Consider the following 57,671-nt stretch of genomic DNA (forward strand, 5'->3'; position numbering starts at 1 on the left):
TTGATGGTTCAATGCCTGTTGTGGCTAGTTGGTTTACACGCACAGCAACAGGGCTGGGATAAGCATTTTCAGGCCAATACCATTGGGCATCGAACGGTACTCTCAACGATTCGCTTGGGATTGGAGGTACTCAGGCGGCCTGATTATCAAATCACGGAGAAAGAATTGCTGGCGGCCTGGGTATTATTCGCCAATCAGTTGCTCAAATATGGCTATGCTATGGCTGATTTATGAGGGGATCCTTCAGAGATTAGCTATCCAATTAAGAACCAGTGGTCAAGACAAGTTATCTGTAATTGAAGAAAAGCTAATTAAAGCCTTGTTAGAATATGAGAAAAAAGACGGACTTATGTATCTTTGGCTATGTGAGTTTTATTTAGATCTTGGTTTCAATAACTCAAGGATAAAATATTTTGCTGATAAATCATATTCAAAAGGTCTCGAATATTTAGCACTTTCTAACCACCTTTCAGCAAGAGCATACTTAGAGCTATCATCAAGATTATATGCATCATCTGATCAATCAGAAAAATCAAATAACTCATTATTTCATCTTGCGAAATCATGGGCAAAAGAAGGTAATAATAGGCTCAGTGACTCAGGCGCTATTGCTAGTGAATTTTACAATAATGCGATCCAAGTCTTTAGAAAAATACCAATTATATATCGTGATAAATTAGGTGTTGAATATGAAATAAACAAGCTTAGATTAGGCATTAATGAAGCTAATGCTAATGCTATAAACCAGATGGTTAGGGAAAGCCATACTTTTTCACAAGAAGATATTCATGAGATGTCTAGCATTGCAAGCACATGCTCAAGTTATGTAAGTAATGTTGACAGTGTAGTAGAGGCTATATATAAATTTGTAACTATTGCAGAAAGCTTTAAAAGAAATAATATTATTGATGAAACAAAAAAATGATGTCACAAAACATACTTACAAGCCTAATGCCAAGTACATTGTTCTCAAATGATGCAAGAGTAATATCAAAAACAACAGCTTATGAATTTTACAAGGATGACGAATCTTCAGATGATTCAGTTATGAATCAAGTTTTTCAAAATATATATAATAAAATTGACTTTATTATCGACATACAGATATTACCAGCACTACAAACACTTTTAAGTGAGCATAGAATACCATTTGCTTTACTGCTAGACTTGTGTCATCAATCACCATTAATACCTAGTAATAGACAGTATTTATTTGCAAAGTCTTTGCACGAAGGATTTGAATTCGATTTCTCATCAGCAATATATCTTTTGACCCCTCAATTAGAAAACTTGGTTAGAGTTATCCTTAAATCACATGACATATTAACGACAACTCTAGACCTGAATGGTATAGAAATGGAAGTTGGGCTAAGCACATTATTAGACAAAAAGGAGGCTACGGATATTTTTGATGAAAACTTACTTTTTGAGTTTAAAGTTTTATTAACAGATCCAAGAGGCCCAAACTTGAGAAATGATCTAGCTCATGGACTTTTGTGTGATGGTTCTTCATCAAGTAATGCCGCAATTTATGTATGGTGGAGAACATTAAAGTTAGTTGTCGAATCTTTACTTCTAAGCTCTGAAAATTCATAGAATAGACGGAAACTCACAACTCTTTTTGCTTTTAATAAATAGAAGACAACGCCAGATTTCAAGGGATACACCTTCCCCTGCGAAGTTGCTGAAGGGCGTTGAAGAAAATAGCGTGACGCAGACAGGACGTCTGCGTAGCTTTCGGGGGGAAGGGACGCCCCATCGGAAGCGTTAGCTATTTTCGAATAAGCACGAAGCCACTAATCAATGCATGTAACTTCGCTAGGGGCGGCAAGGGAGATCCAAGAGGGAATTGCTGTTGATCCCCTCTTGGTCGGGTGTGGGGTGAAGCCCCACGACGTTGATTTAGATTTTGATTTCTAATGCACAAACCTTTACACCAAGATCAAACTCAAACGAAGTTTAAACACCCCCAGCCCTGCGGCGCCTGAGCAACCCCCTACACTTGTGGTCTATGTAGATCGAAACGCAGATCTTCGGAGATCCCATAATAAGCCGATGGGCCGCCAGCACGTAATACGGGCTCGGCAAGAGCAGTTTGATAAATCCCCTCGGCATTGAGTAAATGCTTGGCAATATGCACGGCCACCACTTCACCTAACACTAACCAAGTATCAATCTTGTCGCCATTGGCGGCGGTGAGTTGAATACATTGGGACAATTTGCATTCGAAGTTTACTGGGCTTTCAGCCACTAAATCGGCCTTAACAATGGTGCCAGCTTTAGCCGTGAGTCCGGCAAAACTAAACTCATCTTGACCGCGTGGCAGCATGGCGGAGGTTTGATTCATCTGCTCGGCTAAGCCGCGAGTGGTGAGGTTCCACACAAACTCCCCTGTTTCGACGATATTGGCGACACTGTCTTTCCAGCCTGTGCTGGCAAAGCCGATGATGGGCGGTTTGTAGTTGAAACAATTGAAAAAGCTGTAAGGTGCGAGATTGCGTTGCCCCTCGGCATTGCGTGATGAAATCCAGCCGATCGGTCGAGGCCCCACAATCGCATTTAAAGGATCGTGTGCAAGGCCATGGCCTTTGCTCGGTTCGTAAAAATAGCGGTTATCAGCAGTCATACTTCATCCTTTTGTTATTGCCACAACAATACTGGTGCAATTAATACAGCCGTCACAGGTACGCTTTTATAGCCGCTATCTTACCCAAGTTTCGAGCAGCGACCAAAAGTCTGTAGGGCAACTTAAGTAAACTCCTTGAACAACATCTGGCTGCAAATTTCAAATCCAACACACTCTTCTGCTAAAGTGATACTTATCAGTAGGCTAAAAAGCCTAACTCTGCTAAATAGCATGTGGCAAATGAAGGAGCGGTGAATGGACGCGATAAAAGGGGGATGGAAGAGGTTGTTGTTGGTCGCAGTGCTGTTAGCGACGGGTTGTGCCAGCGTAGCGCAAATCGATTTCAATAGCCTGTTTGGCACTAGCTCACCGCAAAAACGCGTCGAAAATGCACAGCTGAACGACCAATTTATTCAACAGGCCGAGTTTGTGCACAAAGAAGTCGAGCCTATTCTCAATAGCCGCTGCGTGGTATGTCATGCCTGTTACGATGCCCCCTGTCAGTTAAAAATGACCTCAAGCGAAGGTATAGAGCGTGGGGCAAGTAAGGAAAAGGTTTACCAAGGCACACGTTTAGTCGCTGCCACACCTAATCGCTTATTTGTCGATGCCTTTACCCCAGAAGCTTGGCGTCAACGCGGGTTTTACCCCATGCTAAACGAGCGCGATCAAACCCCAGAAGCCAATACCCAAGCCTCGGTATTAGCCAGAATGCTCACGCTTAAGCAAATGCATCCCCTGCCCGAAGACAAGATTTTAGATAAGCGTTTTGATTTCAGCCTAGACAGAGTTCAGCAATGCGCCAGCCTAGAGGAAATGGACAAATACGAGCAAAGCCAGCCCCTTGCAGGTATGCCTTATGGCTTGCCAGCACTGAATGCTAATGAACATCAAGTGTTGATGCACTGGCTCGAGCAAGGTGCGCCACTGCCGTTTGCACAGGCGCTTACACCTGAATTTATTGCAGAAATAACCCACTGGGAGGAGTTTTTAAACGGCGACAGTTTAAAAAGCCAATTAAGTGCACGTTACATCTACGAGCATTTGTTTGCCTTCCATTTATATTTTGAGTCTTTAAATCAGCCGAACGCCCAGCCTTTATTCTTCGAGTTAGTGCGTTCTCGGACGCCGCCGGGGCAAGCGCTGGATATTATCGCCTCCCGTCGTCCCTTCGACGATCCTAAGGTGGAGCGAGTCTATTACCGCTTTCGGCCTTATCGGGCAACCATAGTCGATAAAACCCATATCCCCTACGCTTTAAATACCGGCTTGCTAAATAACTGGCAACAATGGTTTATCGATGCGGATTACTCAGTCACTCAACTGCCGAGCTACCAGCCGAGCGTTGCGGCTAATCCCTTTGAAGCTTTTATTCAAATTCCTGCCAGTGCGCGCTATCGATTTATGCTGACCCGCGCCCAAGATACCATTATGGGCTTTATCAAAGGTCCAGTGTGCCGTGGTCAGGTGGCGCTCAATGTCATTAACGATAGATTCTGGGTGTACTTTGTGACTCCAGATTATATGGACGACACTGACTTTAGCGCTTTTTACCATTCCCAACTTGAAAACCTACGTATGCCTGCAGAGGAAGAAAGCACTGCATTAGCAGTAACTTGGGTAAAATATGCCGCCAAGCAAGGCAAATATATGCGGGCGCGTAATCAGTTCTTGAACGAGAAATTCAAAAACGGCCAGCACCTTACCATAGACGGACTCTGGGATGGCGACGACACCAATGATAATGCCAGCCTGACAGTATTTCGGCACTTCGACAATGCCACAGTGGTCAAAGGCTTAGTCGGCGAGCCCCCCAAAACGGCTTGGATTATCGATTATGCCTTGCTGGAGCGTATCCACTATTTATTGGTCGCGGGTTTCGATGTTTATGGTAACTACGGCCACCAGCTATTAACTCGCTTATACATGGATTTTTTACGTATGGAGGGGGAATCGAATTTCCTGACCCTGTTGCCGCAGGAGGAAAGACGCAAGCAGTTGAGTGATTGGTATCAAGGGGCAGGTACTCAGCTCACGGCCTTTATCGCAGGGGATATCAACACCTTTCATCAGCCTACGGGCGTACTTTACTTTAGTGACGATCTAAAGGGCGAGCTGTATCAAAAACTCGGACAGAAGGTTGCTAAGGTTCAACCCAATCGATATCACATAGAAAACAGCAGCTTGCAAATACATAGCAAAGCACTTTTACACACATTAGATCGATTAAAAGGCACACAAGCGACCCTGTTACCTGAACTAACCATGATCATGGTGGAACCTGAAAAAGCGGGTAAAGCTGAGATATTTACCTTAGTTCGCAATAGTGCTCATCGGAATATTTCGAGCCTGTTTAATGAGGCGAGTAACCGCGAACCCGCTAAAGATGACGTCACTTTAGTGCATGGCTTATTGGGCAGTTATCCTGAGGCATTTTGGCAAGTGAAAGAACAGGACTTGCCTAACGTCGTGGCGACAGTAGAGAAAATGCAAACTGAAAAAGACTATGAAGCACTGTTAGATATGGTGGGTGTACGCCGTACCGATCCGAAGTTTTGGGCCTTTAGTGACAAACTCAATCAGATCTTTTTCGACAATCACCCGATAGAAAGTGGGTGGCTGGATTACAACCGACTGCAAAATCGTTAATAAAAAGGGGAACGTTAGTGTTCCCCTTCCTTTCAAATCAACGCAGTAAACTTACCAGATCTTAACGCGATCTTCAGGGGCTAAATACAGCTTATCGCCAGGCTTAACATCGAATGCAGTATACCAAGCATCTAAGTTACGCACGGTCAGCGCGCGGTACATGCCGGGGGCATGTCCATCGGTTGCCACCCGAGCACGCAGGGCTTCGTCACGCATCTTAGTGGCCCAGGTTTGCGCAAAGCCGATAAAGAAGCGTTGATCACCCGTAAAGCCTCCAATCACTGGGGCATCTTTGCCTTTAAGCGAGGCGTGATAAGCATCATAAGCGGCGGCTAAACCTGCTACGTCGGCAATGTTTTCACCTAAGGTCAACTTGCCATTCACGTGTAAATCAGGGAATGGCGCATAAGCATCAAACTGCTGCGCTAACGCATCGCCTTGCTTATCAAATTGAGCAAAGTCAGCGGGCGTCCACCAGTTACGCATAGCACCAGTCGAGTCAAAGGCCGCGCCATTGTTATCAAAACTATGGCTGATTTCATGGCCAATCACAGCGCCAATCGCGCCATAGTTGTAAGCGGCATCGGCCTTAGCATCGAAGAATGGCGGTTGCAAAATACCCGCAGGGAAGTTAAGCGCATTCTGCACCGGCAAGTTCACCGCATTCACCACTTGCGGCGTCATCCACCACTCGCCTTTATCCATTGGTTTGCCAATCTTGGCTAGCTGATGGCTGTACTCTACTTTTTCACCATTGATGGCATTGGCGTAGGCATTGGTCGCAGTCACAGCATAGCTGTCGTAATTGCGCCATTTGTCGGGATAACCCACGCCCACCGCCATAGTGGCCACTTTTGCTAGGGCTTCTTTCTTGGTTGAAGGGTCCATCCAATCGAGTTTTTCCACTCGCTGACCGAAGGCGGCCACTATGTTATCCACCATAGTGCTGACTTCTGCTTTGGCCGAAGCGGGGAAATATTGCTCGGCATAGGCATGGCCTACGGCATCACCTAAATATTGGTCGAGTGCCGCTAAGGCACGTTTATCGCGGCTGCGCTGCTCTGGCGTGCCAGAAAGCTTAGTGCCATTAAAAGCAAACGAAGCGTTGTCGATAGCCGATGGCAACACATCAGCATGGCTGTTGATATGGTGAAACACGAGCCAATCTTTCCATGCTTCTAAAGGCTCAGAGGCCACAAGCGCAGAAAGTCCCGTAATCGCCGTTGCATGGTAGGCCGCAAATTTAGGCTGATTGCCCAGTTGCGCCGCCGCTAGAAAGGCAGTCCAATCGATGCCCGGTGCTTTGGCATCAAAGTCAGCACGGCTCCATACACCCGAAGACTGAGTAAAATCCTCGCTTGCTTCACGGCTGGCGTGGGCCGCGGCAATCTTGTTTTCAAGGGCAAAAATACGATCGGCACGGACAGCGGCGTCGCTCACACCCGCATCTTTGAGCAAGGTTTCAATGTAAGCGCGGTAAGCGGTGCGAATGTCGACCATTTTAGGATCGGCAGACAGGTAATATTCACGCTCAGGTAAGCCTAAACCACCCTGTAAAAAGTAAGGTAAGACTTCGCCCGGCGTGGCTAAACCTTGGGTGACGAAGATCCCAAATAGGTTTTCGGTATAAAAATCAGTCGCGTTGAGAGGATCGACATCCGCGCGCAGATTTCCGCCTAACGCCGCAGATAAATCCTGCTTGCTCACAATGGCCTCATAACGGGCAATATCCGCCTCGGCAGGCTTCATTCCTGCGGCATCAATAGCGGCAGTATCTGTGTAAGCTTTGTAGAAATCGGCGATACGCGCTTCGTCGCTCCCAGCCGCATGTTGCGCTTTCACCAAATCGGCAATCAAACTGGTTTTATGCTTTTCGGTTGCTTCAAAGGCAACGAGGAAAGCGCCAGTGCTAGAGCGATCGGCTGGGATCATCGTCGTTTTCATCCATTCGCCATTGGCGTAGGTATAAAAATCATCCCCTGGTTTTACCGTTGGCGTCATAGCCGCGACATTAATGCCAATCGGCATTTGAGCCGCAACGTCTTGACTTTTTAGCGCGTTTTCGCTGGTTTTTACGGTGTTTTCTGTGGTGTTATCACTGCAAGCAGTGAGCCCAGCCAGTACTGAAGTTGACAGTAACAGCACGGGAATAAGACGGTCCGACATGAATGACTCCTCTCTTTTTTATTATTGTATTTATAGTGTGATTGCTAAGTTTGGCAGTGTAACTGGCACTGAATGAAGAAGTAAAACAAAGCCAATTTTTATGATAGAAAGTTAATGCAAACAATTTGAGCCAGACGCTTAAACACGCAGCTTAGTATCATCACGACCGCGCTCAACTGCAGGCACAAAAAAGCCGACACTATGTCGGCTTAATCAAGTTTGGCTAATGACTACTCTATAATTTGATCTGAGTGTACTGAGTCCACGCAAGTACTTGTCCCATCTGAGGAATGATCCATACTGCCGTGTGCTCATTTTGATAAACACGATAATAAAATAAATCTTCATCACGGATATCATGCTTACGAATTTCACGGTAGAACTGCATAGCAGAATGGCTGACTTCATCCGGTTTTGTCAGTTCTTTTTGTAACACTTTAACGTGAAAAACATCGACTTTAAGGTCATCAATTGTGGTCTGGTACTGCTCAAACTCACCGCGGATAGTGTATTTAATCGGCGTCGTTAAACAATCTTGATCTGTAATACAGGAGGTCGAATAAAACTTCCCCTTATTTTGCCCTTCATAGACCAGAGACATACTGAGATCATTACGAACTAAGAGTTCACCCGCGACGGGAAAATAAATATCCGCATGGTAATTATGCTCAAGTAACTCACCCATTCCTTTATCATCCGCAGGGAGGACAATACGGTTATAGCGAATGCGCTGCTCCATTATTTGGCTCAACGGAATAAACTCCGCCATATTTAATCCTGCGGGTTTTGCATCTATCGCCGTGATATTGATGATGCCGTGACCACTGCAGGCATCGGCGTCCAGCTCAGGGCAAATCGCCATCGAATAATTTTTGCCATCTGTTGAGGTAAACGCACTGAAATAATTAAGGTTATTGATGTGATTTCCCTCTGGCGCTAAATGTTTTTGCCACCATGAAGGATGTAAACGATCCTCATCACCAATATAGAAGGTTCGTGCCGTCCCCAGCGTGCCACCAATATTGAGGCTGATATATTTATCGGCATGCCATTTAGCCACCTGTTTAACCACCGCATGGTGGTCGCTCACATACCAAACGATTGCCAAGATAGCGCACAAAAGGGCAATACCAGCAACTTTAGTCCAAACCGACACCCCCACTAAGGCATCACGAATTGCATTCGCATCATTGATCGCCAACATCTTTACATGGGATTGTTCAGAGATATGCAATTGATAACCGCGGCGTGCCACGGTTTTAAGCTGCACTTCGGTATAGGGTTCGAGCTTTTTACGTAAGGTACTGATGCATTGCGTTAAAGAGGTAGGAGCAACCACCCTTTCAGGCCAGCCGACCTGCAGCAATTCTTCCTTAGTAAAAATGGCATTCGTGGATGATAACAGCAGCACTAATAAGGCCGTTTCGGAAAAAGTCAGGCTGATGGTTGTCCCATTCACATGATCGACTAATTCCTTAGCCTGTTCATCTAACATTAAATAAGATGTGATTTTATGCATGTTAAACGCCTGAAAGATCAGCCAATACTGATAAAGTTTGATTACACTAACAACATGCAATCATCATGTGACATTGTTTCTTTCCAAGAAAACGATGATATGCAATCACCAAGTCAAGATGGTTTATTTTACCTTTTAACAACATATAAGAGTGTGACTCTATACTCAGTTTAGTCATTGTTTAATAAGTACAAAGTTAGACTAATACAGAGGTCGCTAAACTAGATTTCTTGGTATTTAAAGATCCAAGAACAACACAAAAGTAATGCACCAATCCAGCCACCCAGCAAACCATACATTAAGGGTAAGCCCAGCCCAGTTTGAGCAAGCAGAGTGAGACTACTTTTGGCCGCGAGTGTATCCGAGGGGGTCGCGAGTAAATTTAAAGCACGGAACAGATCAGTAGGGTTCAACAAAATCAGTAGATTGAATACAGTACGATTAAACATCTCACTCATTCCAACCACAGCACTGAGTAAAATCAGATCATAAACCAGCACAAGCACAAACCATAAAATGAGCAATATCCCCAGCGCCTTGGCTTTTTCTCGCACACACAAGCTAACCCAATAACCCAAGAGCACGAACACTAATGACAGCAAAATACTGCTCATAATCAAATGGGTAAACCCGATAGCTATGGATAACTGGGCCTGAGTATCGCCCAGTGATATCAGTATTAATCCTGTTAAACCAAAGCCCAAAATGCAGGCAATGGTCATCACGCAGGCATGGCCTAAAAACTTGCCGCACACCAGATGCCAACGTGCTAATGGATAGGTCAGCAGTAACAACAAAGTGCCGGATTCTTTTTCACCAACAAAGCTGTCATAACTCAACAAAATCGCACCTAAAGGGAGCATAAATACCGATAAAGTGACTAACCCAGAAAGGATTTGGGCAGGCTCAAATACCACTAAGTTGCCGGACACTGCGCTGCCCATAAAACTCACACACAGAGATAGCAGCAACAAGATTCCCGCCATCATCCATAACCAACGATTACGTAAATTATCCTTAAACTCTTTGGCGGCTATGGTGCTCACTATGCTCAGGGCACTTAAACGGCGATGCAAAACCTCGGAACGGTTCATAGGACTGATTCCAAATTAATCGCCTGATTTATATCTGTTATGTTAATAGTCTTTGTGGGCATTTTTGGCGACTGAAGGGGGCAAAGACTTTCCATGTAATGATGAAACACACTCTGCAAACTAGGAGGTTCAATAGAAAAATCCCCCGCTGGCACTTTTTGTAATAAGTGATTTAACACGGCTGACTTTTGCTCCAGTGGCACGACGAGCATGAGTCCCTGCCCCGCGTTTGCCTTAACACATGCCGCTAAAATGGGATCCGCTAGCAATGCTTGCCTTTGAGTATTAGATAGAAAATGCAACAAGATATGATTTGGCAACTGAGTCGCCGCCCTCAGGGAGGTTAAGCTTCCCGAAGCCAACATTCGTCCTCGACCTAAGATCAAAGCGCGATCCATCTGATCTTGTACTAATCCCAACTCATGGGTACTGATAATAATGGCGCAGCCCTGCGCCCTGAGCTGAGCGATTTTTTGATACAAGAAAGCCGATGCCAAGGGATCTAAGCCAACTGTCGGTTCATCGAGTAACAGTACCTTAGGCTCAGCCAATATCGCCTGCGCCAATCCAAGACGTTGCCGCATCCCCTTAGAAAAAGTACTCAAGCGCTTATCTTTAGCGGCCTCTAAACCAAATTCAGCAAGTAATTCATGCACTTTAGGCAAGGCAACGCCCTTAAGCTTAGCGAAATATCGCAGCAGCTCATTGGCGGTCATATTGTCATAAAAACTCACATTTTCAGGTAAATAGCCTAAGGACAAACTCTGTCTGGCATTCATACTTCCGACACTATAACCTTGAACTTGGAGCAAGCCACTTGTGGGGGTAAGTAATCCCAAAATAAGCTTGAGTAACGTAGATTTACCCGCACCATTGTGCCCAAGGAGTGCGATCACTTGACCCGCTAGCACCTCAAAACTCACATCATCCAGTGCCTTAAACTTGCCATAGCATTTACTGATATTCGTCGCTTTAACAACCACATCTGCACTCGTTACAGGCTTATTCGCTGAGCAGGTCATAGTTTGATGATTCATCGCGAACCTCCATCAATCAGTACGTGCGCGTCACTTTGCATTAGGGGAAAACTATCACTTATACCGCTCGTCACTTGGGGCTTAAATTGGCGTTCCACCCAGCGCAGTAACAACACAACGGGGCTTTCCATCAACAGTTTGGCTTCAGGATAAAGCCAAAACAGTTTATCTAAACTGTCATTCGGCCTATGGGCAATATCCCCTAATCCATCGCCATTCAGATCCCAACCTTGATATTCCGACCAGTAATTCCCCTGCCCCTGATAACTCCATTCAAGTTGAGTTTCTCCGACATATTTGACTTGGGTTTGATTGGCCATAATACGATTATGCCAAAGGCGATTTTCCTCTCCGCCCATGGCCATACTGATCCCGGTATCACTGTGGCTAAACTCGTTATCTTGAATACGGTTATGTTGAGCGGCGTAAATAAAAATACCTTTCCCTTCATTGCCAAGCTCCACAGTGCCATTAGGGTTATGGATTTGACTCGCAACATTGGCTTGCACATGGGATGCCTCAGTAATGTTGAGTAAAATGCCAAAGTCCCGCGCCTGAGTCACACGGTTGTGGTGCAGGTAAATATTGGTTGAATTCATTAGGGCATAACCGCCATCGACGGCAATCGCTTGGTTTTGCCACGCTTCGTCGGCTTGGGTATACATGTAGTGAATGCCATATTGCAGCTTAGTGAATTGATTTTCATAAATGCGGCTGTGGGCAACGGACTCTAAATACACACCATCACGGACAAAAATGAGCTGATTGCGGTCAATTTGTGGCGAATTAACATGCTTAAGATAAATGCCATCACCCCGATCAAGCACATGAATGGCACCGTTGCCACTAATACTATTGTCCGTGATGATGGGCGAGTTTAACTGTTCGCCATAAATACCAAAACCCTCACCCACCAAGCGGTTTCCCTTAATCTGCACATGATCCGCCCCTTTTTTGAGTAAAATGGCGGCATCACGGTAATACAGATCCCGTCCCCAGTGGCGGATATTTAGCCCCTCAATACTCACCTGAGGTGCCTCAATGACCAACGCACTCCCTTGGCGCAGTGCATCTAATGTCGCGCCTATTTCCCCCTTTAGCGAAATAGATTGCGTCACCTTAAAGGAGCCTTCATACACCCCAGTGGCTAGCACCAAGGTGTCACCTGCTTGGGCTTTGTTAAGGGCAAGAGTGAGTGAATCTGTATCTGTTACCCGAATGAGTGCAGCCCAAGTACCGAAAGAGGCAAAGCACAGCAGCCAAATAAGGACGAGACGCAGCTTCATCATCACAACCTTATTTATCACCCGCGAGCAGTTCTAGGGTGATGTCATCAAATCTCAGCACTCGGCCACCGTATTCCTTAGCAAAGGCTTCGGCGGCAGCTTTGGTACTAAAAGGGGCAACGGCAGGTCCCATCACAGCTTTCTTGGTCGTACCGTAAACATAGAAGGCACTTTGAGCATCAATAAAGGCGCCATCGTCTGGCTGATCCCAATCAGTCGTGCCCGCGTCATGCACCATCATGTAATCAATTTGTCTTTTATTTTCAGGCTGTAATGCAAAGTTAAACATATCGCGGCTAGAACAAAACTTAGGTACCGTTTTCTCAGCCTTGAGGTGTACTTGCCCTTTAGGTCCGGGATATTTAGTGATCACCATGCCGCATAAATGGCAACGGTCATGCTCGTGGATCATCTCGGCTTTATGAACATGGTCTGTGGCCTCGCTTTTATTACAGCCAAATAGCAAGGGCACTAACAGCAACAATGCATAGTATTTCTTCATCCTATTCATCCTTTTATTAAAAATATCAACGCCTCGCCAGATTCCTTGCAGGGACAGATCTTTACGGCGAGGGTTGATAGAAACGGGTTTCATCTTTCATTCATTTTGCTTTGTGCTTTTGCAATCGCATTATCGATTGCTTCACGGTTGATACTGTCCCCATTGTGTTTGAGCAGGAGCTGCCAATGGTCAATGGCCTCTTGGTTACGAGCATGCAAGTAAGCATCTGCCGCGAGTAACATATGGGTTTGAGGCTCAAAGGGAGAAAGTGCTAATGCTTTGGCAATCACCCCTTGGGTTTCAGGTGTCATTTGCCGAAGCTCGCGGTAATAAAGCGCGTTAGCTTTTGCCCCTAACACTTCGGCATCATCTCCCCCTATTTCGAGTAATTTATCTAAGGTCAGCACCGCATCTGAGTACAAACCTCCCGCATTGTAAGCCTGAGCTAATGACATAAGTGCCAAGGTGTTTTGCGGCTCACTCTGAGCCCAACGACTGGCTTTGGTAATCTCGGCCGCCACTAAATAATCAATATTTTCATCAATCCGACCTTGATCCCAATCCCTAAAACGGCCTGTTTGACTGTAGATAGCAAGGGTAAGCAGCACTAGGACGATTCCCATCGCAAAGGGCACTTTGCTCGACATGTTTGGCAACTGTGCGATTCCCATGATTAGGTTTAGACGCATGTGCTGCCAGTAAATGTAAGCAACAAACAACAGTAAACTGATGCCAATGCCTAGTCCTAAGCTCACCATTCCAGTCTCCATTTCACTCTCCAAACAACTCGTTTTAGGAGCCTGATTAACCGTGTGCAGGCATCATCTTTTTATTTTTCATCTCTTTCATTTCGCTGGGTTTCTCAATATTTTTCAGTTCGATTTCAAAGATAAGTGCTGACTCAGGAGGGATAATACCTACGGCTTCAGTGCCATAGGCAAGGCTTGCTGGTACCACAAAACGGTATTTAGACCCCACAGGCATCAACTTTAATCCCTCTTCCCAAGCGGGGATCACCGACATTAATGCAAACCGAGTGGGCTCTTTACGTCCAACCGTATTTTCAAACTCAGTCCCATCGATAAGAGTGCCAACATATTCCACTGTGACCACATCTTCTGGATTGGGTTTATGACCTTTACCTTGGGTTAAGACTTCGTATTGAAGACCAGAGGCGGTAACTTTAACGCCAGACTTTTTTTGATTTTCAGCAAGATATGCCGCACTTGCCTTTTTAGTTTCTGCCATTTGTTTTTCAGCAACGACAGTTCTTGCGGCATTGAGTTGTTCTGCTCTTTGGTTCAGGTAGGTCAGCACTTCTTCGTCGGTTAATTGCTGTTTATCTTTAAGCGCATCCACAAAACCTTGCACGACTAAGTCGACATTCACCTCTGAACCCAATTCAACTTGGTTATAAACCTGGCCAGAAATGTAATTACCAATAGAAGCACCAATGCTGTAAGAGGTTTTATCTGCATCGGTTTTCAGACTTGTGCCGGCAAAACTGGCTACCGAAACAAATAATGCGGCGCAGGTCGCCACTGTGATGCTTTTGGGGATAAAAGAAGTTGGCATACGTGTTTTCATTTTATGTTCTCTACAATGTTAACCCTGTGGGTTTCGCCTTTTGGCCCTGCAAACCAAACCGATAAAACATCGGTCCTGTGTTACTAAGGTTTTTCTGTTACTCGACCTGACATACGCCAGCCATAAATACCATCGGCCATATGACGCACACCTGTGTAACCTAGCTTCATGGTTTCTCTCGCCGCCATATTGCTGCTGGTGCAAAGGCGGTTAGCGCAGTAAAACACCATGACTGCATCTTTATTCTTTGGAAGTAACTCTCTCCAATTCTGAACATTGAAAAAAACTGCTCCGGGGATAAAACCTTCTGCCCATATCTCCAGTGTATTTACGTCGAAAAAATAAACGCCTTGCTTGCCGACTAAGGTTTCCGCTTCCATCATCGAAATGGGATTTAATTGGATTTCGTTATAGGGCACTTCAGACATTTCTGAGCCACCACCGGCGATGACTGGCATAGCAGTCACGCCTAAGGCCAACACCATCAATATTCGGCTTACACTTTGACGAAGCATGTTATGCATAATTAGGCTCTCATATTCCCCGACACCCAAAGGTGTCGGGGATAACTAGGACTCAAGTTAAACTATATTTTCTTCGTACTCAGCGCATTACCATCAATAATGGCTTGGGCTTGGGTCACATAGGTCAAGGCGGCATCTAAGCGTTTTTGTGAGTAACGCGCACCATGAACCCCCCATGAACCATCGGCTTTAATCAGCTTGAGGACATCTTGAGCTTTATCGGTCAACAACAGCACTTGCGTCTTATCTTCTACCGATAACTTCGCCATATTGGGCGACTTATCGATGCTAATAAGGGCTTTTTCTACTTTGGCATAGGTTTCTTTCACTGGTTTTTGCCACTTCTGAACTTTGCCGTAGATTTGCTGTTGATCTTTAAAGTGCAGACCCTCACCCAACTTAGATTGGAATTGGCTATGGCAGCCTTTGTTATCCACTACATCGTGATCAGAAGCGGAAGTACGAGCACAGGTCCACATGAGATCGAGGTAGTTATGGCCATTTTCGTCCTTCGCCACAGTCCAGCCCTTAGTAGATGAGTCGCGAGACTTACCTTCAGGTGGGTTAAGCGTCTTACGCAATGGATCGACATCGATTTTCCACATGTGCGACTTACGAACGTTGTCGAAACCGGCCATATCAGGGAACTGGATCGCGGTGAAGTTTTCACAACTACCCATGTTTGGCATGTGACAGCTTTGACAAGTTTGTTTACTGTGGGTCTTGGTATTACTCGCAATTTCAGCCTGTGCCGTATGGCAATCGGTACATTCTTTGATGAGTTTTGGTTTAGTAATACCGGATTTCCAATCACCATCAGTCACTTCGTGTGGATCATGACAGGTAGAACAACGCATACCCTTATCGTAGTGAGACGAGGCAAACATTTGCGAACCTTCTGTACCACAAGATGGGCACGAAGATTTCATCTTCACGTTAAAGGCATATTCCAGTTTTTCTTTACCCTGTGGGGTTTGCGCAAGTTCTTCTACGAAGTTAAAACGCTGGTGACAACGCTCACAGTTAGAAGGCATACCACCACCGATACCGCCGTCTAAATGACCACCTGCGCCATGACACTCTTCACAGGTAATACCGAGTGACACTGTATGTTTTTGTAGCTCTTTAGGATTACCAAGGGCTGCAAAAAACTCATCTTTAGTTTTAAAATCAAACTTAAAGGTGTGGCACATTTCGCAATAGGAACTCGCAGGTTGGAATAAGAATTCCTTCTCGTATTTAGCACCATAGGAGCTCATACCCCACTGGTGTGAACCACTCGCGCCAAAATCTTCCATTTTAGTTGGAAATTCAGGAATAACTTTCTGAATTTTCTTCGCCATTTCAGGGGTTAACCATTCAGCCCAACCACGGGAGAATTGATTACCACCGGCGACCATAGTGCCAGTACCATCTTTGAGTAAACCGTCTTTCACATGGAAAGTACCGCGTACTAAGTAGCTATCGATAAAGCCGTATTTGGTTCTTGGTGTTCCCACCGTCGCATAAATTGCATCAGGGGTAATGCCGTCTGGCAGGATAGAAGTATCCTTAGTGCCATACATAGTTTTGTTTAAATCGTTATCGACTTCGGGATGACTCCCCGGAAAACGTAAGGTTTTTGAATGGCGTGAACGTTTCCACTTTTCATATTGTGGACCGTGGCACTCACCACATTTTTCAGGACCAACAAACTTATTTGGGAAATCCAAAATCGACTTGGCACCAAGGCGATATTGCAATGCCATAGGGCGATTGCCCTCCTGATGTTGGCTATATTTTTGACTATCACCACCGTGTAAGTATTCTTCACCACGGTCACTGACCTTATAGGTTCCTTTTAAACGACCTTGCTCGGCATATTTAAATACCGGATGATTTTCAAAAAGAAAATCAAACAACTCTTTTTCCTGAACAATATAATCCTGCAGTGTTCTTACACCACGGGATTCTAGTGTTAGATCGGGATTAGCCATAATTCCCTGAGCTTCCGCACTCTGTTGTTTATTACCATAGCCAGGCTTTACCTCGCCCGGTTTAGCATCGGATGCTATTCCGGCCACACTGACGATAGTACCTAAACAAAACAGCACGCTGAGTGCTATTTTGGATTTCCATCGTTTCATCATTCACTCCTAATTATCATTAGTTTTATATTTTCCACTGAACCTAACTGCTCACTGAACGACATAAACAATTGACCAGTTACAGCATGGTGGAGGCAAAAAACCATTAAAAATCAGAGCTAGAGCACACTAAATTCCCGCTGATAAATCAAGATGAATAAAATCAATTAAAATTAATTAAATACAATAACTTACAAAATTAATGCCATTTATTTTTTAGAAGTTAAAAAGCACATTTTAGTTATAAAAAAAACTAAAAATGCATTTTACTTTTCAAAAAACATCAAGCGTAAAAAGGAATGATTTAATAACGGATAAGATCACATTATTAAATGCAAAACTCGACTAATCTTAAAATCAACAGTGATTAAAGCTTGTGATTAAACTGACTTTTACTACGAAGAACTTATATGTACATTTAAAATCACAATAAAATAACTCAAGTTTCTGAGCGAACTTAATAAAAATCAGCATGTGAAAATCACACGGGTAAAATAGCCAACTGTAAACACTATATTACCGCGACCACATTATTCTAAGGCATAATAAATGACAACTATGCTTCCAGAAATTGGACATATATTACTGATCATTAGTAGCGTATTGGCATTATTTTCTGCAGCACTGACCTTAATCGGTGTTAAGCAGAATAATGCCTATCTGGTGGGATTAAGCCCGACACTCTTTAGAGCCATATTTACCTCAGTATTTGCTTCACTTCTTTGCTTAATTTATTGCTTTATGACTGATGATTTTTCTGTTGCTTATGTCGCAAACCACTCTAATAGCCAATTAGCATTGGGTTATAAAGTGGCCGCCGTTTGGGGCAGCCACGAAGGGTCAATGCTGTTTTGGATATTTGCGATTGCCCTTTGGGGCGCGATCATCAGTTATCGCATAAAGATGGCGGATTGCACTCAAGATAAGGCCAGCGATAAATACCAAGACGCCCTATATTTTGCGAGGCTGTTGGCCATTTTGGCATTAGTAATCCTTGGTTTTAACTTATTTTTACTCTTTACCTCTAATCCCTTTGCCCGCTTATTACCTAACATTCCAATTGAAGGGCGAGATCTTAACCCCATTTTGCAAGACATAGGACTCATACTGCATCCGCCCATGCTCTTTCTTGGTTATGTTGGCCTCACCGTTTGCTTTGCCGCAGCGTTAGCATCACTGCTCGGTGGTGGTTTTAATACTCGTCAAATTAACTATTTACGACCTTGGGTATTATTAGCGTGGGTGTTTCTAACGGGCGGCAATGCCTTTGGATCTTGGTGGGCCTATAACGAACTGGGTTGGGGTGGTTGGTGGTTTTGGGATCCGGTAGAAAACGCCTCCTTTATTCCTTGGCTTGTGGCAACAGCATTAGTGCATTCCCTCATTCTCACTCAACGTACTCATGGCTTTAAACTCACGACTTTACTGCTGTGCTTATTGGCATTCTCACTCAGTTTACTCGGTAGCTTTTTGGTGCGCTCCGGCATAGTGCAATCGGTACATGCCTTTGCCGCCGATCCGACCCGTGGCATGTCAATCCTCTGCTTATTAGTGATTTTTGTTGGGGTTGCGTTACTCATTTTTGCACTCAAAGCCCATCATTTAAAACAGGATGTGACTTTCTCGCTTTTCAGTAAGGAAACGCTGTTACTGCTCGGGATCGTTATCTTAGTCGTAGCAGGGTTTTCCGTATTACTCGGTACATTTTACCCTTTGATCTATGAGCTACTCGATTTAGGTACACTTTCAGTAGGTGCCCCTTATTTCAACGCTATATTTGTCCCCCTCACTTTCTTGCTTGTCCTGTTAATGGGCATTGCGCCCTTAGTGCAATGGCAAATAGCGCAATGGCAAATAGTGCAATGGCAAAATGCCTCAAAGACTCGTATCACTTCCTTGCTCATTCCTAGCCTAGTGATATTAGCCGTCGCAGGCTGGGTAAGCTTACAGGCCGCCTCGGGCAGTAGCTTATTTTTACTCCTTGGCACTGCCGCAGCACTTTGGTTGCTAGTGTGTTTATTGCTCACGATATTGGCAGCCTCGGGATTAGGTAAACGAATATATGCCCGGCAATTAACCCAAAACCGCAATGAGCACGGCTTAAATCCTCCCGTTAAATCATCAAAACAAGGGTTTATAGCCATGCTATTCGCCCACTTTGGGGTGGCTATCACTATTATTGGTGCAACATCCGTCTCCTTTTTTGAACAGGAAGCCCTCCTCAGAATGGGCCCTGGCCAAGGTAAACCGTTGGCGGGTTATATCTTAGTGTATGAAAGCACAGAGAATGTTGAAACGAGCAGCTTTACCGCCATTCAGGCCAATATCAGTATCCGCGATGGTGCGAATGATGAAGTGATCCTCGGTTACGTTAGGCCGCAACGCCAAACCTTTAAAAGCAATGGGATGGAAATGTCCCACGCGGGTATCGACCATGGATTATGGCGGGATATTTATGTGTCTATGGGGCTGCAATTAAGTGACAGCGAATACCTTATCCGCATCAGCTATAAACCCCTTGCGAGTTGGATCTGGCTTGGTGCGCTATTAATGATGCTAGGTGGGGCGATTGCCGCTTGGCCTACTCGCCATTTTAGCTACCAAGCTGATTTAACAACCTTAGGTAACCTATCCCATCACAAACCACAGGAGACACTTGCCTAATGAATCCAATATTGCGCTTTTTAGTCTTACTGCTCCCTATCACCTTATGTGGGATAGGGATCCCATGCTTATCCGTTGCGCAAGCTCAGCCCATATCAAGCCTTTCCTACCAGCAACAGGCAATAGATATCAGTAAAGTGCTGCGTTGCCCTATGGCGACGAATCAGAGCCTATTTGAGTCACAGGCGCCAATCGCCCACGAACTCAAAGCACAAATATTCTCGATGCTGGAACAGGGGCAAAGCCAAGATGAGATTATCGATTTTATGGTGCAACGCTATGGTCAAAAAATCCGTTATCAACCTGAATTTAAAGCCTCCACCTTCGCACTTTGGTTTGGGCCACTGCTGTTATTAGTGCTTGGTGTTGGGTTGTGTCTCGCATTGGTAACCCGTAGAAAAACACAAACGACTATTTAAAAGTAAAGGATAACCAGATGAAATTACACTATTTTCCCTTTGTTCTACTCGTGTGTTTGGGTCTGTTTTCTAATAGCAGCTCAGCCCACTCACTAGACAATAAACTTTACAGTACGGGAGAGCCCCTCCCTAAGCCCCTTGTGATGACTGGTTTTATAGAAATGCAGCACGCACGCGGCGTACCAGAAGTTCCCTTTATTGATGAATCAGGACAAACCCAAACCCTAAAACAGCACCAAGGAAAATTGGTTTTAGTCAATCTTTGGGCAACCTGGTGCGCCCCCTGTTTAAGGGAAATTCCAGAACTCCAAAAACTTAAGCAGCAGTATCAAGGGAAGAATATCGCCATCATTCCAATCTCTATCGATGAAGAATCTAAAGATGTACGCCCTTTTCTTAACCAACATGGCTTTAGCGGCTATGCCACTTGGCTTGACCCGGAGCAAAACATAGAACAAATCATTCCCGCGAATGTCGTACCCGCCAGTTATATTTTTGATGCTAAAGGTAATCTTGTCGGTTTTGTGCGGGGATATCTCGATTGGGCTGATAAAGACGTTGGCCCTTATCTTGATCAACTGATTGCAAAATACGGCCAATAATCACCAAGTAACACAGACTCACAATATATTTCTCCATTCGGTCATCCGCCAAAATTTACCGAAACCCGCTGCCGCCTATTTGGCTGCGGGTATTTTTATCTCTACCCCATCTTTGTATTCTGCGACGCATTTCTTTAAAATTGCCGCCAAACTCTTTATTTCAAGGCAAATCAGATGAAACTCACCCGCTTAACTCAACCTATTTATGACCACTTATATCGTGATATCAGTGAGTTTCGTAGCACCTTCGACTTGCCCGTTAATGATGTTGATTCTTTAGATGACAAGGCAGACACCTTACATACTTCACTGATTATTGAGGAGTTAACTGAACTTGCAGAAGCCGATAGCCGTATCGAACAGGCCGATGCCATCGTCGATTCTGTATACGTGTTAATGGGCCGTCTAGTGCACTTAGGCGCGCAAGCAATGACGGACAGACTCGAAATCAGTTACCTGATTGACTTGTTGCTTTGCGTGGCTCAAAACCGTGAAATCGACTTTATTAGCTGCTGGGATGAAGTCCACTCGAGCAATATGAGTAAAGTGTGCCGTAACGAGCAAGAACTTGCCGAGACCATTGCCTTCTATGCCAAGCAAGGTGTTGAAATTGTCGGTAGTCAGCAAGGTGATTTCATCATAGCGAAATGCGCTAAAGATGTGGAAATGGCAGGTAAAGTGGTTCGCCAAGGTAAGGTACTAAAATCGGTTTACTACCGCCCAGCGGATCTGACAACACTGGTTAAAGCCTAACCACGGCAAGCCTAGGATAGCACTTAACTAAGTGCGTCCTAGGATGCGTTGAACAAGGCTAAAACGGCAGAACTCAGTCCGATGTATCACTCTTACGATATTCTAAAATATCCCCAGGCTGGCACGACAGGTACTCACAAATACTCGCCAGTGTTTCAAAACGCACGCCTTTCACCTTGCCACGTTTTAGCAGGGATAAATTCGCTTCGGTAATGCCAACCGCTTTGGCAAGCTCCTTAGAACTCACCTTCCGTATCGCCATCATGACGTCTAAATTAACGATAATGTCCAAAATTACACAAACTCTTTGTTTTCTGCCTCAAAATCTCGGGCAGCTTTAAGCAAATAAACAATCAGCAACATCAATAAAATCGTGGTGATATTGCCAAAATCGAGCGCCAAGTCGATACGGGTATCCTCAAAAAGCGACTTGTGATAGTAACCTACGCCTAAGGTTTGCAGTATCTCTATCACTAAGGCGGCAACCTTAAGCCAAACCAACCACAGATAACAATGCATACTTTCGTCGCTAAAAAACAAGCCGTCTTGATAGTAGGCTAATAATTTTTGCAGCCAATAAACACCCAGTAAAAACGTGATAAACAATGGACTTAACATTAACAGCAACAAGGTTTGACTCGCATCAGGCGATACCCATAGCGCTTGGAACAATCCATTATTCGATCCAAAACGTATCTCATCATGGACTAAGTAGCTATAACCCAGATACACCACCACAATCGTAGCGGCTAACAAAATCACCCACCGGAAAAATGCACTGATTTTTATTAACTTTTCTATGTTTTTATTCATCACTCAATCCTAAATTTAATCCAATCCCAGTGCTCTTTAACCTTGGCTAGTATACTCGTCCGGTAAAATATATTGCAAAGAAATATAATTTTATTGTTTTACGATAATTAATTTTCGTATTAACATAATGTCACTTCTAACAACTCAAGGTTACAACAATGCGATTATCCTCCTTCATAAGCCAGTTATGCAGTGCTGCTATTGCCGCTATGCTACTCGCAAGCTGTTCAACCTCAACCACTGAGCAAAAAACCAATACGGATAGGCTTAACAGCCAGCAAGCCCAAGTGCCGCTCATTCCCATCGAAGATTTTTTCAATGAGCAAAATATTCACCATTTAAAAATGTCCGCCGACGGTAAATGGTTAGCCTTCACAAAGGAATACCAAGGTGCGAGCAATATTTATGTAATGGCGGATAAAAGCGATCTTGCAAGTGCGACACTCTTAACGCAGTCCATTGAACCCATTAAAGAATTTGAATGGTCATCAAACAGTAACGAACTCTTTTTTATGAAAGATAAAGGGGGAAATGAAAACACCCAAATTTTTAAACTCAGCTTTGAAACGCCCCAAGGCAAAATAGCGCCAAAAGAGCAGCAACTGACGCACAATGACAAGGTGAAATACAGCGTCATGGAACAGCCTAAGGATAACCCTGAGCAGCTGGTTGTGATGGCGAACCACGATGAATCGAGTCGGATGGATATCTATTGGCTCAACACCCATGATGGCAAGCTAACGCCTATTTTTGAAAACCACTTAAACTTGGTGCAAATGAAGTTTAATAAGCAAGGGCATCCCGTTATTGGCAGTAGCACTAATCTAGATAACAGCTATAGCCTCTACACACTCATTGATGGCACTTGGCGTAAAATAATCCACACAGCTAAGGGTGAAAGCATTGATATCTTAAAAGTAAACGATGCGAAAAAACTCGCCTATATCAGTGCCAACATTGGGGAGCGGGATAAACAACAACTGCTCAAAGTTGATCTTATGACGGGAAAATATGAAACCTTACATAAAGATCCTAACGATGAAGCGGATGTTTATCAGGTATTGTTTAACGATGCTGGTGAACCTTTAGCCATTTCCTATTACGGCGGGCGCTTAAGAACCTATCCACTTGATACTGAGTTTGCTAAGCACTGGGATGTGATCAATAAGCATTTTAATCAAGATGTTGAAATAACCATTACCGAACGTAACGAGAAAAATAATCTCTGGCAGATCAACGTCGCGAGCGATAGGGCATCGAGCTTAGATTACCAATACAATGCCATTAATGGTGATATCCACTTACTCGCGGATATTCCTCCAAGCATACAACCAGAACTGTTATCACCCAGACAATCCCTAGTCTATACCGCAAGGGATGGTGTAAAAATTCAGGCTTATTTGACATTACCAAAGGGAAACCAGCGCAATTTACCCACCATCATTCTGCCCCATGGCGGCCCTTGGGCTCGGGACTACTGGGCGCTAGACTCGGGTTACTTCCATGCGATTGCTCAGTTCTATGCCAACCGTGGTTATGCCGTGTTACAGCCAAACTTTCGCGCATCGACAGGATTTGGCAAACACTTCCTCAACTTAGGCAATAACAATTGGGGCACTGGCAGTATGCAAGATGACCTGACTGATGGTGCAAATTACTTGGTCGAACAAGGGATTGCGGATAAAAATCGCTTGGGGATCTTTGGCGCATCTTACGGTGGTTATGCGGCTTTATCCGGCGCGACTTTTACCCCAGATCTTTACCAAGCCGTGATCGCCTATGTGGGGCCGTCAAGCTTAGTCACGCTAATGGCGTCTTTCCCCGATTACTGGCGCCCCTATTTAGGCCAATGGTTTGAATCAGTGGGAGACCCGTTAATTCCTGAACAAAAACAAGATATGGAGAACCGCTCCCCAATTAATTTTGTCGATAACATAAAAGCACCGCTGATGCTTATCCAAGGAGCCAATGATCCGCGAGTGACTCAAGTTGAATCAGATAATATTGCGAAAAAAATGTACCAAAAATCGTTACCCGTTGAATACTTACTCGCCAAAGATGAAGGTCATGGATTTATCAAACGTGCCAACAAGCTCGCCGCGATAATTGCGACTGAACATTTCTTTGGTAAGTACTTAGGCGGAAAAGTGGATAATAATGTCAATCCAGCTTTGCTTGAACATCTTAATAGCTTAAATGTTGATATAGAAAAACTGTAACCTTAATAAAGCGTTAGAAGTGCAACACCGATTTTGCCAAGGAAGGCGAAATATCTTAACAGGCTAACGCGGTTAACTGTGGGCCAATAGACTAATCTATCAAGTATGACTACACCCCAAGAGATAAAAATGAATCCAGCAAAAGTCGTGCGTGCCGAGGTTAAGCAATTAACTGATTTACCGAATATTGGCAAAGCCTGTGCGGCGGATTTACGTTTGCTTGGCATAGATAAGCCTGAGCAGCTGTTAGATAGAAACCCCTACGAGCTGTATCAAACGCTGTGCGACAAAACGGGCCAGAGACACGACCCCTGTATGCTCGATGTGTTTATCTCCATCACCCGTTTTATGGCAGGTGAAGATCCTAAACCTTGGTGGTTTTACACCGATGAACGCAAAAATACCTTAGAGAAATAAAGCTTTAGCGACTATCTATCCTCCTGTTTATCCATTATCGTTTCGGGCTCTTCCCTTAACCACTCACGCCAAATAGCCACCAGCAGGGCCATCAATACTGGACCAACAAACAAACCGACAAAACCCATGGTTTTTACGCCGCCGATCAGACCGAAAAAAGTCGGTAAGAAAGGCAATTTAATCGGCCCACCGACAAGATTAGGCCTTAAGGTTTTATCGACAATAAACAGCTCTATGCTGCCCCAAAGGAACAAGCCGACACCCGCCGTCATATCGCCAGTGCCGACAAGATAGAGTGAAATCAAGGTAAACATGGTTGGCGCGCCGCCGGGAACCAAGGCCATAAAGGCGGTTAATACCCCAAAAGCCACGGCCGAAGGTACTCCCGCAATCCAATAGGCAATACCCAGCACTATGCCCTCACCAATTGCGATAAGCGTCATACCTATCACGGTAGAACTGACTGTTGCAGGCACCACACGGGAAAAACTATGCCAGCGAGCAGGCAGCACTCGCTCACCCACGATATCCAACTGTTTAGCCACTTGCGGACCATCTTTATAGAGGAAAAACAAAGTGATCAGCATAAAAAGTAAGGTCAATAACAACCCTAAAGTATTCCAACCCAATTGAAGCACCCAACGGGAAATGCCACTCAAATTCTGGCCACTAATGGCACTGATAATTTGGCCTAATTCATGGGGTTCACCAATAAACTGCTGCCATTGCAGGGTTAACCATTCACCCATCCAAGGCAAGTCTTTGATCCACAAGGGCACGGGCGAACCATGTTGGTTAGTGAACACCAACCAATCAACCCAAATTCTAATCTCTTGTAACGCATAGGAAAATACAAACACAAGCGGAATAATCAGCCCGAGCACAATACAACATAGGGCAATGGTTGCCGCCAACGCCGAGCGACCACCGCATTTTGCCAATAGTTTTTGATAGAGAGGCCAACTTGAAAAACACACAATCAATGCAGCTAAGGCGGGCACTAAAAAATCGATAAAAAAGAATACGCCAGCACACAAGAGCAAAACCAACAAACTACGACCAATAGCGGCATTACTGAAAATCGGCGTCATAGTGGTACGGCTCCCAAAAACTTAGATGATTAAACAATAGGCTATACGCCACATTGAGCACGCAAATACACTCTTATAAACGCTAAGCAGACTAACTCAGATTGGTCGATAAATCATCTAATTAGCATGTAATTTCATGGTTATAAATCTATTCTAAGAAACTTTTTTGTAATTTTGGAGTATGCCCAATGCATCAGCTAACACTTGAGGTTCATCTACGACTAAGTTGATCACTGTCAACGACTCAGGCAATTGTCCCATGCCACCATAATAAGTTTGGGGCCGCTTAAAAATCAGCTGCACATTCGCGGTATCACCGCGGCCTATCGTCAAGATTTCTGGGGCATTGATTGCAGTTGAATCACCTACCGATTTACCCCACATTTGCTGTGGCTGTACATGAGCCAAAAATGTTCCCAATTTCAGTTCACTTATCTGGGTTAAATCGATCGACATAAAACCCCAGATACCATTATTGATAATGAGCTTACCTTCCCTTTGATACAGGGAGTAATAACGACTGATACGGTAATTGGCAGCAATTAATACCACTGAATACAAGATCAAACCAGAAACTAATACGGCAGCAATATGACTCACATTATCGACTAGTGTGTAACTCACTATCGAAGCCGCTATTAAACACATTATGATGACTAATGCATGCCAAGGCTGGGCACTGAGCAACTTAAGCGGCGTAATGGATAAAGGGTGCCGACGGGAAAAATAAGGAATAGCGTAATACCAGCTCGCGGGTTCAGTGGCGAGTATTAAACCTAAGGTCAGCTTTTTATCGTCAAGCATTTGATTCTTTGGCAAATCAGTGTTTGATGCACCCTTAATGTTAAGTGTTCTAAGTTCATTCGCCTCATCACCTTTCTCTTGCTCCACTGTTTCAGCATACTGAGCAATGATCGCTAATCTTGGATCGCCTGAAGCCTTCCTCGCCTGCCACAATCCCTTAATAATACTCACCATCAAATACAATTCGATGAGCAACAATATCGCAATAATAGGGAAACGCAGCCAAGCGACAAACTCGAAATACTCTGCAATTTGAGGAGGGTAGCTGAGGCGAGCCATTAGGCTGCTCAAACTTAGAATAACCAATATTCTCCAGCTTTTTTGCGCACCAATTTTGATAATCCAATACCAATAGAGCAGAGGTAACAACACAAAATATAGCGCACTGACGAGTGCCAAGGACAACTGCTCACTTGTTTGCGTTAACTGTTCTGGAAGTAAATTAAACCCAAGCCAATACACAATAATCATCAAAATGAGAAAATAAATTCGATATTTAGCTGGGCGTCTTAGTCGAATTTTAAGCATTTAGCATCCTTGTCAGTTAATCTAGCCAAGCCTATACGATAGTGAAAAACTAAAAAGTAGCTTCGCTTATCAATAACATGATGGATAAAACCATGAATACAATGCTGGCTTAAAAACGCTCAAACTGAGCATTAGACCATCAAACCTAACGCCAATTGCCTCGTCAGCTCTGCGGCAGGAATCGCCTGACAACCTGTTGCATTTTGGCCGCACCAAAGTGGGCTAAAATCACCAAATCCTTGTTGTTCAGCGGCGCTTCGCAATACTGCGACGGCACTTGAGGCGAGCGGAAAATCCGGTGCGGCATTATTGATGGGACCAAGCTCTGCCATAAAACGATTCATAATTCCACGGGCGGGTCGACCAGTGAATAAGTTAGTCAGAGCCGTATGCTGCGCCGCCTCACTTTGCAGGGCGGCACGGTGAATATCACTGGTGGTACATTCGGGACAGAGTAAGTATGCCGTCCCCACTTGCACCGCCGAGGCGCCCATCGCCATAGCGGCGCGCACTGTCTTCGCATCGACTATGCCACCCGCTGCAATCACAGGAATATCAACGGCGGCAATGATTTGCGGCAATAGACTAAAAGTGCCTAATTGCTCGGTTAAATCATCGGATAAAAAATGCCCCCTGTGACCTCCGGCCTCTAAACCCTGCGCAATAATGGCATCCGCACCACGCGCTTCAAGCCATAGGGCTTCTTCTACAGTTGTCGCTGTCGAAATGATTTTTGAACCCCAAGACTTTATCTCCAGCAACAAATCTTCATTCGGTAAGCCAAAATGAAAACTCACCACCTCAGGTTTAAATTTAGCTAACACTTCAGCCTGGGTGCTGGTATATGGCGCGCGTTGTGCCCCCACGGTTTGGCTATCAGAATTGACACCCAACTCAGAAAAATAAGGCGCTAGTTTATTAAGCCATGCGGCTTGTTTCGCTGCTTGCGGTTCAGGTTCGTGATGACAAAAGAAGTTTACATTGATGGGCTTAGTCGTCTGGGTACGAATATGTGTCAAGGCGGTATCTAAGGCTTCGAGGGATAACATGGCGCAGGGCAAAGATCCCAACGCTCCCGCTTGCGACACGGCAATCGCTAAGGCACTGCCCTGAACACCCGCCATCGGCGCTTGAATAATTGGTAATTCGATTCCAAATAATCGGGTTAACTGGCACGGCATACATCACCTCCTTTGACTTGTTATCACTTGATGCTCAATCCTGATATGGCCCCGCGGCTAAACGCTGGGAGATCCACCACAGATTGCCCACGGGATCCCGCACTCCACCTTGGCGATCGCCATAGGGCATATTCGCCACTTCCATCACTAATTCACCCGCAGCGGCGAGTGCCTGAGCCACCGTTTTATCGGCATTTTCCACATATAAATAATAGGATGCGGGCATAGGCGTAAAAGCTTCACTCGCCTCACTCAACATAAATAAACAGTCGCCGATTTGCATCTGTGCATTAGCTATTTTGCCATCAGCCCGACGGGAAATATGTAGCGCTTTAGCATCAAAGGCTTGCTGTAAAAAAACCACTAAACTATCAGCATCAGCGATCATCATATACGGGCTAACTCGTGCAAATCCTGACGGAATAAACATAACGATTCCTTGTTACCTAAGCATGAAATTGATCATAAAAAACCACTATAAGCCAATGACTATAGACTAAGCACTATGGCGAAAACCAGCAGTGGCAATTAAGCCTTAAGCGTGAAATGTAAACTTAAGCATTCAGTGAACAAGTCAAAGCGTAAAGCCTGCTAATGTAAGACGACCCTACAATTTCAACCACTCTGCAGCCCATCATAAAAGTGCTATAACACTTCATGGCACTGGTTATTAAGAATAAATCAGCTTTATTTAGCATCGACTTAGCAACTATGGATCATTCATCTATGCTTAATCTATTGTTAACTTAACATGATGATCCTATGCACTTTACTGCATTCTTCGCTTACTCCCTCAGGATTTGCCTCACCTTAATCCTCTATAGTTTCGCCTTTGCAGTGCAGGCAACTTGGTATCCCGCCGATGTGATTGCTGATGGCAAAAAAACGGCATACACACCACTCACTCAAGCCAATAAACCATGGCGGATCTGTGCCTTACTTCCCCATGGTAAAGACCAATATTGGTGGGGCGTCGCCTTTGGGTTATCGCAGGAAGCCGAACGCCAAGGTGTTACTCTCGGCATTTATGATGCTGGAGGATATGACAATATTGAGCAACAAAAACAACAACTCTATGATTGCCAAGCCCTCAAAGCTCAAGCCTATATTATTGCTGCGAATACGGCTGACGGACTGATTGCGGATATCGAACAACTCTCTGCTGTGGGCATTCCTGTTATTGATTTAGTGAATGGTATCGCGACCGACAAACTAACGAGTCGCTCCTTAGTCAGCTTTGAAGATATGTCTGCGGCGGCGATTGAGTATATTGCATCGCAGCAACGAGACCCTGTCGATAAAGCGCCTGCGAAACTTAAAGTTGCTTGGTTTCCAGGGCCTAAGGACGCCTCTTGGGTTATAGCAGCAGAACAAGGATTTAGGCGGGCGGCAGCTAAACAAGAGTTCGACACAATTGAAGGAGGGTTTGGCACTACGGAGTTATTTATTCAAGCTGATTTAGTGCGAAAAGTACTTGCTAAACAAAGTGTAGATTATGTGATCGCCAATGCAGTTGCCGCCACTTTCGCGGCGCGCTATTTAGACGGGCGTAGGAATAAAACGGGAAAAGTCATCGCGTTCTACTCGAATGCACAGACCATAGAATTAGTGCAGAAAAAACAGTTACTCGCGACGGTCAGCGACTCACCAGTATTGCAGGCTCGGATTGCCATCGATCTCGCAATACGCGCACTCGAAGGTGCGCCTTATCCCCACAAAGTGAGCCCAGTTATCAAGGTTATCTCCCAAGACAACATCCACCAGATTGATTTAGAACAAATATTAGCGCCACAGAATCAGTGGATGATCCATCAGGATCTACCACAGCAAAAATGATGCTCACTAAACTAAATAATCGGCGCCCAGCCCAACAAATAATGCGAGTCCTGCCCAATTGTTATTGAGAAACGCTTTAAAACAAGGGGCTCGTTCGCGATCAAAGATCAGCATTTGCTGGTAAGTACTAAAACCGACAAAAGTCAGTAAACCTAGGCCATAGAGTAAACCACGATCAGCGCTCCAACCGGCGGCGATAAAACAAGCCAGCGCAGCAAGCTGAAATAGCCCTATGATTTGGCGGTCATATTTACCGAACAAAATTGCAGTGGATTTAATGCCCACCTTTAAATCATCATCCCTATCGACCATGGCATACATGGTATCGTAGGCGACAGTCCAAAACCAATTGGCCGCAAATAACCACCAAGCCTCGATGGGTACTTCACCCGTCTGCGCGGCGTAAGCCATAGGGATAGACCAACTCCACACCACGCCTAGAAACATCTGCGGCATATTGGTGATGCGTTTAGTGAAGGGATAAATGATCGTGAGGATAATACCAACAACGGATAATTTAACCACTAATCCATTGAGTAATAAGACTAAACCAAAAGCAGATAAACCTAAAACGACGAACAGTATCAAGGCTTCTTTAGTGCTGATTTCACCACTGGCCAGCGGCCGAGATTTAGTACGTTCCACAAAAGAGTCAAGATCGCGATCGGCATAGTCGTTAATAATGCAGCCACAGGCACGCATGATCACCACGCCAATAATAAAGATGATCAATACCTTAAAATCGGGCATACCACCCGCCGCTAACATCAGCGCCATCAAGCATGGCCACATCAGCAATAGCGTACCTATGGGACGGTCGATTCGAGTAAGACGGGAATACACATCCCACTTCTGCTTTAAATTCATTAACTAGGTACTCCCAATACCCTCAAGTTTCCACTCGGTTTCAGGATTAGCATCATATACCCATGCTTCTCCCGATGCGAATTTACGCCCTGAAAGCGTGTCATAAAAAGCTGACATTCATCGCGTTCAGGGCTGGTATTAAAGCGCCTCTAACCGAGCGTAAGCCACCACTAACCACTTGCTGCCAAAGTCAGTAAAGCTCACTTGTACTCGCCCTTGGGCACCGCTGCCCTCAAAGTTGGTCACTTTACCTTCACCAAATTTAGGGTGATTGACTCGTTGGCCGACGTTAAAACCAGTATCGTTTGTGGCAGCCGATTTTGGGGCGCTAAAACGATTATTTGCCATCGGCGTTGAAACCTGCGCCTTAAGACGGATTTCATCCACATATTGCAGCGGGATCTCTTTGATAAAACGCGACGGCCGCGCGTAATCTTCGCGGCCATAAATGCGCCGCGATTCCGCATAGGTAATGTAGAGTTTTTCCATGGCGCGGGTCATGCCCACATAGCAGAGACGGCGTTCTTCATCGAGTCTATCGCCCTCTTCGAGCGCCATTTTACTCGGGAAGATCCCTTCTTCGACACCCGCCATGAACACCATAGTGAACTCTAGCCCTTTGGCAGAATGCAGCGTCATTAGCTGCACCGCATCGGTAAAGGCATCGGCTTGGCCTTCGCCCGCTTCGAGCGCCGCGTGGGATAGGAAACCGTTAAGTTCGCCCATGTCCTCCAGCTCTTCTGGCATTTCGAAAGTTCGCGCCGCCGTGACGAGTTCTTCTAAGTTTTCGATTCTAGCGTGGGCTTTTTCGCCCTTTTCAGCTTCATACATGGCCTTAAGGCCCGACGCTTGGATCACTGTATCGGCCATGCGATACAGCACCATATCTTGGGTGTCTTCACGCAGTGTCATGATTAAGTCCATGAAACCACGCACAGAATTTGCCGCGCGGCCCGCAAGCACTTTCTCGTCGAGCAAACGCACACTCGCCTGCCACAGGGTTAATTCATGCTGGCGCGCCGTGGAGCGCAAAATATCCAAAGTGCGATCGCCAATGCCACGGGGCGGCGTATTCACTACACGCTCAAACGCCGCATCGTCGTCTTTGTTATTAATCAGCCGTAGGTAACCCATGGCATCTTTAATTTCTTGGCGTTCGAAGAAGCGTAAACCGCCGTAGATGCGATAGGCTAACCCTTTGTGTAATAAGGCTTCTTCCAATACCCGCGACTGAGCGTTAGAACGATATAAAATCGCACAATCACTGAGGTTGCCGCCCTTTTCGTGCCAATCATTAATTCGACCGACAATAAAGCGCGCCTCGTCCATTTCATTAAAGGCGCAATAGAGCGAAATCGGATCGCCATCGGCTTCATCCGTCCACAACTCTTTGCCCATACGTTCTGGGTTATTGGCGATTAAGGCGTTGGACGCTTTAAGGATATTGCCCTTCGAGCGATAGTTTTGCTCGAGGCGAATCGTGGTCGCACTCGGGAAATCTTTTAAGAATCGGTGTAGGTTTTCAACCTGAGCACCGCGCCAACCGTAAATCGATTGGTCGTCATCACCCACTATCATCACATTGGCAGTTTGACCGGCAAGCACGCGGATCCACGCATATTGGATCGCGTTGGTATCTTGGAACTCGTCCACCAAAATATGCTTAAATCTGTCTTGATAATGGGCCAACAAGTGCGGCTTATTGAGCCATAACTCATGGGCACGTAATAGGATTTCGGCAAAATCGACTAAACCCGCGCGGTCGCAAGACTCTTGGTAGACCTGATAGATTTTTAGCAGATTCTGCTCAAGCGGAAAACCGCCCGCATCGATATGTTTAGGGCGTAATCCTTGGTCTTTTTTACCATTGATATAACCCTGAGCTTGGCGTGGAGGATATTGTTTCTCATCCAAATTCAAGCTTTTAAGAATACGTTTGATCAAGCGCACTTGATCGTCAGAATCAAGGATTTGGAAGCTTTGCGGTAAACCCGCATCTTGGAAGTGAGTGCGTAACAAGCGATGCGCCAAGCCGTGGAACGTGCCAATCCACATGCGGCCCATATTAGTGCCAGCGACTTTTTCAACTCGCTCGCGCATCTCAGCCGCAGCTTTATTGGTAAATGTCACCGCAAGAATCGAGTAAGGACTCTGCTGTTCAACCTGCATCAGCCACGCAATGCGGTGGGTCAACACCCGAGTTTTACCACTGCCTGCGCCCGCCAACACTAACATGCTAGATTGCGGTGCCGCGACAGCCTCGCGCTGCTTGTCATTCAGGCCGTCTAGTAAAGAAGATACGTCCATTCTCGCCTCCAAAAAATCGAGGAGGCATTATAACAGAAGAAAACCAGCCTGCGCGTTTGATCCATAAGACAAGAGCCACAAGACGAGAGCCATAAGGTGAGTGATATGTTGCCGCACCTTGGTTTGTGCTTTCTCTGCAAGAATGCCGCAGTGCCGAATCGAGCTTAAGCAGATATGAATGGCTTGGCTGGGGAGCCTTTGCAAGATAAAGAAAATTAAGAAATTGATTAATAATTAATTTTTAATTCAGTTTCAACGATTAAGCACTGTCATTCCAGTGACACGCAGCAAGCACATCCATGTGTGCTCGACCGTGGCATCCATGCCACGGACAGTCACTTTCATGCCAGCGCTTAATCTTGCCAACCCCGACAGTAATCTGACCCCCTTCTTACAAGCATGCACTCTATAAATTTAACAATGGATGGATCGTTTAATTTTCATTCATATAAAGGAATTGTTAAGGCTGAGATGGGATTGATGTGTTCACCAAATGTTTAGTTTTCTAACAGGATTAGACTCTCTTGAAAATGACATTTTACTTGCAACATTAAAATAAATGTCGCTGCATAGATATTCAGAGAAGCTTCCATTAACAGCATGATTTATAAAGCAGTTATAAAGTGTTTTTACAAAATCATTCATCGTGTCATCAGAAATTTTGTAATTAGCTTTTAGCTGTGCTAATTCATTTTTTAACTTACTTTTTAGAGCTTCATCATCTTCCAAACGAAGGCAATAAACCTTGGGAGTGTGATAGACAAGGCTACAGAAATAGTTAACTTCTAGTTCGTAGTTGATGCTTCTGCCCTGGTAATGATTCCTAAATATGGAAAGACAAATGTTAGATATTTCATTTAGTTCATCCAAAGTATGCTTTGCAACGATATCTTCAAATCGATAAAAATGAATGAAAGTACGGTAATCAACTTGAACCATGGAGTTCTTAATACAGTCAGACATTTTCATTCTCTTTATAGGACTGAAAAAAATTCCTATATGTAATGCAAGATTTTCAGTACCTTTTATCAAATCAATAAAAAAATTAATTAAGGCCAAAATAGCATCCAATATATAAGTTATTGTTTTTTTGATAAAATTTTTGAGACTATTCATACTTGCTCGTTCGTGTCTATAAAAGCACTGGTCGCTGGTAATGATATCAGTTTATCAAGACACCGATTGTTAAATTTTGCGGGTACAGGGGAGAATGAAAAGCGGTGATTTTCACGCTTAGGGTGAAACAGGACATCCACAACTTTTTAATGCTTTAACTGACCAACAGACAACTCAACAATCAAAGGAATACGCCATACCCTCGGAGTTGCCGCAGGGCATTAACGCTCGTTGCGTGATCGAGGCATGGTCGTTCTCGTGCATCCATGCACTTCACGACATTCAGTCATCCTGCCTATCAGATGCCGAGATAGCGTCAGTCTAATCAGGGACGAGCGTCTGACGCGATAGCATAAGTGCGCTAATTGCCCAAGGGGCTTTCAACTCCGTTAGGGGCGTCTTGGCTGATTGTTTATAAATAGGAAGGAGGATAGGACGAGCAGTCCTCCTTGGTCGACTTTTGATTAAAACATCAGGGGGTGAAGCCCCACGACTTTGACTTTGATTAAATAATTCAAACAAGAGTTGGGACTGTAACAGGAGTAGCTGTGCTTAACACGACTACCTGAAATAGATAGTAATGTATCAAAACTCAAACCTCCTTCTCGATGAGAATAACTTTAGGTAGCGGCGGATCGCGGTTAGAATACTCTCCCTGTTTTTCTTGGTTACTTTTTCGGAAACAATAATGTCCCATTCAGCGCTTAATTCTTTTGATGATTTTTACCAGCTTTTGGCTGACAGCTTGGCGAAGAATAGTCTGATCAAACTATTGTTGAGTAAGTACCGAGGGGCAGATAAAAGCCTGCAGCGCATCACGATTCGGCCGATTAGTTTGCAAAATGAGCCTGTGCTGTCGTTTGTGTATCAGCATCAGACGAATCACATCACTAAAAACCTGAGTTATGACGAAGGCTTAGCCAGCATAAAACTGTTACTCGGTAACGATTTTAAGAGTGCCCACTTAGCCACGGCGCAGGCAGAAGTTCAGCTTGAGATCAGCAAAAAAGGTAAAGTCCAAATCAGCACACATAACGTTAAACAAGCCGTCGCGGCGCCCTTAGAACATGACCGTGAGAAAAAGCGTTTTGTGGATATCGAACGTCCCTTCCTGACCAAGCTAGGGGTGACGGACAGCCAACATAATCTTATCCCTGCGATGTCGCGTAAATGGAAGCAAATCAATAAATTTATTGAGGTTTTCAGCCAAGCACTCGAAGCCTCACCCCACAAGAATGACCAACAGATCAATGTGGTCGATTTTGGCTCTGGCAAAGGCTATCTCACCTTTGCAATCCATGACTACCTGCGCCACAGCCTTCACAATGATGCGCAGGTGACTGGGGTGGAATTACGCCAAGCCTTGGCCGATTTATGTAATGAAACGGCGGCAACGCTGGATCATCAAGGATTGTCGTTTGTCTGCGGCGATGTGAGAACCCACGCGCCTAAGCAAACCGATGTGATGATCGCGCTGCACGCCTGCGATATAGCCACTGACTATGCGATTCATTATGGTATTCGCGCCAATGCCGACATCATCATGTGTTCGCCTTGCTGCCATAAACAAATTCGCCCGCAGATGCACAGTCCAGAGTTGTTTAAACCTATGCTGCAATATGGGGTGCACATGGGCCAACAGGCTGAAATGGTGACGGATTCATTACGTGCGCTATTTTTGGAAGCCAATGGTTATGCGACTAAGGTGTTTGAATTTATCAGCCTAGAACATACCAATAAAAATAAGATGATTTTGGCCGTTAAAAAGCCACAACACAATCAGAAAGACAGCGCCGCAATCCTCGCGCAAATAGCTGACATTAAAGCCTATTACGGTATCAAGGAACACTGCTTAGAAACCTTACTCGCGCAAACCCAAGCCGATTAACGGCCGGCGGTTTACTGGCAAAGCATTAAAACTTTGCGCTCATGACAACCCCGTTGAAATTGAGGCAATCTTTAATTCTTTGCTGCTGAACTGCGCTAAGGGTGTCGATATCGTGGAAGGCAAACTCTGAATGTTCGTGGCTTAAGTGGATCGGCAATGGCTCACCTTCTGCCACATTTTTTGCCACCTCAGGCCCATCAGGCAACAACAGTTCACAACGAAAAATAAAGGCTTGGGATTGATAGGCGCTGTGATAATACACGCCGCTCAAATAGTTAACCCGCACACTTAAGCCTAATTCCTCTTGGCATTCGCGCACTAAGGCCTCGTGAATCGTTTCACCGGGCTCGAGTGCGCCACCGGGCAAACCCCAAGCAAAATTACCATAATTGGCCTTAAGCAACAGTACTTGTCCCTGCGCATTAGTGATAACCGCGTGGCTGCTCAATCTAAAGGTATCGTTAAAGGCCACTCAGTTATCCTTGCATTTCTGTTCGGTACGTATTTGAGATATCAGACTAAATCACTTAGCCGCAAAGGTATTACAACTGGCGAGATTACCCGAATCAAACCCTGTCTTAAACCATTTCACCCGCTGCGCCGAACTGCCGTGGGTAAAAGCATCGGGCTGTACGGCGCGACCCGCCATCTTTTGCAGACGATCGTCACCCACTGCACTGGCGGCGGCAATGCCTTCCGCTAAATCGCCCGCTTCAAGTAAGTTAAGTTGTTGATTGACATAATGCCCCCAAATCCCTGCGTAGCAATCAGCCTGCAATTCAAGTGCGACACTCAATTGATTCGCCTGCACTTTACTGCCAGATTGCTGGGCTTGGCGCACCTTAGTGCTCGTGCCCAGCAGGTTTTGCACATGGTGACCCACCTCGTGGGCAATCACATAGGCAAAGGCAAAATCACCGGGCGCGCCTAAGGTTTTAAGCTCATCAAGAAAGCTAAGATCGATATATACTTTGCTATCGGCAGGGCAATAGAAAGGCCCAGACTGCGCCTGTCCCATACCGCAGCCAGTGGAGGTCATATTGCGATAAAGCACTAACTTAGGCTCTCGATATTGCCCTTTGAGCAACTGGCCCCAAACGGTTTCTGTGGTGCCTAAAATGGCCGCCACAAACTGGGCATTTTCATCCTGTACCGCTGTTGTTGAGCTAGATTGGGATTGGCTAAGATGAGCTTGAGTATTTGGGTCGAGTGACAGACCACCAGTAAAATACTGAAAAGCAATATAAATGCCGCCGATGAGCAACACCACACGACCAAGTTTAGTTCTCAGCAAAAAGGGCAAGAACCTGAGTAACAAGGCACTCGGCACACCCGCAGATGCCATTTGCTGGCCGCGTCTGTCTTCGATATTGGAGCTTCTGTCAGTGTCACGCCAGCGCATCGCATTCCTTCACTCTGTAGTTAAAACTTTCATTAAACCGCTATTAAAGTCGCTTAGATGCACAACTCTGATTTCGTATTTGCACTCTAGCGCCTAGTGGTTAAGAGCCTAGTGGTTAAGAGCCTAGTGATTAAGTGTCTAGTGATTATTTCGCCTGTGTATCGCTTGTGGGCGCGTCTTTCAGTGAACGCAAAAACAACCCTAAACCACCAAAGGCCAAAACGAGGATCACGATAAGTTCAAAGGCCGACATGGATTTAAAGTGGAATTGAATCGAGCTGATCACGCCCACAACCAAGGCCGTAAGCGAACCTAGACTCAACAGCCAAGCTAACTTACTCTTAGCGTCAAAAAACACCATCACAATGCCGATAATAAACGGTAGCATCACCATGCCTGTGGTAATCGACATGCCTTGCCCAAAGGCATTCACTCGATATAAGCCATAGCCCAGTCCAAAACTAGAGCTCACCTGTATTGCATTGAACAATAAATAAAATCCGCCACACATCATGGCAAGACCCATAAAAAATTGTCCCGTCCCGCCCTGTGTTCCGCCCGCACCTTTCATAGATATCCTTTCTACATTAACGATTTTTGAGTGGCTTGTTCTATGGCCATTTTCAGCCGTTGATTTTCTTCTAATGCTTTTAGTTTTTCATACAAATAAAGGTTTTTATCCACCTCAGCAACACAGCGCTGTTTATCTCGCATAGGCTCATAAGATTCAACACAGGTTCTTGCACCACAGACTCATTCGGTGCAGGCAGATGTCAGCACAGTAAAGAACAAGAGCAGCATAATCAAAGGGAATTTCACCATCAAGCACGCCTCAGTGAATGACAAAAATAACACACCTTATTCATAGGTAACGCCCATATTGCTAATCACACATTTTTGCTAAGTGATATCAAGCTTATTCAGGCCCCATGTTGACATAAATTACGCGAAGGCCAACACTCAATGATGAATTTTTATACGCATGAACGACGACACTAAAGTGGATTAAATACACAGAGGCTAAAATAAGGATGCTGCAACGATTCCAATATAAGCCCTACCGTTAACATAAGGAATGCCTTTGAATACGCTATTAATAGGAAAAGGTGAACAACAGGTTCACTTAAATCTTAAGTATGCCAATCGCCATGGGTTAATTGCCGGTGCCACAGGGACAGGCAAAACCGTGTCGCTGATGAGTATTGCCGAAGGTTTTTCACGCCAAGGCGTGCCAGTTTTTATCACAGACGTTAAAGGCGATATCTCGGGTCTAGCTATGGCCGGCACTCCAAGTGAAAAGCTATTACAAAGGGCAACTCAAATTGGCATTGAGGATTATCACAACGAAGCCAACCCTGTAGTGTTATGGGATTTAGCGGGCGTTCAAGGCCACCCGCTGCGTACCACCATCAGCGAAATGGGCCCGACCTTACTCGGCCGAATTTTAGAATTGAATGACACCCAGAGCGGTATTTTAGACATAGTCTTTCAACTGGCGGACGACCAAGGATTATTACTGCTCGACTTAGATGATCTGCGGGCCATGCTGGCCTTAGTTGCCGAGGAACGCAAAGAAATCTCCGCCAAATATGGTTTAATCAGCGCCCAATCCCTCGCAGCGATTCAACGCTCGGTACTAGGATTAGAGCGCGATGGTGGCAAAGACTTTTTTGGTGAACCCGCGTTACAGCTTGAAGATTTAATGCGCACTAATTTGCAAGGGCGCGGCATTATCAATTTATTAGCAGCGAACAAACTGATTTTAACACCCCGTTTATATTCAAGTTTTTTACTCTGGCTACTCTCAGAATTATTTGAGAATCTGCCCGAAGTCGGCGATCCCGAAAAACCTAAGCTAGTGTTTTTTATCGATGAGGCGCATTTACTCTTTGAGGATTGCCCACCGAGTCTATTAAAACGCGTCGAACAGATCATGCGCCTAATTCGCTCAAAAGGCGTAGGCGTTTATTTTTGCTCGCAATTTCCTGATGATGTCCCAAACGAAATTCTCGGACAATTAGGCAATCGTATTCAACATGCCCTGCGAGCTTACACGCCAAGGGATCAAAAGGCGGTCAAAACCGCCGCCGAAACCTTTGTGCCTAACCCCAAACTGGTTGTTAGCGACGTCATATCCCAGCTCGCTGTAGGTGAAGCCTTAGTGTCTATGTTAGCCGACAAAGGCGTGCCAACTATGGTCGAGCGCGCGCTCATCGCACCGCCACGTTGCCGCATGGGACCCGCCACAAGTGAGGAGTTACAACAAGTCCGTGTCCAAAGCCCGATTGGAGGTAAATACGATCAGTTAATCAACCGCGAATCGGCCTACGAACGCCTTAACCAAAGACGAGTTGGTAACGCCACCAGCGACACCACATCCACAGCAAGTGATGCTCAAACGGGCCAAAAAGCCGAAGAACAAGGTTGGTTCAGTGAACTCATTTTTGGCAATAAGCGCCGCCAAGGGTTAGCTGAAACCTTGTCAAAACAAGCGGCACGCACAGTTGGAAGCCAATTAGGTAAACAAATTTTGCGCGGTATATTAGGTGGCATGTTAGGTAAATCGAGCCGACGTTAGGCATATGGTACTTAGTTAAGCCTCCAATTAGGGCCCACTAAAACCACAAACAATGACGAAAATAGAGGTACTGTGTCCTTGTTCGCATATTTCTTATACAGGTTAACGCTAGCATTAGCATTAATTATTCTAAGTGATAGATGGATCATGGTACGGAATTCGGTGATAAGATTATTTTGCTGTAATCGCTCATTGAGGCAAATAAATTCACAGATAATTATCAATGATTTTAGATATTTGTAATTTAAAATGTTGTAATTTGAGATAAAAATTTCGCTTCAATCAGGACGTCATGGAATAGGTTCAATTAAGTACGGCTTACATGATTAGCCTGATGAATAACCAAAGAGTACATGGAGTTTTATATGAGTAAAGAGCAAAAAAACCGTAAAGAATCGAAGAAACAACCGCTGATGTCTCCTAAAGAGAAAAGAGCAGCAAAACATGCGAAAAACGCAACTAAAGGTTTCTTAGATAACACTAAATAGTGTCTTGTTATTAGGAGGTTTGTCCTCTAATAACACAAATAGGGTTAACTTAGGTTAGCCCTTTTTATTGCCCGCTTCATTGAACCAACCAAGGTTTACCTCACAATACAACCTTGCTCAAAACAGTCTCAGATCTCAGTTTTGTGATACAAAAGTAGCAGCTATCGACTATAGCCTAATTGACCTTTTCCAGGTTTTATGTAGTTATATTGAGCTGATTACGGTATTTACCGCTCGAAAGACCCTACATAACACTATAAAAAATAAGGATATTTCATAATGAAAATCAAAAAACGTTTTGTCGCCGTCGGCGCAGCAGTGACCCTCACACTCAGTGCTGCCGCTATGGCTGCTGCCCCCGCCTTTATCAACATTCTCACAGGCGGCACCAGTGGTGTGTATTACCCTATTGGCGTTGCGCTGTCGCAACTCTACGGCACAGGAATCGAAGGTTCTAAAACCTCAGTTCAAGCAACTAAAGCCTCGGTAGAAAACCTCAATTTATTGCAAGCGGGTCGTGGTGAATTAGCATTCGCTTTAGGTGATTCAGTCGCAGCAGCATATCAAGGTGATATTGATGCAGGCTTTAAAACGCCGCTGGATAAAATCCGAGTACTTGCCTCGGCTTATCCTAACTACATTCAAATCGTCGCCAATAAAGAGTCTGGCATTAAAACCTTGGCTGATTTAAAAGGAAAACGTATCTCAGTGGGTGCCCCTAAATCAGGGACAGAACTCAATGCCAGATCGATTTTCAAGGCTGCGGGATTAAGTTATGAAGACATGGGGAAAGTCGAGTTTTTACCCTATGCCGAATCCGTTGAGCTAATCAAAAATCGTCAATTAGACGCCACTTTACAATCTTCCGGTCTCGGCATGGCAGCTATCCGTGACTTAGCTGCGACTATGGCAATCAACTTTGTTGAAATTCCAGAAGATGTGATCGCTAAGATTAACAATCCCGCCTATCAACATGGCGTGATCCCAGCATCGACCTATGAAGGCCAAACCACCGACGTTTCTACCGTCGCCATTCAAAATTTACTGGTGACTCAAAGCGGTGTATCGGATGATTTAGCCTATCAGATGACAAAACTCATGTTCGAGCACTTAGACCGACTCGGTAACGCGCACTCCGCCGCGAAGACCATCAGCGTAGATAAAGCGACGAAAAATCTGCCAATACCACTGCATCCAGGTGCAGAACGTTATTACAAAGAAGTTGGTGCACTCTAAGTTTTACTGATATCTGTGCATCCTATTCCAAACTAAGCAATTGAGATGCCGTTGAATAACGGCATCTCGTTTATATCATCTCTGTAGTCTAATGCTGTGAGGCATAATATGAGTGATCCCCAACAAGGTCTCAGCGCCAATACTGGCGATTGGCCCAAGGCTCTATTTTATACAGCCTTAATTTTTTCTATTTTTCAAATCATCACTGCCGCTTTTCATCCCGTCTCGACTCAAGTACTGCGTGCCACCCATGTGGGCTTTTTACTGTTAGTGGTTTTTTTAAGTTATCCCGCTAGAGGAAAATCTCAGCCTTGGCAGCCACTCGCTTGGCTACTCGGTCTAGCTGGCATTGCCACAGCGGCTTATCAGTGGTATTTCGAAGCCGACTTAATTCAACGTTCAGGCGATCTGACCGATGCGGATATAGTGATAGGTATCACTTTGATCGTATTAGTGTTTGAAGCAGCGCGCCGAGTCATGGGCTGGGCGCTACCTATCATCTGTAGCATCTTTTTGATGTATGGCTTATTTGGCCAATATTTACCCGGTGACTTAATGCACCGCGGCTATGGATTCGATCAGATCATCAATCAATTAGCCTTCGGTACCGAAGGGCTATACGGCACACCAACCTATGTGTCGGCGACATATATATTCCTGTTTATTCTCTTTGGCTCCTTTTTAGAACAAGCCGGCATGATCCGTTTATTTACCGACTTTGCCATGGGATTATTTGGCCACAAGCTCGGCGGTCCTGCAAAAGTTGCAGTAGTGTCATCGGCATTGATGGGGACGATTACAGGATCAGGTGTTGCCAACGTGGTAACAACGGGCCAATTTACCATTCCACTCATGAAACGATTCGGTTATCGCCCAGCCTTCGCCGGCGGGGTAGAGGCAACATCGAGTATGGGCAGCCAAATTATGCCGCCGATCATGGGTGCAGTGGCCTTTATTATGGCCGAAACCATTAACGTCCCCTTTATAGAGATAGCCAAAGCGGCATTGATCCCTGCGCTACTTTATTTCTGCTCCGTATTTTGGATGGTGCATTTAGAAGCCAAACGCGCCAATCTCTGTGGCCTGCCTAAAGATCAGTGCCCTAATCCATGGGCGGCAATTAAAGAGCGTTGGTATCTCCTTATCCCCTTGTTTATTTTAGTCTACTTGCTGTTTTCAGGTAGAACGCCGCTGTTCTCAGGCATGGTAGGACTCGCCCTCACATCGATAGTGATTTTAGGCTCAGCCATAGTACTGCGACTTTCCTCAATGGCGATGCGGATTGCCTTTTGGATTGCCCTTGGCATCCTATGCGCTGGCTTCTTCCAACTCGGGATCGGGGTCGTATTTGGGGTTATCGCCTTATTAGTCGCCATTTGTTGGTTTATTAAAGGTGGCAGAGATACTCTCACCATCTGCTTGCATGCACTGGTAGAAGGCGCCCGTCATGCCGTGCCTGTGGGTATCGCCTGTGCTTTAGTCGGTGTGATTATCGGCATAGTGTCACTGACAGGAATTGCCTCGACCTTCGCGAGCTATATTCTTGCCGTTGGCCAAGATAACTTGTTCTTATCACTCGTGTTAACTATGGTCACTTGCCTAGTGCTCGGCATGGGGATCCCCACAATCCCTAACTACATTATTACTAGCTCGATTGCCGCTCCCGCATTACTCGACCTCGGTGTGCCACTGATTGTGTCGCATATGTTTGTATTTTATTTCGGCATCATGGCCGATCTCACGCCTCCCGTTGCCTTAGCCTGTTTTGCCGCGGCGCCAATCGCTAAGGAATCAGGCCTTAAGATCAGCCTTTGGGCAATCCGTATCGCCATTGCAGGTTTTGTGATCCCCTTTATGGCGGTTTACGATCCCGCTTTGATGCTTCAAGGTGATAGCTGGTTAGCCACTGGGTTTGTCTTGCTAAAAGCGACTGTGGGTATTGGTATTTGGGGCGTCATCTTTACCGGATATCTATTACAAAAACTCTACTGGTGGGAACGCGTTATCGGCTTCCTTGCGGGTGCGAGCTTAATTCTTGCTACGCCGTTAAGTGATGAAATTGGCTTTGGGCTCGCGCTGCTATTTATCGTGCAACACAGCTGGCGAGCACGCAAACTCAAACGTCTTGCAGAGCAAGGATAAGCTCTTGATATTATTGGTTATTAATCAGCCATTGAAGGTAAACAGATGCTAGGCCTGTGCTTAGGCCTAGCGGGCACGCTGTGGGCCCAAGTGCCCACAGACAACTTCACCTTGGCATGGAACCACAGCATAGAAAAAATTCGCTGGGAGGAAGACTATAACGTCACGCCACAAGGATTAGTGTTGGTCGAAGCAAGAGTGAAAGGTACGGGTGCAGGAATGGAAATCCCAGATGATGCCTATCTTAAAAATGGCAGCTGGCATTATCAGCCCAAGCTGCCCATTTTGCCTGTGTTGCGCTTAGGTCGCACGCCCGAAGCAGGGGATTTTGAACTTTGCTTCACTCAAATCTCAGGAAAAGTGCAATGCCAAGCCATGAGTCATTGGATTGGCGTACCCAACAAACAAACAGCCACGGTTGAACTTTGGGGTTGCAACTCTTTGCCTTAAGCGCGTTTATCCATATATTTACGCTCAATTTCTATTAGGCGCTGATTAAAATCCTCAAGGTGTGCAAACATTTCGGCCTCAGCTTTCGCCCCATCTTTTGCGATAACCGCTTCGACAATGACATCATGCAAACCTAAAGGATGAATTTCATCAGTCGGTGGCTGAAACTTAGTCGTTTGATTACTTAATAAAACCAACAAGGATTTTACGATCGCTTCTAAAAAGCGATTTCCAGACATTTCAGCGAGCAAATAATGTACTTGAGATCGCAATATGACAGTTTCGGGATAAGCCAATGAGTCACTTTCATGACTATTCGCCTCTTGCAAAGCTTTAGCTTGCTCTGGAGTGCAATTTTTAGCAGCCATTCTAGCCACTTGCGGCTCAATCAGCATGCGTGCTTGACACAGTTCAGGAAGGGAAAGTTTCCCCATGAGAAATAAATCTTGGCAAGCATCACTTAAACGTTCAAAGGTTAAGTGCTTAACAAATGCGCCACCTGTTGCACCTTGGCGAATCTCCACTAATCCACCCGCTTCGAGGCTTTTGATCGCCTCTCTCACCACAGTGCGACTAACTTGAAATAATTCTATTAATTCGCGCTCAGAGGGTAATTTATCGCCAGCCTTATATTCGCCGTCTAAAATAGCATTTTTCAGTTGCTGCCCGACTTCACTCGATGCTCTTATCTGCTTAATTGGCTTGAAGATATGCACTTGATTATCCCAAATATGCTTAGTGTCGCCATACTAGCATAAAACCGCATTAACGCAGAAAAAGTACTCTCATCTTTCCTACATTAGTGATTAAAAAACATTCATCTTTGTTGATCCAAGTAACATCTGTACGAATTTCGTAACTAGTTTCTCATATTCATCCTAACTTCGTTGTCGACATTAGTCATACGTCATACATTTAACCTAAGAATGTTAAACATAATTTCTTTAACTAGCTCAGACAATTCTGATCAGGGCTTACTAATAATAGGGAAGATGATGATGAAAAAATCTTATTTATCTTTGCTTGTGCTATCTACGCTAGCGATTCCAGCTACAGCAGATACCAGCATTGATCAAATGTTTAGTCAAGGTACGTTAAAAGGGGAATTACGCTTATTCGATTTTACCCGTGACTTTGATAATACGACGAACACTAAACACGATACGTCATTTGGCGGACTGTTTTATTACAATACCGCAAAAGTGAATGGCCTCAGTTTTGGGACCAGCTTCGCATCTGCAAATCCCATTTGGACCAATGATTCAGATGATGTCTACGGCCTAGTTGCTCGCGATGCCGCTGGCGACCATGACAACGTCAACCGTTTACAGGAGTATTTTGTCCAAGGTAATTGGTGGGATACTCAATTCAAATTAGGTGCACAAGAACTGCGCACACCAATGATGAATCCCCATGACATTCGTGCGATCCCACGAACTTTTCGCGGCTTTTCAGCAGAAAATAAGAGTGTTGACAATCTAACGTTATCAGCACTCTATATTACAGATTCCATGGGGTGGTCTGATAATAACTTCGTATCCGTAAAAGAGGCGGTACAAAGCGAATTAGCAAGAGCGGGTATTGTGGCAGATGTTGCCGATAACCCAGTTTATGCCCTAGGTGCTAAATATCAATTGCCCTTTAAAACAGTCCAAACTGAAGCCCATCTTTGGCACTACAGCATGGAAGATGTTTTCAATCAAACCTATGCCAAAGTGAAATTATCCACTCAGTTAGGTGCGACTAATCTGTACTTAACCCCCTCTTATTTAACACAACAAGCCACTGGTGAAGAAACCGGCGGCCCACTCGATACCTATCAATATGGCTTTCATCTAGGCGCCAAATTGGCGGGGGCAGATCTCACTTATATGTACGCCAAAACCGGGGATGACACAGTGCTGACCCCATGGGGCGATGAAAAAGTGGTCATTCAACAGGTATATCAATCTGCACGGGCGAATGAAGAGGTCAACGCGTTAAAGCTGGCCTATGACTTTGAAAAATTAGGGGCGAGTGGATTAGAAGCGTATGCCTTTTATGGGCAGTACGATGTGCCAGAGGGGACTGCGTCAGATTTTAATGAAACAAACTTTTCAATCGCCTATAAATTTTCAGGCATGTTATCGGGCCTAGGCCTTAAGGCGCGTTATGCCATGGTCGATTTTGATCAAGCTGAAGATCTTGACGATCTGCGTTTATATGTCACATATAAATTTGTTTTAGGTAAATAGTCACAAATACAACTCCCCTGCACCAAACTTAATGCGGGTGTATCACGCCTTGTTGGATACACCCGGTTTTTACACTGCAAAATGCTCAATCCATTTAAATGTTGCGGTGAATGCGTTGACTTAATTATTGAGATCAAAAATGGAAAAATAATTTCTTAATTATTCCAGCCATGGCTATTTCATGTGTCTTATTTATCGGATGCGGAAATAACGATGACTCTAACGCCTCATTACCACAATTAACTCCCGTAAACCTAGAACACTAAATATATGTAGTGAAATAGCTTAACAACACATATTTTATTTTGATCACTGTATTTAAGAAATACATCTTCCTCAAAAAATTCACTGCATTATTTAATAAAGAAAGTCCTACATTAGCTTGTTTCAAAAAGAATAATCATATTAACAGCTCAAAACTCCAGCATTTTGTGAAGCACTGCAAAGATGTAATTAATACCTCTTTTGGTTTATTGTCATATGTCATACATTTAAACGTATGTTGTTAATGAATGAGAATTTAATCACTTTCACACAACTGCACTTCTAGTTTTTAAAGCAAACAAATCACATGCGGTTATGGCCAGATCCATTGTCATTGCTAACGATGTCATATCGACCTTAGCAATGAGGACCCAAGGAGTATCAAAATGAGTAAAGAGCATTCACAGAAACCGAAAGAAATCGATCAATACACTGCTAGCGTCCTGCAAAATGGTATATCTCGAAGAAGTTTCCTAACTCGAGCTGCAGTGGGAAGTGGTGGCTTAGCCTTTGCAAGTCTTGGTATTGCTTCAGCGAGTGCTGCACCCCTTCAAGTTGGCACTGAATATGGCGAAATTGGCGGCGCAACGCTCAATTTTCTACCTAAGCCAAAACCTATTGCTGATAAAGATATTGCAACAACCCAAACCTTTGATGTTGTCGTCGTCGGTGCTGGAGCTTCTGGTGTGCCTGCGGCTCTATCAGCCAGAGAAAGTGGTGCAACCGTTGCGTGTTTACAAAAGCAAGCCATCCCTGTCTCTCAAGGAAACACTGGTTCAGGAATTGACCTGAAAAACAGTGATAAATCAGCAATTGAAGCTTTAGTTAGCCGTTTAATGGCGGATAACGCGCACCGTTCACATCCCGGTCTTCTTAAGCAATGGGCTTACAATTCAGGTGAAGCTGTCACTTGGGTTATCGATAGAGTGAAACAAGGTGGCGGCCAGATTGTTGACCAAGGTACCAAAGTGCAGCACGGTATTCGCGGAATTGCTGATACTGATGACCGTTTAAATTTTATCACTTCTTTCTGCGGCCCTAAACCCTACACCACGGGTGATGCTATGCGCGCATTATCTAAAACAGCAGAAAAAGCAGGCGTTAAGTTTTTCTTTAATACTCCTGCACAACAATTAATCCAGGATGAGTCAGGAAAAGTCATCGGCGTCATTGCTCAAACTCGTGATGGTAAGTACCACAAATACATGGCGAAGAAAGGTGTCATTCTGTCCTCTGGCGACTATCAAAATAACAAAGCTATGTGTGACTTCTTCATCCCCGAACTGAAAAACTTTGAACGTAAACAAATGGATCGTACCGGTGACGGTTTTGCTATGGCCTATTGGGCTGGCGGCGTTATCGAACCTGTTGGACATACCAAAATGTTGCACGACTTCGATGCCGGCCCGGCTTCCATGTGTGACATGCCATTCTTAGCGGTAAACCGTAAAGGTGAGCGCTTTGTGAATGAGAAGGTTGAGATGTCTCTAATGAATAACTACTTGAAAGATGAGCAGAATGCGGGGCATTACTCACAAGTATTTGATTCTGACTATATGACGCAAGCGAAGGATTGGCCTGGCCACCTCTATTCTCCTGAAGAGCTTAAAGTTTATATGCCTGAAGTTCCTGGTGAGAAAACAGGAGTATTTCCCTCTTTGATCAACACCCATTCAGCTAACACATTAGAAGAATTGGCTGTGAAGTTAGAGTGCGATCCAAAAACCTTTGTTGCCAGCGTTAACCGTTATAACGAGCTGTGCAAAAAAGGTAAAGATGAGGACTTCGGTAAACCTAGAAGCAAAATGGTACCAGTGCTCAAACCACCGTTTTACGGTATTCACCGTCGTATGCGTATTTCTACTTTATGTTCAGGAATTCTCGTTAACGACAACCACCAAGTACTTGATGCCGATGGTAAGGAAATTCCAGGTTTATTCATTGTTGGTAACCTAGGAGCAGGTTTCTATGGTGGCGTTGACTACCCATTAACGGTATTTGGCTTGTCTTTAGGTCGCTGCTACACCTTCGGCTATTTAGCGGGCAAATATGTAGCAAAACTATAGAACACATAGTCATCAATAATGGATGCCTCACATTTTGGCATCCTGTGAAATGAATAATGGGATCAAACAATGAAAAACTTAACAATTATATTGGCTATTATTTTGGGTATTTTCGCTGGCAGCGCGTTCGCTAAAGAGAGTACTTTACTCGATCAAACTCATATGGCGAAAGGGCTTAAATGTGCAAGCTGCCATGGTGCAGAAGAACGACAAGCCGTCCCTATGCTCAAGTGTGTACAATGCCACAACACTAAGAAATTAGCGGAAAAAACGGCGGATGTAAAACCAACCAATCCTCATAAAAATCGCCACTTCGACACAGAAACTAATTGCAGTAAGTGCCACCATGTACACAAAAAATCTGAAAACTATTGTGTCAGTTGCCATCAACCATTTAATTTTGTAACTCCATAAGCTGATGACACTAAGCTTAAAAAGCTAAAAACAAAAAACCACCATTAAAGGTGGTTTTTTGTTCGAATAAGGCACTGTAATCAAATATAAATTAAGTATTACTAAGATCTGCAGGCTTGGATCATTATTCCGACGACTGATAAAAACAATATCCATGCTTTCCTTGGTGTTTCACGCGATACATGGCGGCATCCGCGCGATCACAACTCTCGGCAAAACTATCACCATAGCCAAATATATCAATACCGATACTCAGGCCTACCTCTACTTCACAACCTTCTAGCAGGAATTTATCTCGATAAACATCGAGCAATGATTGTGCGAGCGCCCCTAAAGATTCACGATCAAATGACGGCAGTAATATCACAAACTCGTCGCCACCTAACCGTGCGATCTGCGCGAATTCACCGGCGTGATATACCAAAGTATGCGCAACGTGCATCAACAGGCTGTCACCAAACTTGTGTCCGTGACGGTCATTTAACGCTTTAAAACCATCAAGGTCGATAAAAAATAACGCTCCGCGAATACCTGGTAGCGAGGATTCATCGAATACTTTGGCAATAGCTTGGCGATTCATTAAGTTGGTGAGTGGATCACTGTGGGCTAAGCGGGCTAAATCTATTTCGTAGCGCTTTTCTTGAGTAATATCGATATGGCTGCCCATCATTCGCAGTGGTGTTCCATCAGCTAAGCGCTCGACAATACGCCCGCGATCGGACACCCAGGTTATGCTGCCATCTTTGTGTAGCATTCTGTGAACTGCTTGATAGTAATCGGCTTGACCATTCACATGATCTTCAAAGGCTTTTATCACCCACTCTTTATCTTCTGGATGTAATTTACTTTTCCAGATATCAACATGGGCAGCAAACTCTTCAGGACTAAACCCGAGCATTTCGCCCCAGCGCATGTTAAATATGGTTAAATTTCCGCTTGGAATATGCTGTTCCCATAGACATAAGCCATTACCATCGAGGGCCGCAAAGAGTTTTTCTTCGGCACGATAATTCAACGCTGCTAAATGAGCGTTTTCACTTTTTAGCTGAGCGATCTCAGCCTGAAGTTGCGCAATTAACTCTGCTGCAGTATCCGAAGCCACGACAAATATCTTTCCTTTAAGTGGGAAAATTGAGTCTAGTGTAAATCACCCTATGCCGAAGCAACATAGCGAGGAGTGCAAGATGAGCCAGAATCATATTGGCTCAATCGAGCTTACACAGACTCTCGCAGTCCTGTCACGCTTAGTCGCGAGTCAGCACTTCGAGCAATTCGATCTCAAAGGTGAGATCAGAATTTGGTTTGATATGAGCACCCACTTGGCGCTCGCCATAGGCTAAGTGAGCTGGGACTAACAACTTACGTTTGCCACCGACTTTCATCCCCATAATACCTTGATCCCAGCCTTTAATCACACGGCCAGTACCAATTACACATTGAAACGCCTGACCACGATCATAGGATGAATCGAATTGGGTACCATCCTGCAAAAATCCACGATATTGGGTGGTGATCAGTGCGCCTTTTACCGCTTCTTTTCCTTCGCCCACTTGCAGCTCGATTACTTCTAATTCAGTCATATCTTCATTCTCTTTTCTTGTTCGCACTTAGGGCGTGATATTCAACTTTGCGCAGGATTTTATCACCGACGAGCGGGCTTGTCGGCGCAATCTAAACATTTCTGCAGCTCGGTTCACTGCTTAATCCTTAATAATAAGGTTATCACGGGCGATAACATCATCACTCGCCCTTTAAATTACTGTCGGTTAGCCCAATATATAAGTCGTATAAACGTTTTATTTTGGAGCTTTGCCATGATTATTGCCTGCCCCCATTGCGATACGTTAAACCGCGTTCCCAATGAGCGTTTAAACCAACAACCCACTTGCGGTAAATGTAAGCTCAGTGTCTTTACGGCTGCGCCGATTGAACTCACTAGCGCAAACTTTGCCAACCATGCCAATAAATCTGAGCTTCCCCTAGTCGTTGACTTTTGGGCCAGCTGGTGTGGGCCCTGTAAAAGTTTTGCGCCCATATTTTCTGCAGCAGCTAAAACTTGGGAGCCTCAATTTCGCTTCGGTAAAATCAATACTGAAGAACAGCAAGCCCTCGCGGCTCAATTTAATATTCGATCTATTCCAACCTTAATGATTTTTAAACAAGGCCACATACTCGCACAGCAAGCCGGAGCTTTACCCTCCTCAGCGTTTAACCAATGGTTAAATGCCTATAAATAAGAGGATTGAGCTAAGATACAACCGCTCAGCCGAGCTAATTTGTAAAGGTAACGAAAATTGAAAAAAGCAATGTTCTTACTGGGCGCAGTACTCTTGCTAGTGGTGACAGGATGGGGTTTACAACAACATCTCACAATTGATACTTGTCTCGACAAGGGAGGGACTTGGAACGATGAAACTCAGCAATGCATTCGCCCATTCGAGCAAGGGATAGCCTTTACTCGCAGTGATCATAATTCTGCCGAGCCGCAGACAGCTTATGTTTATCTTTCCGAGAATTTACAGCAAGCAGAAGTGTTTTTTGCCATGACAGATAAGCCTATTATTTTACAAGCCGTTACTGTCACTAAAGGCGATACCGCTCCCGTATTATATAAAAATGACATTGAACAGATTGATATCATCAACGTAAAAGAAATCTTTTATCTACGTTATCAACATCAAGCAATTTATAGCGCAAATACTTTTAGTCGCAACTTAACCTCAAATTAAGTGCAAAACATAAGCATAGAGTAAACTTCGAAACACTAAGCCTGACACTAAGCCCAAAAACTCGGAACGACTCAGCTAAAAACAAAATCAGTATCCGCCATATGCTCTTCATAAGGCGAATACTATTCTAGTGGCAACGTTGAAACACAAAGTTGCCATGAACTATATCAGTGTTAAATATCCCAGAAGGTATGAGCGATAATACCCAAGACAATCATACTGATAAAGTTGATGATCATACCGACTCGCACCATTTCCGATTGCTTGATATGGCCAGACCCATAAACGATAGCATTGGGCGGTGTCGCCACCGGCAGCATAAAAGCGCAAGAAGCTGCAATACCAATCAGTACAGATAACATTACAGGCGATATGCCTAATGCCTCAGCAATCGCAGCAAATACAGGCACTAACAGTGCAGCGCTGGCGGTGTTACTGGCAAATTCAGTCAACATCACCACAAAAGCAATCACAGCAAAGACGAACAACGACATGTGAGTGCTACCGAAAATATCTGTCATCCAGTGAGCTAAAAATACGCTGGTGCCAGTCGTTTTTAGTACTGCGCTCAGTGTTAAACCACCACCAAACAATATGAGTACACCCCAATCTGTGGTCGATTCAATTTTCTTCCAGCCGACCAAGCCTAAACCCGAGAGTAAAACGACGGAACCTAAGGCGACTATGGTATCAAACTGAGTGATGCCACCTAATGCCTTGGCTAACGGCACACTGAAAATCCAGCAACATACGGTAGTCAGGAAGATAAGCAGAGTAAATTTCCCCTGAAATGTCAGCTTCTGAGCTTCAACATTCACATCGAATTTGGCAGAAAGATCAGGCTTAAAATACCAATACAAGGCAATCAACATCATAGGTAGCATGAGGATAACAGTTGGAATACCAAACTTCAGCCAATCACTAAAACTCAAGCCCACTTGGGCCGCAGCAATCGCATTCGGTGGGCTACCCACTAAAGTACCGATACCGCCGATGTTGGCCGAATAGGCAATCCCAAGCAGTAAAAACACATAAGTACTGTGGTATTTTTCGCGGTCGAGTTGCTGCAAAATCCCGAGTGCCAATGGCAACATCATCGCCGTGGTCGCGGTATTGCTGATCCACATTGAGAGCAGCGCAGTTACTCCAAACAGCATCAAACAGGCAATACTGAGTTTGCCCTTAGAGGCTAGCAGCAGCTTTTGCGCTATGAGGGTATCAATCTTTTGATGGTGCAAGGCCGCAGCCAATACGAAACCCCCAAAGAATAAGTAAATGATGGGATTGGCAAAGTTACTCATCGCCTCCTTGGTTTCAAACACCCCAAAGAATACGGCGAGTATAGGAACAAGAATCGCAGTGATACTGATATGAATCGCTTCGGTCAGCCAAAGAATCGCGGCAAAGAACAAAATGGCCAGCCCAGTATTCACCCCTTGTTCGAAGGGTAAACCGTAATAAAGTGCAAATAACAGCACAATATCAGCCACTAGGATCAGCATTTTTTTCTTATCGAGCCCCTCGCTGACGGGAGCTTTATTGGGTGGAGCAGTACTTGAATCTGTTAAAGACATGGTTACAACCTTAATACCATTTTATTTTGACGCAAATTTAGGGCATAGATCACACTTGGCAAAGCGGTTTATTTTGTAATTTTATCACTTGGCAACAACATTTATTGCTGAGCTAGCACGCACAAACGGCCGATTAGCGACAATAATCACCAAATTCTGATCGACACCTTTGTTTTAAAATTTCAAACGGACAAAGATCGAACAAAACCTTGCCCACGTTGTAATTTTATTAATGTTTAAAACTGAGATATAGATCACGCCACACTTTCTACCAAGGTGATAATCAACTAATTAATCATACCTTCTGATCATTAGTAGGATTAGGTATTATTCCCCAAATTTGGCACAAAATTGAATGTGTGTAGCGCTAAATCGAATCTAGGTATCGTTGAATGTGCACTAAAACTGCGACGCAGTGAACAGCAAGCGACCAACACAAACGTATTGCAACAAGGCAACATAGAAAACCCAATATCTACATGAATCGTAAACACAAATATTATTCACCACCACAGTCAATCTAACTCACTTTACCCTGTCAGCGATCCAGCCTAAAGTCGCGACCGCAACCCCGCCCGCTGTATATTATTTGTCTGTTTTCGGAACCGCCCGTGGAAAAAATTGCCTTAACTCAGTCGGCTCAAAAGCCCAGCCTTTTCGTCCCAGTAGCAGGGTTAAGTTTGTTTGCTTTGGCATCAGGCTACTTGATGAGCTTAATCCCACTGTCGCTCACTTTTTTCGAACTCAGCACCTCACTTGCTCCATTACTGGCCAGTATTTTTTATTTAGGTTTATTACTGGGGGCGCCTTGTATTGCTCCTGTTGTTGCCCGTATCGGCCACAGTAAAGCCTTTATCCTTTTTTTGAATATCCTTCTTTGCAGCGTTGTCGCTATGATATTAATCCCAAAAAGTGGAGTCTGGTTAGCCTCTCGACTAATAGCGGGATTTGCGGTTGCAGGAGTTTTTGTGGTGGTTGAATCATGGCTATTAATGGCCGATACCCAAAAGCAACGCGCTAAGCGGCTTGGACTTTATATGACAGCGCTTTATGGAGGCACTGCCTTAGGACAATTAGCCATTGATTATTTAGGTACAAAGGGCAATCTACCTTACCTAGTGATCATGGGATTATTAGCCGCGGCAAGTTTACCCGCACTACTGGTAAAACGCGGTCAACCTCAGGTAAGCGAACAACAATCAATGTCATTGTCTGCGCTAAAAAACCTAAGTCAGCCTGCCATTATGGGATGTTTAGTCTCTGGATTATTGCTTGGCCCTATCTATGGTTTACTTCCCATCTATGTGGCACTGGATATGGGGCTTGATCAGCAAACAGGACAATTTATGGCCCTCATCATTGTAGGTGGCATGCTGGTACAACCTTTAGTCAGTTATTTATCTCCTCGAGTTAACAAAAGTGGCTTGATAGTAAGCTTTTGCCTACTGGGTGTCGCAGCATTATTGCTACTCACTCAGCATTCAAATATGACACTGATTATTGGATTTCTCTTGCTTGGCGCCAGCGCTTTTGCCCTTTACCCGATTGCAATCAGCTTAGCTTGTGACGACTTGCCTGCTAGCCAAATTGTTTCAGCGACTCAAGTGATGCTACTGAGCTATTCGGTGGGGTCAGTGATAGGCCCATTAGTGGCCAGCAGTTTTGGCCAAACGGAGTTCGGCTTACTCATTTATTTAGGAATATGCTGTATTCTGAGCAGTATTTACATTTTTGCTCAATTACTTATTAACACTAAGCCAAGTTTTTCCTCGCCTTAACAAGTCCCATAAAATACATTGCACTGCAACTCAATAAGCAGCCACTTAATGAACGATATGCTCATCGAGTGGCTCAAATAGAAAACATCTGCGGTCAAATCAACACAAAACGAACAGCAAGATGATCCACAAAGGTCATAATGTTAAAAATCAGTACGCTTAGTTTTAACATTCAGACAGAGCAGTTGCTTATCCTCCCTAAGTCGCGATAATGCAGCTTACTTAAACACCTGTGCTGATTGTTTTTCCTGAGATTTCACTATGCGCCTCGATAAATTCCTCTGTAAAAGCACAGATCTTGATCGCAAAGCCGCAAGAGTCGCCATTCTTAGCGGCTCAATCACAGTCAATGGCGCTATCGCGACAGACTGCGCGATGCAAGTGCATGAAAATAATACTGTCAGCCTTAATGAAAAGCCGCTAGCGCCACGCCCATCTCGCTATATCATGTTGCACAAACCTGCTAATACCTTGTGCTCAAATATGGATGGAGCCTACCCTTCGCTATTTCATCTGCTCGATATCGATCGCGCATTTGACCTGCACATCGTTGGCCGCCTAGATGCTGATACCACAGGCTTAGTGCTACTGACTGACGATGGCCGCTGGTCGTTTAATATTATCTCACCTCAATATCAGTGCGAAAAAATCTATCGTGTCCAACTGCGAGATCCACTCAACAGCGAAGCGACTGCAGCCATAGCCGCAAAGTTTGCCGCAGGGCTAAATCTACAGGGCGAAACCGCCCTCACTCTGCCAGCAATACTGCAGCAAGTGGATGAAAAAACCGTGCTACTCACGCTCACCGAAGGCAAGTTTCATCAAGTCAAAAGGATGTTTGCCGCCGTGGGCAATAAAGTGGTTGCCCTACACAGGGCGCAAATTGGCGCAGTGACCTTAGATATCGATGTAGGGAAATGGCGCAACTTAACCTTGGCGGAGATAAGCTCCTTCACATCCTAATCAATTAACAAGGCTGAAGCCGACAGGCCGCCTACGTTTATCGACGATAAAAAAGCAAACAAATACTGATAGGTTTGCAAATCAATCCCATAAAAAATCCCAGTGTTAGCAACAACACTGGGATGTTTATTTGTTTGATACTGCTTGGTGGAATATGAATCGACTAAGAACAGCAATCGTTGCGGCGAACCCAGCTTCTTGGGATCTTCTCAAAAACCACTTTTGCCATGAGTAACGCCAGCAATATGCCAGAGGTTGCCACTAACCATTGAGGTAACATTTGGTGCTCTTCACCAATTTGTGGCATCACCACAAAACCAAAGGTATTAACCAGATAATTGACCAACATACCGGCCACTAAGGCCACGCCAATCACACCGCCAAGGTAGCCCCACAGCGCACGTTTACCTAGCTCTTTAGCCACTATGCCTAAAGTCGCTATATTGGTTGCCGGACCTGCCATCATAAACACGAGTACAGCACCCGGTGACACTCCCGCCAGTAATAATCCAGCGGCAATCGGTGTCGATGCGGTCGCGCAAATATACATAGGCACAGAAACGAGCACCATCACTAGCATAGCCAGAATGCCATCGCCCCATTTAGCTAAAAAGTCAGCCGGCACATAGGTTTGTACCAGAGCTGCGAAAAATAAGCCCACCAGCAGCCACAGCGTAGTATCACGCACTAAATCCGTTGCCGCATATTTAAGGCCAATTCCGATACGACTGA

At 44.8% G+C, this 57,671-nt stretch carries 52 protein-coding genes and 1 pseudogene (1 of these 53 running past the window's edge); 24 read left to right on the forward strand and 29 right to left on the reverse strand.

What is annotated here, in order from left to right; translation table 11 throughout:
- The 3 genes and pseudogenes from L5M17_RS16505 to L5M17_RS16515 all read left to right on the forward strand — a co-directional run.
- Positions 1-234: pseudogene (locus L5M17_RS16505) on the forward strand (IS4 family transposase); the annotation flags it as partial.
- A complete protein-coding gene (locus L5M17_RS16510; RefSeq protein WP_263148549.1) occupies positions 209-925 on the forward strand; it encodes a hypothetical protein in 717 nt (238 codons plus the stop codon). The pseudogene L5M17_RS16505 and the gene L5M17_RS16510, both read left to right, overlap by 26 nt.
- Positions 922-1,596, forward strand: coding sequence for a DUF4209 domain-containing protein (locus L5M17_RS16515; protein WP_263148551.1), 675 nt, complete (start codon positions 922-924; stop codon positions 1,594-1,596). Before L5M17_RS16510 ends, L5M17_RS16515 begins: the two co-directional genes overlap by 4 nt.
- 400 nt (positions 1,597-1,996) lie before the next feature.
- Here L5M17_RS16515 and L5M17_RS16520 read toward each other — a convergent pair whose 3' ends face one another.
- Entirely contained in the window at positions 1,997-2,626 is a 630-nt protein-coding gene (locus tag L5M17_RS16520; RefSeq protein ID WP_011845657.1) for a flavin reductase family protein, read from the reverse strand.
- A 255-nt stretch (positions 2,627-2,881) separates the two neighbouring features.
- Here L5M17_RS16520 and L5M17_RS16525 point away from each other — a divergent pair, with 255 nt between their 5' ends.
- A complete protein-coding gene (locus tag L5M17_RS16525) occupies positions 2,882-5,275 on the forward strand; it encodes a fatty acid cis/trans isomerase (protein ID WP_263148553.1) in 2,394 nt (797 codons plus the stop codon).
- A 51-nt stretch (positions 5,276-5,326) separates the two neighbouring features.
- On the opposite strand, the gene L5M17_RS16530 is transcribed toward L5M17_RS16525, so the two are convergent.
- From L5M17_RS16530 to sirA, 10 genes are all read right to left on the reverse strand, one after another.
- Complete coding sequence (locus L5M17_RS16530; protein ID WP_263148555.1) at positions 5,327-7,441, reverse strand: M13 family metallopeptidase; 2,115 nt, start codon at positions 7,439-7,441, stop codon at positions 5,327-5,329.
- A 235-nt stretch (positions 7,442-7,676) separates the two neighbouring features.
- Positions 7,677-8,960: a transcriptional regulator gene (locus L5M17_RS16535; protein ID WP_173496241.1), complete on the reverse strand. Its 1,284-nt coding sequence runs from the start codon at positions 8,958-8,960 to the stop codon at positions 7,677-7,679.
- A gap of 221 nt (positions 8,961-9,181) precedes the next feature.
- Positions 9,182-10,054, reverse strand: coding sequence for an ABC transporter permease (locus tag L5M17_RS16540; protein WP_263148557.1), 873 nt, complete (start codon positions 10,052-10,054; stop codon positions 9,182-9,184).
- Positions 10,051-11,091 carry an ABC transporter ATP-binding protein gene (locus tag L5M17_RS16545; protein WP_263148559.1) on the reverse strand — a complete coding sequence of 347 codons (1,041 nt, stop codon included), beginning with the start codon at positions 11,089-11,091 and terminating at the stop codon, positions 10,051-10,053. Before L5M17_RS16545 ends, L5M17_RS16540 begins: the two co-directional genes overlap by 4 nt.
- Positions 11,088-12,377 (reverse strand): nitrous oxide reductase family maturation protein NosD, encoded by a 1,290-nt coding sequence (gene nosD, locus L5M17_RS16550; protein WP_263148560.1) that lies wholly within the window; start codon positions 12,375-12,377, stop codon positions 11,088-11,090. The genes L5M17_RS16545 and nosD overlap by 4 nt, the downstream gene beginning before the upstream one ends.
- Positions 12,378-12,387: 10 nt before the next feature.
- Positions 12,388-12,879 carry a nitrous oxide reductase accessory protein NosL gene (locus L5M17_RS16555; protein ID WP_105250347.1) on the reverse strand — a complete coding sequence of 164 codons (492 nt, stop codon included), beginning with the start codon at positions 12,877-12,879 and terminating at the stop codon, positions 12,388-12,390.
- 89 nt (positions 12,880-12,968) lie between these two features.
- Positions 12,969-13,649 carry a tetratricopeptide repeat protein gene (locus tag L5M17_RS16560; protein WP_263148561.1) on the reverse strand — a complete coding sequence of 227 codons (681 nt, stop codon included), beginning with the start codon at positions 13,647-13,649 and terminating at the stop codon, positions 12,969-12,971.
- 34 nt (positions 13,650-13,683) lie between these two features.
- Positions 13,684-14,466, reverse strand: a complete 783-nt coding sequence (locus tag L5M17_RS16565; protein WP_105250349.1) for an FKBP-type peptidyl-prolyl cis-trans isomerase — start codon at positions 14,464-14,466, stop codon at positions 13,684-13,686.
- An 83-nt stretch (positions 14,467-14,549) separates the two neighbouring features.
- Positions 14,550-14,990 (reverse strand): rhodanese-like domain-containing protein, encoded by a 441-nt coding sequence (locus L5M17_RS16570; protein ID WP_028761786.1) that lies wholly within the window; start codon positions 14,988-14,990, stop codon positions 14,550-14,552.
- 62 nt (positions 14,991-15,052) lie between these two features.
- Positions 15,053-17,116 (reverse strand): dissimilatory sulfite reductase SirA, encoded by a 2,064-nt coding sequence (gene sirA, locus L5M17_RS16575; RefSeq protein WP_263148563.1) that lies wholly within the window; start codon positions 17,114-17,116, stop codon positions 15,053-15,055.
- 549 nt (positions 17,117-17,665) lie between these two features.
- On the opposite strand from sirA, the gene L5M17_RS16580 reads away from it, so the two are divergent.
- From L5M17_RS16580 to L5M17_RS16595, 4 genes are all read left to right on the forward strand, one after another.
- Positions 17,666-19,780 (forward strand): heme lyase CcmF/NrfE family subunit, encoded by a 2,115-nt coding sequence (locus tag L5M17_RS16580; RefSeq protein WP_263148564.1) that lies wholly within the window; start codon positions 17,666-17,668, stop codon positions 19,778-19,780.
- Positions 19,780-20,199 (forward strand): cytochrome c-type biogenesis protein CcmH, encoded by a 420-nt coding sequence (locus L5M17_RS16585; RefSeq protein ID WP_105250353.1) that lies wholly within the window; start codon positions 19,780-19,782, stop codon positions 20,197-20,199. The genes L5M17_RS16580 and L5M17_RS16585 overlap by 1 nt, the downstream gene beginning before the upstream one ends.
- 17 nt (positions 20,200-20,216) lie before the next feature.
- The gene (locus tag L5M17_RS16590) at positions 20,217-20,801 is read left to right on the forward strand and encodes a TlpA family protein disulfide reductase (protein WP_105250354.1); all 585 of its coding nucleotides are present in this window, start codon (positions 20,217-20,219) and stop codon (positions 20,799-20,801) included.
- 174 nt (positions 20,802-20,975) lie between these two features.
- Positions 20,976-21,554: a nucleoside triphosphate pyrophosphohydrolase family protein gene (locus tag L5M17_RS16595; protein WP_105250355.1), complete on the forward strand. Its 579-nt coding sequence runs from the start codon at positions 20,976-20,978 to the stop codon at positions 21,552-21,554.
- 73 nt (positions 21,555-21,627) lie between these two features.
- Here the strand turns inward: L5M17_RS16595 and L5M17_RS16600 are convergent, their stop codons facing one another.
- Entirely contained in the window at positions 21,628-21,846 is a 219-nt protein-coding gene (locus tag L5M17_RS16600; RefSeq protein WP_063883682.1) for a helix-turn-helix domain-containing protein, read from the reverse strand.
- Between the two features lie 2 nt (positions 21,847-21,848).
- Positions 21,849-22,367, reverse strand: a complete 519-nt coding sequence (locus L5M17_RS16605; RefSeq protein ID WP_063883683.1) for a DUF2975 domain-containing protein — start codon at positions 22,365-22,367, stop codon at positions 21,849-21,851.
- A gap of 158 nt (positions 22,368-22,525) precedes the next feature.
- On the opposite strand from L5M17_RS16605, the gene L5M17_RS16610 reads away from it, so the two are divergent.
- The gene (locus L5M17_RS16610; protein WP_263148568.1) at positions 22,526-24,586 is read left to right on the forward strand and encodes a S9 family peptidase; all 2,061 of its coding nucleotides are present in this window, start codon (positions 22,526-22,528) and stop codon (positions 24,584-24,586) included.
- A 129-nt stretch (positions 24,587-24,715) separates the two neighbouring features.
- On the forward strand, positions 24,716-25,003 hold the full coding sequence (locus L5M17_RS16615) for a helix-hairpin-helix domain-containing protein (protein WP_168827746.1): 288 nt from the start codon (positions 24,716-24,718) through the stop codon (positions 25,001-25,003).
- An 11-nt stretch (positions 25,004-25,014) separates the two neighbouring features.
- Here L5M17_RS16615 and L5M17_RS16620 read toward each other — a convergent pair whose 3' ends face one another.
- The 4 genes from L5M17_RS16620 to L5M17_RS16635 form a co-directional block, all read right to left on the reverse strand.
- Positions 25,015-26,094: an AI-2E family transporter gene (locus L5M17_RS16620; protein WP_263148569.1), complete on the reverse strand. Its 1,080-nt coding sequence runs from the start codon at positions 26,092-26,094 to the stop codon at positions 25,015-25,017.
- Positions 26,095-26,247: 153 nt separating this feature from the next.
- Positions 26,248-27,426, reverse strand: a complete 1,179-nt coding sequence (locus tag L5M17_RS16625; RefSeq protein WP_263148570.1) for a hypothetical protein — start codon at positions 27,424-27,426, stop codon at positions 26,248-26,250.
- Between the two features lie 131 nt (positions 27,427-27,557).
- A complete protein-coding gene (locus L5M17_RS16630) occupies positions 27,558-28,607 on the reverse strand; it encodes an NAD(P)H-dependent flavin oxidoreductase (protein WP_113939226.1) in 1,050 nt (349 codons plus the stop codon).
- Positions 28,608-28,641: 34 nt separating this feature from the next.
- On the reverse strand, positions 28,642-29,037 hold the full coding sequence (locus tag L5M17_RS16635) for a VOC family protein (protein ID WP_131524224.1): 396 nt from the start codon (positions 29,035-29,037) through the stop codon (positions 28,642-28,644).
- Between the two features lie 332 nt (positions 29,038-29,369).
- On the opposite strand from L5M17_RS16635, the gene torT reads away from it, so the two are divergent.
- The gene (torT, locus tag L5M17_RS16640) at positions 29,370-30,443 is read left to right on the forward strand and encodes a TMAO reductase system periplasmic protein TorT (RefSeq protein WP_263148571.1); all 1,074 of its coding nucleotides are present in this window, start codon (positions 29,370-29,372) and stop codon (positions 30,441-30,443) included.
- A gap of 6 nt (positions 30,444-30,449) precedes the next feature.
- Here torT and ubiA read toward each other — a convergent pair whose 3' ends face one another.
- The 3 genes from ubiA to L5M17_RS16655 form a co-directional block, all read right to left on the reverse strand.
- On the reverse strand, positions 30,450-31,310 hold the full coding sequence (ubiA, locus tag L5M17_RS16645) for a 4-hydroxybenzoate octaprenyltransferase (protein ID WP_263148572.1): 861 nt from the start codon (positions 31,308-31,310) through the stop codon (positions 30,450-30,452).
- 138 nt (positions 31,311-31,448) lie between these two features.
- Positions 31,449-33,617: a DNA helicase II gene (uvrD, locus tag L5M17_RS16650; RefSeq protein ID WP_263148574.1), complete on the reverse strand. Its 2,169-nt coding sequence runs from the start codon at positions 33,615-33,617 to the stop codon at positions 31,449-31,451.
- A gap of 486 nt (positions 33,618-34,103) precedes the next feature.
- A complete protein-coding gene (locus L5M17_RS16655) occupies positions 34,104-34,733 on the reverse strand; it encodes a hypothetical protein (protein WP_263148576.1) in 630 nt (209 codons plus the stop codon).
- A gap of 688 nt (positions 34,734-35,421) precedes the next feature.
- Between L5M17_RS16655 and L5M17_RS16660 the strand changes: the two genes are divergently transcribed.
- Entirely contained in the window at positions 35,422-36,621 is a 1,200-nt protein-coding gene (locus tag L5M17_RS16660; RefSeq protein ID WP_263148578.1) for a class I SAM-dependent methyltransferase, read from the forward strand.
- A 25-nt stretch (positions 36,622-36,646) separates the two neighbouring features.
- On the opposite strand, the gene L5M17_RS16665 is transcribed toward L5M17_RS16660, so the two are convergent.
- The 4 genes from L5M17_RS16665 to L5M17_RS16680 form a co-directional block, all read right to left on the reverse strand.
- The gene (locus tag L5M17_RS16665; protein WP_263148579.1) at positions 36,647-37,093 is read right to left on the reverse strand and encodes an NUDIX hydrolase; all 447 of its coding nucleotides are present in this window, start codon (positions 37,091-37,093) and stop codon (positions 36,647-36,649) included.
- Between the two features lie 51 nt (positions 37,094-37,144).
- Positions 37,145-38,023 carry a neutral zinc metallopeptidase gene (locus L5M17_RS16670; protein ID WP_131524218.1) on the reverse strand — a complete coding sequence of 293 codons (879 nt, stop codon included), beginning with the start codon at positions 38,021-38,023 and terminating at the stop codon, positions 37,145-37,147.
- A 145-nt stretch (positions 38,024-38,168) separates the two neighbouring features.
- A complete protein-coding gene (locus L5M17_RS16675; RefSeq protein ID WP_107949438.1) occupies positions 38,169-38,594 on the reverse strand; it encodes a hypothetical protein in 426 nt (141 codons plus the stop codon).
- An 11-nt stretch (positions 38,595-38,605) separates the two neighbouring features.
- On the reverse strand, positions 38,606-38,737 hold the full coding sequence (locus L5M17_RS16680) for a hypothetical protein (RefSeq protein WP_263148580.1): 132 nt from the start codon (positions 38,735-38,737) through the stop codon (positions 38,606-38,608).
- A gap of 367 nt (positions 38,738-39,104) precedes the next feature.
- Here L5M17_RS16680 and L5M17_RS16685 point away from each other — a divergent pair, with 367 nt between their 5' ends.
- From L5M17_RS16685 to L5M17_RS16705, 5 genes are all read left to right on the forward strand, one after another.
- A complete protein-coding gene (locus tag L5M17_RS16685; protein WP_263148581.1) occupies positions 39,105-40,601 on the forward strand; it encodes a DUF853 domain-containing protein in 1,497 nt (498 codons plus the stop codon).
- Positions 40,602-40,966: 365 nt separating this feature from the next.
- Entirely contained in the window at positions 40,967-41,089 is a 123-nt protein-coding gene (locus L5M17_RS16690; RefSeq protein ID WP_105250371.1) for a hypothetical protein, read from the forward strand.
- 279 nt (positions 41,090-41,368) lie between these two features.
- Entirely contained in the window at positions 41,369-42,325 is a 957-nt protein-coding gene (locus tag L5M17_RS16695; RefSeq protein WP_105250372.1) for a TAXI family TRAP transporter solute-binding subunit, read from the forward strand.
- Between the two features lie 108 nt (positions 42,326-42,433).
- Positions 42,434-44,467: a TRAP transporter permease gene (locus L5M17_RS16700; protein ID WP_263148582.1), complete on the forward strand. Its 2,034-nt coding sequence runs from the start codon at positions 42,434-42,436 to the stop codon at positions 44,465-44,467.
- A gap of 45 nt (positions 44,468-44,512) precedes the next feature.
- On the forward strand, positions 44,513-44,917 hold the full coding sequence (locus L5M17_RS16705) for a DUF1850 domain-containing protein (RefSeq protein WP_263148584.1): 405 nt from the start codon (positions 44,513-44,515) through the stop codon (positions 44,915-44,917).
- Here L5M17_RS16705 and L5M17_RS16710 read toward each other — a convergent pair.
- Complete coding sequence (locus L5M17_RS16710) at positions 44,914-45,633, reverse strand: FadR/GntR family transcriptional regulator (RefSeq protein ID WP_131524214.1); 720 nt, start codon at positions 45,631-45,633, stop codon at positions 44,914-44,916. The two genes, L5M17_RS16705 and L5M17_RS16710, sit on opposite strands and share 4 nt — an antisense overlap.
- Before the next feature lie 279 nt (positions 45,634-45,912).
- On the opposite strand from L5M17_RS16710, the gene L5M17_RS16715 reads away from it, so the two are divergent.
- The 3 genes from L5M17_RS16715 to L5M17_RS16725 all read left to right on the forward strand — a co-directional run bounded on the left by L5M17_RS16715 (position 45,913) and on the right by L5M17_RS16725 (position 49,895).
- Positions 45,913-47,151 (forward strand): OprD family porin, encoded by a 1,239-nt coding sequence (locus tag L5M17_RS16715; RefSeq protein ID WP_263148586.1) that lies wholly within the window; start codon positions 45,913-45,915, stop codon positions 47,149-47,151.
- A 650-nt stretch (positions 47,152-47,801) separates the two neighbouring features.
- On the forward strand, positions 47,802-49,481 hold the full coding sequence (locus L5M17_RS16720; RefSeq protein WP_263148588.1) for an FAD-binding protein: 1,680 nt from the start codon (positions 47,802-47,804) through the stop codon (positions 49,479-49,481).
- A 69-nt stretch (positions 49,482-49,550) separates the two neighbouring features.
- A complete protein-coding gene (locus tag L5M17_RS16725; RefSeq protein WP_263148589.1) occupies positions 49,551-49,895 on the forward strand; it encodes a cytochrome c3 family protein in 345 nt (114 codons plus the stop codon).
- A gap of 124 nt (positions 49,896-50,019) precedes the next feature.
- On the opposite strand, the gene L5M17_RS16730 is transcribed toward L5M17_RS16725, so the two are convergent.
- The gene (locus tag L5M17_RS16730; RefSeq protein ID WP_263148590.1) at positions 50,020-50,997 is read right to left on the reverse strand and encodes a diguanylate cyclase domain-containing protein; all 978 of its coding nucleotides are present in this window, start codon (positions 50,995-50,997) and stop codon (positions 50,020-50,022) included.
- 142 nt (positions 50,998-51,139) lie between these two features.
- The gene (locus L5M17_RS16735; RefSeq protein WP_263143341.1) at positions 51,140-51,475 is read right to left on the reverse strand and encodes an FKBP-type peptidyl-prolyl cis-trans isomerase; all 336 of its coding nucleotides are present in this window, start codon (positions 51,473-51,475) and stop codon (positions 51,140-51,142) included.
- Between the two features lie 234 nt (positions 51,476-51,709).
- Here L5M17_RS16735 and trxC point away from each other — a divergent pair, with 234 nt between their 5' ends.
- Together trxC and L5M17_RS16745 are read left to right on the forward strand one after the other, a co-directional pair.
- Positions 51,710-52,132 carry a thioredoxin TrxC gene (gene trxC, locus L5M17_RS16740; RefSeq protein WP_263148591.1) on the forward strand — a complete coding sequence of 141 codons (423 nt, stop codon included), beginning with the start codon at positions 51,710-51,712 and terminating at the stop codon, positions 52,130-52,132.
- Between the two features lie 57 nt (positions 52,133-52,189).
- On the forward strand, positions 52,190-52,624 hold the full coding sequence (locus L5M17_RS16745; protein ID WP_147250499.1) for a hypothetical protein: 435 nt from the start codon (positions 52,190-52,192) through the stop codon (positions 52,622-52,624).
- A 173-nt stretch (positions 52,625-52,797) separates the two neighbouring features.
- Here the strand turns inward: L5M17_RS16745 and L5M17_RS16750 are convergent, their stop codons facing one another.
- The gene (locus L5M17_RS16750) at positions 52,798-54,198 is read right to left on the reverse strand and encodes a DASS family sodium-coupled anion symporter (RefSeq protein ID WP_263148592.1); all 1,401 of its coding nucleotides are present in this window, start codon (positions 54,196-54,198) and stop codon (positions 52,798-52,800) included.
- Positions 54,199-54,809: 611 nt separating this feature from the next.
- On the opposite strand from L5M17_RS16750, the gene L5M17_RS16755 reads away from it, so the two are divergent.
- Positions 54,810-55,976 carry an MFS transporter gene (locus tag L5M17_RS16755; protein ID WP_263148594.1) on the forward strand — a complete coding sequence of 389 codons (1,167 nt, stop codon included), beginning with the start codon at positions 54,810-54,812 and terminating at the stop codon, positions 55,974-55,976.
- A gap of 261 nt (positions 55,977-56,237) precedes the next feature.
- Entirely contained in the window at positions 56,238-56,939 is a 702-nt protein-coding gene (locus tag L5M17_RS16760; protein ID WP_263148596.1) for a pseudouridine synthase, read from the forward strand.
- Positions 56,940-57,102: 163 nt separating this feature from the next.
- On the opposite strand, the gene L5M17_RS16765 is transcribed toward L5M17_RS16760, so the two are convergent.
- Positions 57,103-57,671, reverse strand: partial view of an SO_0444 family Cu/Zn efflux transporter gene (locus L5M17_RS16765; RefSeq protein ID WP_263148597.1) — the 3' portion only. The gene runs 931 nt beyond the window's last position; 569 of the gene's 1,500 nt are visible here — the last part of the coding sequence; its start codon lies beyond the right edge, outside the window; its stop codon occupies positions 57,103-57,105.

The sequence above is a fragment of the Shewanella sp. SW24 genome (assembly GCF_025653395.1).
GTDB lineage: Bacteria > Pseudomonadota > Gammaproteobacteria > Enterobacterales > Shewanellaceae > Shewanella > Shewanella oncorhynchi.

Coding starts and splice junctions, on each gene's coding strand:
- L5M17_RS16510 (WP_263148549.1), top strand. CDS start 209: ATGGCTATGCTATGGCTGATTTATGAGGGGATCCTTCAGAGATTAGCT.
- L5M17_RS16515 (WP_263148551.1), top strand. CDS start 922: ATGATGTCACAAAACATACTTACAAGCCTAATGCCAAGTACATTGTTC.
- L5M17_RS16520 (WP_011845657.1), bottom strand. CDS start 2,626: ATGACTGCTGATAACCGCTATTTTTACGAACCGAGCAAAGGCCATGGC.
- L5M17_RS16525 (WP_263148553.1), top strand. CDS start 2,882: ATGGACGCGATAAAAGGGGGATGGAAGAGGTTGTTGTTGGTCGCAGTG.
- L5M17_RS16530 (WP_263148555.1), bottom strand. CDS start 7,441: ATGTCGGACCGTCTTATTCCCGTGCTGTTACTGTCAACTTCAGTACTG.
- L5M17_RS16535 (WP_173496241.1), bottom strand. CDS start 8,960: ATGCATAAAATCACATCTTATTTAATGTTAGATGAACAGGCTAAGGAA.
- L5M17_RS16540 (WP_263148557.1), bottom strand. CDS start 10,054: ATGAACCGTTCCGAGGTTTTGCATCGCCGTTTAAGTGCCCTGAGCATA.
- L5M17_RS16545 (WP_263148559.1), bottom strand. CDS start 11,091: ATGAATCATCAAACTATGACCTGCTCAGCGAATAAGCCTGTAACGAGT.
- nosD (WP_263148560.1), bottom strand. CDS start 12,377: ATGAAGCTGCGTCTCGTCCTTATTTGGCTGCTGTGCTTTGCCTCTTTC.
- L5M17_RS16555 (WP_105250347.1), bottom strand. CDS start 12,879: ATGAAGAAATACTATGCATTGTTGCTGTTAGTGCCCTTGCTATTTGGC.
- L5M17_RS16560 (WP_263148561.1), bottom strand. CDS start 13,649: ATGGAGACTGGAATGGTGAGCTTAGGACTAGGCATTGGCATCAGTTTA.
- L5M17_RS16565 (WP_105250349.1), bottom strand. CDS start 14,466: ATGAAAACACGTATGCCAACTTCTTTTATCCCCAAAAGCATCACAGTG.
- L5M17_RS16570 (WP_028761786.1), bottom strand. CDS start 14,990: ATGCATAACATGCTTCGTCAAAGTGTAAGCCGAATATTGATGGTGTTG.
- sirA (WP_263148563.1), bottom strand. CDS start 17,116: ATGAAACGATGGAAATCCAAAATAGCACTCAGCGTGCTGTTTTGTTTA.
- L5M17_RS16580 (WP_263148564.1), top strand. CDS start 17,666: ATGACAACTATGCTTCCAGAAATTGGACATATATTACTGATCATTAGT.
- L5M17_RS16585 (WP_105250353.1), top strand. CDS start 19,780: ATGAATCCAATATTGCGCTTTTTAGTCTTACTGCTCCCTATCACCTTA.
- L5M17_RS16590 (WP_105250354.1), top strand. CDS start 20,217: ATGAAATTACACTATTTTCCCTTTGTTCTACTCGTGTGTTTGGGTCTG.
- L5M17_RS16595 (WP_105250355.1), top strand. CDS start 20,976: ATGAAACTCACCCGCTTAACTCAACCTATTTATGACCACTTATATCGT.
- L5M17_RS16605 (WP_063883683.1), bottom strand. CDS start 22,367: ATGAATAAAAACATAGAAAAGTTAATAAAAATCAGTGCATTTTTCCGG.
- L5M17_RS16610 (WP_263148568.1), top strand. CDS start 22,526: ATGCGATTATCCTCCTTCATAAGCCAGTTATGCAGTGCTGCTATTGCC.
- L5M17_RS16615 (WP_168827746.1), top strand. CDS start 24,716: ATGAATCCAGCAAAAGTCGTGCGTGCCGAGGTTAAGCAATTAACTGAT.
- L5M17_RS16620 (WP_263148569.1), bottom strand. CDS start 26,094: ATGACGCCGATTTTCAGTAATGCCGCTATTGGTCGTAGTTTGTTGGTT.
- L5M17_RS16625 (WP_263148570.1), bottom strand. CDS start 27,426: ATGCTTAAAATTCGACTAAGACGCCCAGCTAAATATCGAATTTATTTT.
- L5M17_RS16630 (WP_113939226.1), bottom strand. CDS start 28,607: ATGCCGTGCCAGTTAACCCGATTATTTGGAATCGAATTACCAATTATT.
- L5M17_RS16635 (WP_131524224.1), bottom strand. CDS start 29,037: ATGTTTATTCCGTCAGGATTTGCACGAGTTAGCCCGTATATGATGATC.
- torT (WP_263148571.1), top strand. CDS start 29,370: ATGCACTTTACTGCATTCTTCGCTTACTCCCTCAGGATTTGCCTCACC.
- ubiA (WP_263148572.1), bottom strand. CDS start 31,310: ATGAATTTAAAGCAGAAGTGGGATGTGTATTCCCGTCTTACTCGAATC.
- uvrD (WP_263148574.1), bottom strand. CDS start 33,617: ATGGACGTATCTTCTTTACTAGACGGCCTGAATGACAAGCAGCGCGAG.
- L5M17_RS16655 (WP_263148576.1), bottom strand. CDS start 34,733: ATGAATAGTCTCAAAAATTTTATCAAAAAAACAATAACTTATATATTG.
- L5M17_RS16660 (WP_263148578.1), top strand. CDS start 35,422: ATGTCCCATTCAGCGCTTAATTCTTTTGATGATTTTTACCAGCTTTTG.
- L5M17_RS16670 (WP_131524218.1), bottom strand. CDS start 38,023: ATGCGCTGGCGTGACACTGACAGAAGCTCCAATATCGAAGACAGACGC.
- L5M17_RS16675 (WP_107949438.1), bottom strand. CDS start 38,594: ATGAAAGGTGCGGGCGGAACACAGGGCGGGACGGGACAATTTTTTATG.
- L5M17_RS16680 (WP_263148580.1), bottom strand. CDS start 38,737: ATGCGAGATAAACAGCGCTGTGTTGCTGAGGTGGATAAAAACCTTTAT.
- L5M17_RS16690 (WP_105250371.1), top strand. CDS start 40,967: ATGAGTAAAGAGCAAAAAAACCGTAAAGAATCGAAGAAACAACCGCTG.
- L5M17_RS16695 (WP_105250372.1), top strand. CDS start 41,369: ATGAAAATCAAAAAACGTTTTGTCGCCGTCGGCGCAGCAGTGACCCTC.
- L5M17_RS16700 (WP_263148582.1), top strand. CDS start 42,434: ATGAGTGATCCCCAACAAGGTCTCAGCGCCAATACTGGCGATTGGCCC.
- L5M17_RS16705 (WP_263148584.1), top strand. CDS start 44,513: ATGCTAGGCCTGTGCTTAGGCCTAGCGGGCACGCTGTGGGCCCAAGTG.
- L5M17_RS16715 (WP_263148586.1), top strand. CDS start 45,913: ATGATGAAAAAATCTTATTTATCTTTGCTTGTGCTATCTACGCTAGCG.
- L5M17_RS16720 (WP_263148588.1), top strand. CDS start 47,802: ATGAGTAAAGAGCATTCACAGAAACCGAAAGAAATCGATCAATACACT.
- L5M17_RS16725 (WP_263148589.1), top strand. CDS start 49,551: ATGAAAAACTTAACAATTATATTGGCTATTATTTTGGGTATTTTCGCT.
- L5M17_RS16735 (WP_263143341.1), bottom strand. CDS start 51,475: ATGACTGAATTAGAAGTAATCGAGCTGCAAGTGGGCGAAGGAAAAGAA.
- trxC (WP_263148591.1), top strand. CDS start 51,710: ATGATTATTGCCTGCCCCCATTGCGATACGTTAAACCGCGTTCCCAAT.
- L5M17_RS16750 (WP_263148592.1), bottom strand. CDS start 54,198: ATGTCTTTAACAGATTCAAGTACTGCTCCACCCAATAAAGCTCCCGTC.
- L5M17_RS16760 (WP_263148596.1), top strand. CDS start 56,238: ATGCGCCTCGATAAATTCCTCTGTAAAAGCACAGATCTTGATCGCAAA.